The 55,795-nt window shown below is 52.2% G+C and carries 64 protein-coding genes, 4 tRNA genes and 1 other annotated feature (1 of these 69 cut by a window edge); of the genes, 31 read left to right on the plus strand and 37 right to left on the minus strand.

Annotation, left to right across the window (positions count from 1 at the left end; all coding sequences use genetic code 11):
- Positions 1-267 precede the first annotated feature (267 nt).
- The 3 genes from clpB to rluD all read right to left on the minus strand — a co-directional run bounded on the left by clpB (position 268) and on the right by rluD (position 4,686).
- A complete protein-coding gene (gene clpB, locus ACO0U8_RS23360) occupies positions 268-2,841 on the minus strand; it encodes an ATP-dependent chaperone ClpB (RefSeq protein ID WP_421671732.1) in 2,574 nt (857 codons plus the stop codon).
- 130 nt (positions 2,842-2,971) lie between these two features.
- Positions 2,972-3,709, minus strand: a complete 738-nt coding sequence (gene yfiH / locus ACO0U8_RS23365; RefSeq protein ID WP_390973178.1) for a purine nucleoside phosphorylase YfiH — start codon at positions 3,707-3,709, stop codon at positions 2,972-2,974.
- Positions 3,709-4,686 carry a 23S rRNA pseudouridine(1911/1915/1917) synthase RluD gene (gene rluD, locus ACO0U8_RS23370; RefSeq protein WP_122096176.1) on the minus strand — a complete coding sequence of 326 codons (978 nt, stop codon included), beginning with the start codon at positions 4,684-4,686 and terminating at the stop codon, positions 3,709-3,711. Before rluD ends, yfiH begins: the two co-directional genes overlap by 1 nt.
- 130 nt (positions 4,687-4,816) lie before the next feature.
- On the opposite strand from rluD, the gene bamD reads away from it, so the two are divergent.
- The 4 genes from bamD to pheA all read left to right on the plus strand — a co-directional run bounded on the left by bamD (position 4,817) and on the right by pheA (position 7,676).
- Positions 4,817-5,551, plus strand: a complete 735-nt coding sequence (bamD, locus tag ACO0U8_RS23375) for an outer membrane protein assembly factor BamD (RefSeq protein ID WP_056772705.1) — start codon at positions 4,817-4,819, stop codon at positions 5,549-5,551.
- Positions 5,552-5,865: 314 nt separating this feature from the next.
- On the plus strand, positions 5,866-6,210 hold the full coding sequence (raiA, locus tag ACO0U8_RS23380) for a ribosome-associated translation inhibitor RaiA (protein WP_421671733.1): 345 nt from the start codon (positions 5,866-5,868) through the stop codon (positions 6,208-6,210).
- A 133-nt stretch (positions 6,211-6,343) separates the two neighbouring features.
- Positions 6,344-6,468: a sequence feature (Phe leader region), on the plus strand.
- Positions 6,345-6,392 carry a hypothetical protein gene (locus tag ACO0U8_RS23385; protein WP_369794779.1) on the plus strand — a complete coding sequence of 16 codons (48 nt, stop codon included), beginning with the start codon at positions 6,345-6,347 and terminating at the stop codon, positions 6,390-6,392. (Overlaps the previous feature by 48 nt.)
- Before the next feature lie 53 nt (positions 6,469-6,521).
- Positions 6,522-7,676, plus strand: a complete 1,155-nt coding sequence (gene pheA, locus ACO0U8_RS23390; protein ID WP_056772712.1) for a bifunctional chorismate mutase/prephenate dehydratase — start codon at positions 6,522-6,524, stop codon at positions 7,674-7,676.
- Between the two features lie 60 nt (positions 7,677-7,736).
- Here the strand turns inward: pheA and tyrA are convergent, their stop codons facing one another.
- The 3 genes from tyrA to ACO0U8_RS23405 all read right to left on the minus strand — a co-directional run bounded on the left by tyrA (position 7,737) and on the right by ACO0U8_RS23405 (position 10,826).
- The gene (gene tyrA, locus ACO0U8_RS23395; RefSeq protein WP_136376212.1) at positions 7,737-8,858 is read right to left on the minus strand and encodes a bifunctional chorismate mutase/prephenate dehydrogenase; all 1,122 of its coding nucleotides are present in this window, start codon (positions 8,856-8,858) and stop codon (positions 7,737-7,739) included.
- A gap of 6 nt (positions 8,859-8,864) precedes the next feature.
- On the minus strand, positions 8,865-9,941 hold the full coding sequence (locus ACO0U8_RS23400; RefSeq protein ID WP_056772717.1) for a 3-deoxy-7-phosphoheptulonate synthase: 1,077 nt from the start codon (positions 9,939-9,941) through the stop codon (positions 8,865-8,867).
- Between the two features lie 294 nt (positions 9,942-10,235).
- On the minus strand, positions 10,236-10,826 hold the full coding sequence (locus tag ACO0U8_RS23405) for a phage repressor protein CI (protein ID WP_421671734.1): 591 nt from the start codon (positions 10,824-10,826) through the stop codon (positions 10,236-10,238).
- Between the two features lie 169 nt (positions 10,827-10,995).
- On the opposite strand from ACO0U8_RS23405, the gene ACO0U8_RS23410 reads away from it, so the two are divergent.
- From ACO0U8_RS23410 to ACO0U8_RS23525, 24 genes are all read left to right on the plus strand, one after another.
- Positions 10,996-11,271: a DUF5347 family protein gene (locus ACO0U8_RS23410; protein ID WP_421671735.1), complete on the plus strand. Its 276-nt coding sequence runs from the start codon at positions 10,996-10,998 to the stop codon at positions 11,269-11,271.
- Entirely contained in the window at positions 11,271-11,492 is a 222-nt protein-coding gene (locus ACO0U8_RS23415) for a TraR/DksA C4-type zinc finger protein (RefSeq protein ID WP_072158067.1), read from the plus strand. Before ACO0U8_RS23410 ends, ACO0U8_RS23415 begins: the two co-directional genes overlap by 1 nt.
- A gap of 204 nt (positions 11,493-11,696) precedes the next feature.
- Positions 11,697-13,526, plus strand: coding sequence for a replication endonuclease (locus ACO0U8_RS23420; protein WP_421671736.1), 1,830 nt, complete (start codon positions 11,697-11,699; stop codon positions 13,524-13,526).
- 112 nt (positions 13,527-13,638) lie between these two features.
- Complete coding sequence (locus tag ACO0U8_RS23425) at positions 13,639-13,833, plus strand: hypothetical protein (protein ID WP_056772726.1); 195 nt, start codon at positions 13,639-13,641, stop codon at positions 13,831-13,833.
- 205 nt (positions 13,834-14,038) lie between these two features.
- Positions 14,039-14,242: a tail protein X gene (locus tag ACO0U8_RS23430; RefSeq protein ID WP_217202554.1), complete on the plus strand. Its 204-nt coding sequence runs from the start codon at positions 14,039-14,041 to the stop codon at positions 14,240-14,242.
- Positions 14,233-14,454, plus strand: coding sequence for an HP1 family phage holin (locus ACO0U8_RS23435; RefSeq protein WP_056772733.1), 222 nt, complete (start codon positions 14,233-14,235; stop codon positions 14,452-14,454). Before ACO0U8_RS23430 ends, ACO0U8_RS23435 begins: the two co-directional genes overlap by 10 nt.
- Positions 14,435-14,944, plus strand: coding sequence for a lysozyme (locus tag ACO0U8_RS23440; protein ID WP_421671737.1), 510 nt, complete (start codon positions 14,435-14,437; stop codon positions 14,942-14,944). The genes ACO0U8_RS23435 and ACO0U8_RS23440 overlap by 20 nt, the downstream gene beginning before the upstream one ends.
- Positions 14,945-15,370 carry an Rz-like lysis system protein LysB gene (gene lysB, locus ACO0U8_RS23445; protein ID WP_421671738.1) on the plus strand — a complete coding sequence of 142 codons (426 nt, stop codon included), beginning with the start codon at positions 14,945-14,947 and terminating at the stop codon, positions 15,368-15,370.
- Positions 15,261-15,503: an Rz1-like lysis system protein LysC gene (lysC, locus tag ACO0U8_RS23450; RefSeq protein ID WP_414072887.1), complete on the plus strand. Its 243-nt coding sequence runs from the start codon at positions 15,261-15,263 to the stop codon at positions 15,501-15,503. The genes lysB and lysC overlap by 110 nt, the downstream gene beginning before the upstream one ends.
- A complete protein-coding gene (locus ACO0U8_RS23455; protein WP_056772743.1) occupies positions 15,466-15,927 on the plus strand; it encodes a phage tail protein in 462 nt (153 codons plus the stop codon). Before lysC ends, ACO0U8_RS23455 begins: the two co-directional genes overlap by 38 nt.
- 81 nt (positions 15,928-16,008) lie before the next feature.
- Complete coding sequence (locus ACO0U8_RS23460; RefSeq protein ID WP_421671739.1) at positions 16,009-16,650, plus strand: phage baseplate assembly protein V; 642 nt, start codon at positions 16,009-16,011, stop codon at positions 16,648-16,650.
- On the plus strand, positions 16,647-16,997 hold the full coding sequence (locus ACO0U8_RS23465) for a GPW/gp25 family protein (protein WP_056772748.1): 351 nt from the start codon (positions 16,647-16,649) through the stop codon (positions 16,995-16,997). The genes ACO0U8_RS23460 and ACO0U8_RS23465 overlap by 4 nt, the downstream gene beginning before the upstream one ends.
- A gap of 5 nt (positions 16,998-17,002) precedes the next feature.
- Complete coding sequence (locus ACO0U8_RS23470; RefSeq protein WP_421671740.1) at positions 17,003-17,911, plus strand: baseplate assembly protein; 909 nt, start codon at positions 17,003-17,005, stop codon at positions 17,909-17,911.
- Positions 17,904-18,431 carry a phage tail protein I gene (locus ACO0U8_RS23475; RefSeq protein WP_421671741.1) on the plus strand — a complete coding sequence of 176 codons (528 nt, stop codon included), beginning with the start codon at positions 17,904-17,906 and terminating at the stop codon, positions 18,429-18,431. Before ACO0U8_RS23470 ends, ACO0U8_RS23475 begins: the two co-directional genes overlap by 8 nt.
- 11 nt (positions 18,432-18,442) lie before the next feature.
- The gene (locus ACO0U8_RS23480; protein ID WP_421671742.1) at positions 18,443-19,963 is read left to right on the plus strand and encodes a phage tail protein; all 1,521 of its coding nucleotides are present in this window, start codon (positions 18,443-18,445) and stop codon (positions 19,961-19,963) included.
- A 9-nt stretch (positions 19,964-19,972) separates the two neighbouring features.
- Positions 19,973-20,401 (plus strand): tail fiber assembly protein, encoded by a 429-nt coding sequence (locus ACO0U8_RS23485; RefSeq protein ID WP_390973196.1) that lies wholly within the window; start codon positions 19,973-19,975, stop codon positions 20,399-20,401.
- A 138-nt stretch (positions 20,402-20,539) separates the two neighbouring features.
- Positions 20,540-21,709 (plus strand): phage tail sheath protein, encoded by a 1,170-nt coding sequence (locus tag ACO0U8_RS23490; protein WP_122096163.1) that lies wholly within the window; start codon positions 20,540-20,542, stop codon positions 21,707-21,709.
- 14 nt (positions 21,710-21,723) lie between these two features.
- Entirely contained in the window at positions 21,724-22,233 is a 510-nt protein-coding gene (locus tag ACO0U8_RS23495; protein WP_056772763.1) for a phage major tail tube protein, read from the plus strand.
- Between the two features lie 60 nt (positions 22,234-22,293).
- Entirely contained in the window at positions 22,294-22,578 is a 285-nt protein-coding gene (locus tag ACO0U8_RS23500; RefSeq protein ID WP_056772765.1) for a phage tail assembly protein, read from the plus strand.
- Positions 22,579-22,610: 32 nt separating this feature from the next.
- Positions 22,611-22,733, plus strand: a complete 123-nt coding sequence (locus ACO0U8_RS23505; protein ID WP_200930282.1) for a GpE family phage tail protein — start codon at positions 22,611-22,613, stop codon at positions 22,731-22,733.
- Complete coding sequence (locus ACO0U8_RS23510) at positions 22,726-24,420, plus strand: phage tail tape measure protein (RefSeq protein WP_421671743.1); 1,695 nt, start codon at positions 22,726-22,728, stop codon at positions 24,418-24,420. Before ACO0U8_RS23505 ends, ACO0U8_RS23510 begins: the two co-directional genes overlap by 8 nt.
- Complete coding sequence (locus ACO0U8_RS23515; RefSeq protein WP_056772772.1) at positions 24,417-24,887, plus strand: phage tail protein; 471 nt, start codon at positions 24,417-24,419, stop codon at positions 24,885-24,887. Before ACO0U8_RS23510 ends, ACO0U8_RS23515 begins: the two co-directional genes overlap by 4 nt.
- A 3-nt stretch (positions 24,888-24,890) precedes the next feature.
- Complete coding sequence (locus tag ACO0U8_RS23520) at positions 24,891-26,051, plus strand: contractile injection system protein, VgrG/Pvc8 family (RefSeq protein WP_421671744.1); 1,161 nt, start codon at positions 24,891-24,893, stop codon at positions 26,049-26,051.
- A gap of 66 nt (positions 26,052-26,117) precedes the next feature.
- On the plus strand, positions 26,118-26,300 hold the full coding sequence (locus ACO0U8_RS23525) for an ogr/Delta-like zinc finger family protein (protein ID WP_072158068.1): 183 nt from the start codon (positions 26,118-26,120) through the stop codon (positions 26,298-26,300).
- Between the two features lie 92 nt (positions 26,301-26,392).
- On the opposite strand, the gene rplS is transcribed toward ACO0U8_RS23525, so the two are convergent.
- The 5 genes from rplS to ffh form a co-directional block, all read right to left on the minus strand.
- Complete coding sequence (gene rplS / locus ACO0U8_RS23530; RefSeq protein WP_056772777.1) at positions 26,393-26,740, minus strand: 50S ribosomal protein L19; 348 nt, start codon at positions 26,738-26,740, stop codon at positions 26,393-26,395.
- A 78-nt stretch (positions 26,741-26,818) separates the two neighbouring features.
- A complete protein-coding gene (gene trmD / locus ACO0U8_RS23535; RefSeq protein WP_122096371.1) occupies positions 26,819-27,562 on the minus strand; it encodes a tRNA (guanosine(37)-N1)-methyltransferase TrmD in 744 nt (247 codons plus the stop codon).
- Positions 27,563-27,629: 67 nt separating this feature from the next.
- Positions 27,630-28,178, minus strand: a complete 549-nt coding sequence (gene rimM / locus ACO0U8_RS23540; RefSeq protein WP_056772783.1) for a ribosome maturation factor RimM — start codon at positions 28,176-28,178, stop codon at positions 27,630-27,632.
- Positions 28,179-28,196: 18 nt separating this feature from the next.
- The gene (gene rpsP / locus ACO0U8_RS23545; RefSeq protein ID WP_056772785.1) at positions 28,197-28,445 is read right to left on the minus strand and encodes a 30S ribosomal protein S16; all 249 of its coding nucleotides are present in this window, start codon (positions 28,443-28,445) and stop codon (positions 28,197-28,199) included.
- A 189-nt stretch (positions 28,446-28,634) separates the two neighbouring features.
- A complete protein-coding gene (ffh, locus tag ACO0U8_RS23550) occupies positions 28,635-29,996 on the minus strand; it encodes a signal recognition particle protein (protein ID WP_056772787.1) in 1,362 nt (453 codons plus the stop codon).
- A gap of 164 nt (positions 29,997-30,160) precedes the next feature.
- Here ffh and ACO0U8_RS23555 point away from each other — a divergent pair, with 164 nt between their 5' ends.
- Both ACO0U8_RS23555 and ACO0U8_RS23560 read left to right on the plus strand, forming a co-directional pair.
- Entirely contained in the window at positions 30,161-30,952 is a 792-nt protein-coding gene (locus ACO0U8_RS23555) for a cytochrome C assembly family protein (RefSeq protein ID WP_056772789.1), read from the plus strand.
- Between the two features lie 16 nt (positions 30,953-30,968).
- A complete protein-coding gene (locus ACO0U8_RS23560) occupies positions 30,969-32,258 on the plus strand; it encodes an HlyC/CorC family transporter (protein ID WP_056772791.1) in 1,290 nt (429 codons plus the stop codon).
- A gap of 65 nt (positions 32,259-32,323) precedes the next feature.
- Here the strand turns inward: ACO0U8_RS23560 and luxS are convergent, their stop codons facing one another.
- The 14 genes from luxS to mltB form a co-directional block, all read right to left on the minus strand.
- A complete protein-coding gene (gene luxS, locus ACO0U8_RS23565) occupies positions 32,324-32,839 on the minus strand; it encodes an S-ribosylhomocysteine lyase (RefSeq protein ID WP_056772793.1) in 516 nt (171 codons plus the stop codon).
- 157 nt (positions 32,840-32,996) lie between these two features.
- Positions 32,997-34,568, minus strand: a complete 1,572-nt coding sequence (gene gshA, locus ACO0U8_RS23570) for a glutamate--cysteine ligase (RefSeq protein ID WP_056772794.1) — start codon at positions 34,566-34,568, stop codon at positions 32,997-32,999.
- Positions 34,569-34,653: 85 nt separating this feature from the next.
- A complete protein-coding gene (locus tag ACO0U8_RS23575; RefSeq protein WP_056772797.1) occupies positions 34,654-35,082 on the minus strand; it encodes a YqaA family protein in 429 nt (142 codons plus the stop codon).
- On the minus strand, positions 35,079-35,645 hold the full coding sequence (gene yqaB, locus ACO0U8_RS23580) for a fructose-1-phosphate/6-phosphogluconate phosphatase (protein ID WP_056772800.1): 567 nt from the start codon (positions 35,643-35,645) through the stop codon (positions 35,079-35,081). Before yqaB ends, ACO0U8_RS23575 begins: the two co-directional genes overlap by 4 nt.
- A gap of 315 nt (positions 35,646-35,960) precedes the next feature.
- A tRNA-Arg gene (locus ACO0U8_RS23585) sits at positions 35,961-36,037 on the minus strand.
- Positions 36,038-36,090: 53 nt separating this feature from the next.
- Positions 36,091-36,167: transfer RNA gene (locus ACO0U8_RS23590), tRNA-Arg, on the minus strand.
- 111 nt (positions 36,168-36,278) lie between these two features.
- Positions 36,279-36,355, minus strand: a tRNA-Arg gene (locus tag ACO0U8_RS23595).
- An 8-nt stretch (positions 36,356-36,363) separates the two neighbouring features.
- A tRNA-Ser gene (locus ACO0U8_RS23600) sits at positions 36,364-36,456 on the minus strand.
- A gap of 325 nt (positions 36,457-36,781) precedes the next feature.
- A complete protein-coding gene (gene csrA, locus ACO0U8_RS23605) occupies positions 36,782-36,967 on the minus strand; it encodes a carbon storage regulator CsrA (protein WP_013574027.1) in 186 nt (61 codons plus the stop codon).
- Between the two features lie 255 nt (positions 36,968-37,222).
- Positions 37,223-39,850: an alanine--tRNA ligase gene (gene alaS / locus ACO0U8_RS23610; protein WP_217202703.1), complete on the minus strand. Its 2,628-nt coding sequence runs from the start codon at positions 39,848-39,850 to the stop codon at positions 37,223-37,225.
- A gap of 138 nt (positions 39,851-39,988) precedes the next feature.
- Entirely contained in the window at positions 39,989-40,555 is a 567-nt protein-coding gene (gene recX, locus ACO0U8_RS23615; RefSeq protein WP_056773067.1) for a recombination regulator RecX, read from the minus strand.
- A gap of 240 nt (positions 40,556-40,795) precedes the next feature.
- Positions 40,796-41,860, minus strand: a complete 1,065-nt coding sequence (recA, locus tag ACO0U8_RS23620) for a recombinase RecA (protein ID WP_056772804.1) — start codon at positions 41,858-41,860, stop codon at positions 40,796-40,798.
- A 107-nt stretch (positions 41,861-41,967) separates the two neighbouring features.
- A complete protein-coding gene (gene pncC, locus ACO0U8_RS23625; RefSeq protein ID WP_122096375.1) occupies positions 41,968-42,462 on the minus strand; it encodes a nicotinamide-nucleotide amidase in 495 nt (164 codons plus the stop codon).
- 159 nt (positions 42,463-42,621) lie between these two features.
- Entirely contained in the window at positions 42,622-43,725 is a 1,104-nt protein-coding gene (mltB, locus tag ACO0U8_RS23630) for a lytic murein transglycosylase B (RefSeq protein ID WP_122096376.1), read from the minus strand.
- Between the two features lie 261 nt (positions 43,726-43,986).
- On the opposite strand from mltB, the gene mutS reads away from it, so the two are divergent.
- Positions 43,987-46,533: a DNA mismatch repair protein MutS gene (gene mutS / locus ACO0U8_RS23635; protein ID WP_421671745.1), complete on the plus strand. Its 2,547-nt coding sequence runs from the start codon at positions 43,987-43,989 to the stop codon at positions 46,531-46,533.
- 118 nt (positions 46,534-46,651) lie between these two features.
- On the opposite strand, the gene rpoS is transcribed toward mutS, so the two are convergent.
- The 12 genes from rpoS to cysD form a co-directional block, all read right to left on the minus strand.
- Positions 46,652-47,638 carry an RNA polymerase sigma factor RpoS gene (gene rpoS, locus ACO0U8_RS23640; RefSeq protein ID WP_056772811.1) on the minus strand — a complete coding sequence of 329 codons (987 nt, stop codon included), beginning with the start codon at positions 47,636-47,638 and terminating at the stop codon, positions 46,652-46,654.
- A 51-nt stretch (positions 47,639-47,689) separates the two neighbouring features.
- Positions 47,690-48,700 carry a murein hydrolase activator NlpD gene (gene nlpD, locus ACO0U8_RS23645; RefSeq protein WP_122096431.1) on the minus strand — a complete coding sequence of 337 codons (1,011 nt, stop codon included), beginning with the start codon at positions 48,698-48,700 and terminating at the stop codon, positions 47,690-47,692.
- 231 nt (positions 48,701-48,931) lie between these two features.
- Positions 48,932-49,558: a protein-L-isoaspartate(D-aspartate) O-methyltransferase gene (locus ACO0U8_RS23650; protein ID WP_056772817.1), complete on the minus strand. Its 627-nt coding sequence runs from the start codon at positions 49,556-49,558 to the stop codon at positions 48,932-48,934.
- Complete coding sequence (gene surE, locus ACO0U8_RS23655; RefSeq protein WP_122096432.1) at positions 49,548-50,312, minus strand: 5'/3'-nucleotidase SurE; 765 nt, start codon at positions 50,310-50,312, stop codon at positions 49,548-49,550. The genes ACO0U8_RS23650 and surE overlap by 11 nt, the downstream gene beginning before the upstream one ends.
- Positions 50,293-51,339 (minus strand): tRNA pseudouridine(13) synthase TruD, encoded by a 1,047-nt coding sequence (gene truD, locus ACO0U8_RS23660; protein WP_162997883.1) that lies wholly within the window; start codon positions 51,337-51,339, stop codon positions 50,293-50,295. Before truD ends, surE begins: the two co-directional genes overlap by 20 nt.
- Before the next feature lie 22 nt (positions 51,340-51,361).
- The gene (ispF, locus tag ACO0U8_RS23665) at positions 51,362-51,835 is read right to left on the minus strand and encodes a 2-C-methyl-D-erythritol 2,4-cyclodiphosphate synthase (RefSeq protein WP_136377443.1); all 474 of its coding nucleotides are present in this window, start codon (positions 51,833-51,835) and stop codon (positions 51,362-51,364) included.
- Positions 51,835-52,554, minus strand: a complete 720-nt coding sequence (gene ispD / locus ACO0U8_RS23670) for a 2-C-methyl-D-erythritol 4-phosphate cytidylyltransferase (RefSeq protein WP_056772824.1) — start codon at positions 52,552-52,554, stop codon at positions 51,835-51,837. Before ispD ends, ispF begins: the two co-directional genes overlap by 1 nt.
- A 2-nt stretch (positions 52,555-52,556) precedes the next feature.
- Positions 52,557-52,877 (minus strand): cell division protein FtsB, encoded by a 321-nt coding sequence (ftsB, locus tag ACO0U8_RS23675; protein WP_056772828.1) that lies wholly within the window; start codon positions 52,875-52,877, stop codon positions 52,557-52,559.
- 236 nt (positions 52,878-53,113) lie between these two features.
- Positions 53,114-53,494: a DUF3561 family protein gene (locus ACO0U8_RS23680; RefSeq protein ID WP_082465706.1), complete on the minus strand. Its 381-nt coding sequence runs from the start codon at positions 53,492-53,494 to the stop codon at positions 53,114-53,116.
- A gap of 58 nt (positions 53,495-53,552) precedes the next feature.
- Entirely contained in the window at positions 53,553-54,176 is a 624-nt protein-coding gene (gene cysC, locus ACO0U8_RS23685; RefSeq protein WP_056772831.1) for an adenylyl-sulfate kinase, read from the minus strand.
- 1 nt (position 54,177) lies between these two features.
- Complete coding sequence (cysN, locus tag ACO0U8_RS23690; RefSeq protein ID WP_421671746.1) at positions 54,178-55,605, minus strand: sulfate adenylyltransferase subunit CysN; 1,428 nt, start codon at positions 55,603-55,605, stop codon at positions 54,178-54,180.
- A 13-nt stretch (positions 55,606-55,618) separates the two neighbouring features.
- Positions 55,619-55,795: the 3' end of a sulfate adenylyltransferase subunit CysD gene (gene cysD, locus ACO0U8_RS23695; RefSeq protein WP_056772835.1), read on the minus strand. It continues 732 nt past the right edge of the window; the window shows 177 of its 909 coding nt (coding positions 733-909); its start codon lies beyond the right edge, outside the window; its stop codon occupies positions 55,619-55,621.

Below are 55,795 nucleotides of genomic sequence, written 5' to 3' on the forward strand. Positions count from 1 at the left end.
GCTTTCCTCATTCAGTGTCAACCGTTTATTTCATCCGGTCATCACTGTTTTTAATCTTTCCGACCCGGTTACTTCGTGATGTTGTTCACGTTGTTCCCTGTCGATGGAGCGGCATTATAGGGAGTTCTGAGCAGGCCGCAAGGGTTTATTGAAAATACTTTTCCGACCGTTCACAAATAAAGCAAATGGATTAATAACGTTCAAAATACGCATAAAAAACGGGCTCCAAATTACTTTGGAGCCCGTTTTGACCTCTATAGCCTTCGATTACTGCCTTGCGACGATATGATCATTTTCCACATCAACAACAATTGGCTTACCTGGAATCAGCTTACCCGACAAGATTTGCTGGGCAAGCGGGTTCTCAATTTGCTGCTGGATGGCACGTTTCAATGGGCGTGCACCGTAAACCGGATCAAATCCGGTATTCCCGAGCAACTCCAGGGCCGCATCTGTCAGCGTTGCTGAGTAGCCGTGTTCTTCGAGACGTTTGTACAAACGCTCCAGCTGAATTTTCGCGATATTTTTGATATGCGCATGAGCCAGCGGATGGAATACCACGACTTCATCTATACGGTTGATGAATTCCGGACGGAAGTTGTGAGTGACAACCTCCATTACCGACTCTTTCATCTGCGCATAGGTGGCCTCACCAAAGTGCTGCTGAATGATGTCAGAACCCAGGTTAGAGGTCATGATCACAACGGTATTACGGAAATCGACCGTTCTGCCCTGTCCGTCAGTTAAACGTCCGTCATCCAGCACCTGTAATAAGATGTTGAACACATCCGGATGCGCCTTCTCTACTTCATCTAATAAGATGACAGAGTAAGGACGACGACGAACCGCTTCAGTCAGGTAACCCCCTTCCTCATAACCGACATAACCCGGAGGCGCACCGACCAGACGTGAAACGGAGTGTTTCTCCATAAACTCTGACATATCGATGCGGACCATCGCGTCATCACTGTTAAACAGGAATGTCGCCAGCGCTTTACACAACTCTGTTTTACCCACACCGGTCGGACCGAGGAACAGGAATGACCCGATCGGACGGTTTGGATCCGACAAACCTGCGCGGCTACGACGGATAGCATTCGATACCGCTTCAACCGCTTCGTTCTGACCGATCACCCGGCTGTGCAGTTCCGCTTCCATACGCAGCAGTTTTTCGCGTTCACCTTCCAGCATCCGGGCGACAGGGATCCCTGTCCAGCGCGCCAGCACGTCCGCAATTTCCACATCAGTGACGCGGTTACGCAGTAGCTTCATGGTTTTGCCTTCGGCCTGAGTCGCTGCAGCCAGCTGTTTTTCCAGCTCAGGTATTTTGCCGTACTGCAATTCAGACATCCGACCCAAATCGCCAACACGGCGTGCCTGCTCAAGCGTGATCTTAGCCTGCTCCAGCTCAGCTTTAATATTCTGCGTCCCCGTCAATGAGGCTTTCTCAGCTTTCCACTCTTCTTCCAGCTCAGAGTATTCACGCTCTTTCTGGTTAAGCTCCGTTTCCAGCATCTCCAGGCGTTTCACACTGGCATCATCAGACTCTTTCTTCAGCGCCTGTTGTTCCAGCTTGAGCTGAATAATACGGCGCTCGAGTCGGTCCAGAGACTCTGGCTTTGAGTCCATCTGCATACGGATGCTGGATGCAGCCTCATCTATAAGGTCAATGGCTTTATCGGGCAACTGACGATCCGAAATGTAGCGATGCGAAAGCGTAGCCGCCGCGACAATTGCCGGGTCAGTAATCTGAACATGGTGATGCAACTCATAGCGTTCTTTCAGACCACGTAAAATAGCGATGGTGTCTTCAACAGAAGGCTCGGCAACAAACACTTTCTGGAAACGACGCTCTAACGCCGCGTCCTTCTCTATATACTGACGATATTCATTTAAGGTTGTCGCACCGACGCAGTGAAGTTCACCGCGCGCCAGCGCAGGTTTGAGCATGTTGCCGGCATCCATCGCACCGTCGGCTTTACCTGCGCCTACCATCGTGTGCAATTCATCGATGAACAGAATGACGTTACCTTCCTGTTTTGCCAGATCGCTCAACAGGCCTTTCAGACGTTCTTCGAATTCACCGCGATATTTCGCCCCGGCCACCAGCGCACCCATGTCTAATGACAGTACGCGTTTGTTTTTCAGCCCTTCAGGCACTTCACCATTAATGATGCGCTGCGCCAGACCTTCGGCAATCGCCGTTTTACCTACACCCGGCTCACCAATCAGAACCGGGTTATTTTTGGTACGACGCTGAAGGACCTGAATGGTCCGGCGAATTTCTTCATCACGACCGATGACCGGATCCAGTTTGCCTTGCTCGGCACGTTCGGTCAGATCGATAGTGAATTTTTTCAATGCCTGACGTTGGTCTTCGGCATTCTGATCATCCACTTTCTCACCCCCACGCATTTGATCGATAGCCGCAGTCATTTTCTCGGCCGTTGCGCCGCAAGCTTTTAACATGTCTGTTAATGAGCCGCGGTCTTTCATAACAGCCAGAACAAACAGTTCTGACGAAATAAACGTATCGGCACGTTGCTGTGCCAATTTGTCACAAAGGTTTAAAACACGTACCAGTTCATGCGAGGGCTGAACATCCCCGCCGGTACCTTCAACTTGCGGCAAACGCCCCAAAGCCTGATCAACCTCCGTGCGCAGTTTCTGGGTATCAACCCCAGCAGCTGTTAATAAAGGGCGCACGGTTCCGCCTTCCTGCGTGAGCAAAGCGCTCATCAGGTGGACAGGTTCGATAAATTGATTGTCGCGCCCGAGCGCGAGAGACTGAGCATCCGCGAGGGCAAGCTGGAATTTACTTGTAAGACGATCCAGACGCATAACACCTCCAATACTGAACAAAATTGCTACTGGAGAATAGATGAGGTCAACCCTGACGTTTTCAAGGTTATCTTGTCAGTATATTAATGGGACTATCGGGATGGGTGGTGAAGGGTACTGATTTAAAGGGTTATACCCGCCAAATCAGACTGGCCTGGCGTCCGGTGATCCCGTCACGCCGATAAGAGTAAAATTGGGTGTTGTCAGACACAGTGCAATACTCACCGCCGTAGATGGCGGTGACGCCCGCACTTTGCAAGCGCAGCCGTGCGAGTTGGTAAATGTCGGCCATGAATTTGGCACCTGCCGGTGTAAAAGCCGCTGATGCAGCAGAGTCTGCAGCAACAAAGGCTTCACGCACTTCGCCACCCACTTCAAAATGAGCAGGACCGATCGCCGGTCCCATCCATGCCATGATCTGTTCAGGTGCGGCTTCAAATTGCGCAACCGTGTTTTCCAGCACACCCGCACACAATCCGCGCCAGCCAGCATGTGCAGCCGCGACTTCATCACCCGAGCGGCTGCAAAACAGCACAGGCAAACAATCTGCCGTCATCGCAGCGCAAACTACGCCTGGTTCGCAAGTATAGGCAGCATCAGCAATAAGGGTGGGTAGTACGGGAGTGTGTGAAGTAAGACGAACAACATCGGTGCCATGTATCTGCTCCAGCCAGTGCGGTGCAGCAGGTAAACCGCCGAGCGCGATCAGGCGCTGCCGGTTGGCCGAGACGAACTCTGGCTCATCCCCGACATGGCTGCCGAGGTTGAGCGAACCGTAAGGAGGCAAACTGATGCCTCCTTCACGGGTTGTCGCACATGACCGAACCGAAGGGGGTTGCGGCCACTGAGGCAGAATAAGCGCACTCATTACCAGTTCATCTGATCCTTGAACTCTTCGGTATCCGCTTTCAGCGCCGTAATCAGGTCAACCATATCCTGAGGAAGTGGCGCATGCCATTCCATCTGAATACCGGTTACCGGATGGTAAAGGCGCAGCATTGTCGCGTGAAGAGCCTGACGATCGAATCCGCGCAGCATATTGATAAAGGACTCGGAAGCCCCTTTTGGCAAACGCGGACGGCCACCGTACAGCTGGTCACCCAGCAGAGGATGGTTGATGTGCGCCATATGCACACGGATCTGGTGAGTACGGCCAGATTCCAGACGCAAACGCAAACGCGTATGGGCGCGGAAATGTTCCATGATGCGATAGTGCGTAGTCGCCGGTTTGCCGGTTGGATGCACCGCCATATGCGTGCGTTTGGTGGAATGGCGCGCAATCGGCTCATTCACTGTGCCGCCTGCCGTCATTGTACCAATCGCCACGGCTTCATATTCACGGGTGATTTCGCGGGCCTGAAGAGCAACAACCAGGTGAGTTTGCGCAGGGACTGACTTCGCCACTACCATCAAACCGGTGGTATCTTTATCAAGACGGTGAACGATGCCGCAACGTGGAACATCTATAATCGCAGGGTAGTAATGCAGTAAAGCATTCAGTACCGTGCCGTCTGGATTCCCTGCGCCCGGATGAACAACCAGATCGCGGGGTTTATTGATGACTAAAATATCGTTATCTTCATAGACGATATCTAAAGGGATATCTTGTGGCAGCCAACGCGCTTCTTCTTCAATTTGCGCATCGATTGCGATAGCCTCGCCACCCAACACTTTTTCTTTTGGTTTGGTCACTTTTTTGCCATTGACCGTAACCCTGTCTTCAAGGATCCAATCTTTTATGCGAGATCTTGAATAATCAGGGAACAATTCGGCCAAAGCCTGATCTAACCGTTGACCGAGTTGAGATTCGGCCACCGTTGCGGTGAGTTGTACTTGTTGTGCCATATGCAGCTTCTTGGTTAACGTTGGGTTTTCACGGCGATGCCGTTTAAAATAATGTGCTATTGTAGCTGGTCTTTGTCGGGAGCTTAACGGACAGTCTCCCAGAATAACACCTGAGGATAATCAAAACGTCATGACGCGTGTGAAATATCTGGTGGCAGCAGCCACGTTGAGCCTGGCGCTGGTCGGTTGCTCCAGTTCCAAAGAAACGGTTCCCGATAACCCGCCTAACGTCCTTTATGCCACTGCCCAGCAAAAGCTGCAGGACGGTAACTTTAAAGGGGCGATTGCGCAATTAGAAGCGTTGGATAACCGCTATCCATTTGGACCTTACTCGCAGCAAGTTCAGTTAGATCTGATTTATGCCTATTACAAGTCTGCTGACTTGCCAATGGCTCAGGCCTCTATTGATCGCTTTATGCGTCTGAATCCAACCCATCCAAATATCGACTACGTCATGTATATGCGTGGTTTAACGGATATGGCGCTGGATGACAGTGCACTGCAAGGATTCTTCGGTGTTGATCGTTCTGACCGCGATCCGCAGCATGCACGCGCGGCATTCCGTGATTTCAGCCAGCTTATCCACGCATATCCAAACAGCCAGTACGCAACTGATGCGACTAAACGTTTGGTATTCCTGAAAGAGCGTCTGGCGAAATACGAGCTGTCAGTGGTGCAATACTACACTAAACGCGGTGCTTACGTCGCTGTCGTTAACCGTGTAGAGCAAATGCTGAAAGATTATCCGGATACTCAGGCAACGCACGACGCGCTGCCGTTGATGGAAAGTGCCTATCGCGAACTGCAGCTGAACAACCAGGCTGATAAAGTTGCGAAAATTATTGCCGCCAACAGCGCTGCATAATTTCAAATGTCCGAACACAAAAACGGTAGCTCTGGCTGCCGTTTTTTTTTGGGATTTTTTTAAGGCACGAACTGAAGGGATTAAAAAACAAGCAGAAAATGATGGGAGTGAAGATCAGGAAAGCGCACTGATCTTATCAATCATGCTTCATCCGCTGACAAGTCTCAAGACCTTTCCCGCCATTCATTACCCTGAGTCACAGAATCATCACCATTGACAAAAAGTGACAAAAAACCACGACACAGGGGACGCAATTCACAAAAAAGGCTGGTATGTTGGATTCATCGGAGACAGAAAGAAGAGAGGTAAATTATATGACAGTCAACATTACCAGCAAGCAAATGGACATCACTGCCGCTATTCGTGACCACATCGAAGGCCGTCTGAAAAAACTGGAAAAATGGCAAACTCAGTTAATTAACCCGCACATTGTTCTGTCGAAAGAACCACAGGGATTTGTCGCCGTTGCGACCATCAGTACGCCAAACGGCCAGCTGGTCGCCAGTGCGACCCACGATGATATGTATGCCGCGATTAACGAGATGACAGCCAAGCTTGAACGTCAGCTCAACAAAGCGCAGCACAAAGGTGAAGCCCGCCGTGCAGAGTCCGGTGTGAAGGAATTGAACCTTGAACCGGTGGAGGAAGAAGAGGAATAACCGGCTTAACAACGTGTCTGTGAACAACGCGCTCCTGGAGCGCGTTTTTTGTGTCCAAAGGAAATCTTATTGACACAGGGAAAACCCAGCGGTTACTTTAAGACTCTGCTCAAACTTATGGAAACAATGTATACATGAATACCCGTCTGTTTTTCTTCGCATTCTTTTTTACCTTCCCCTGATTGGGAGGCGTTTCGTCGCGAAAGAATGAATGCGAAGACGAACAATAAAGCCTCCTGAAAAGGGGGCTTTTTTTATGCCTGCGTTTTACACATTTTGCTGAAAGAAAGAACATCTAAAAGGGTAACAACATGACCGAGAACTCATTGCTGGCACTGCGCGAACGCATCAGCGCATTAGATCTGAAACTGCTGGCCCTGCTGGCAGAGCGACGCACAATGGCGATAGAAGTCGCGCAATCTAAAATGCACTCTCACCGCCCTATCCGCGATAAAGAACGTGAAGCAGAACTGATTAACACTCTGATTCAGGAAGGAAAAAAACAAGGGCTGGACGGACATTACATCACCCGCGTTTATCAGCTGATCATTGAAGATTCTGTGCTGACGCAGCAGGCGCTATTGCAGCAACATCTGAATAAAACCCCTTCTGATTCCGCCCGTGTTGCCTTCCTCGGCCCTAAAGGATCCTACTCCCATCTTGCAGCGCGTCAGTTCGCCGCCCGCCATTTCGATCAATTCATCGAATGTGGCTGCCAGAAATTCCAGGATATCTTCTCTCAGGTCGAAACCGGCCAGGCCGATTACGCCGTGTTGCCGATCGAAAACACCAGTTCCGGCTCAATCAACGACGTTTACGATTTGCTGCAACACACCAGCCTTTCGATTGTGGGTGAACTCACTAACCCAATCAATCACTGCGTGCTGGTAGCGACCGACACTGACTTGTCGCAAATCCAGACCGTTTACAGCCATCCGCAGCCGTTCCAGCAATGCAGCCAGTTCATTAACCGCTTCCCGCACTGGAAAATTGAATATTGCGAAAGCACTGCAGCGGCAATGGAAAAAGTGGCGGCCGCCAATTCTCCACACGTTGCCGCGCTCGGCAGCGAAGCGGGTGGTGCGTTGTATCAGTTACAGGTTCTGGAACATAACCTGGCTAATCAGCAGGAAAATATTACCCGATTCATCGTGCTGGCCCGCAAAGCGATTGAAGTGACAGATCAGGTTCCGGCCAAAACCACGCTCATCATGGCGACCGGGCAACAGGCGGGTGCGCTGGTGAACGCGCTGCTGGTGCTGCGTGAACAAGGCATCATCATGACCAAGCTGGAGTCACGTCCGATCAATGGCAATCCGTGGGAAGAGATGTTTTACATTGATGTGCAGGCCAACCTGCGTTCAGACGAGATGAAAAAAGCGCTGAAGGATCTGGCACCGATCACCCGCTCGTTGAAAGTGCTCGGCTGTTATCCAAGCGAAAACGTCGTCTCCGTCGATCTGTAATTACGCAAATAAAAAGGGCGCTGCACGGATGCAACGCCCTTTTCTTTCATCATGGATAACTTACTTGCGGTTGTCGTTTGCTTGTCTCAGCAATGCGCCACTTTCCTTGAGGAAACGCGGGGCATAATCGCCAAACCAGTTTTCAACCTTTCTGAATTTATCGATAAATGCTTGTTTATCGCCATTTTCCAGCAACGCTAACGCATCACCAAAACGCTGGTAGTAACGTTTTATCAGCGCCAGATTGCTTTCTGACGACATAATAATATCCGCATACAGTTGCGGATCCTGCGCAAACAGCCTTCCGACCATGGCCAGTTCAAGACGATAAATCGGCGAAGACAGCGCCAGCAACTGCTCAATCTGAACATTCTCTTCGGAAAGATGCAGGCCGTACGCAAAGGTCGCAAAGTGCCGTAATGCCTGAATAAAGGCCATGTTCTGATCGTGTTCGACGGCGCTTATCTTGTGCAAACGCGCGCCCCAAACCTGCAACTGCTCCAGTAACCACTGGTACGCCTGCGGTTCGCGACCATCGCAATACACGACAACCTGTTTTGCCAGACTGCTGACATCCGGGCCGAACATCGGATGCAGGCCCAGCACCGGGCCTTCGTGCACCGCCAGCATCGCCTGTAACGGACGATTTTTCACTGATGCCAGATCCACCAGAATACAGTCATCAGGCAACTTCGGCAGACGGGCAATGACCTGTTCCGTCAAATGGATCGGCACACTGACAATCACCATACCGGCATCGGCAAGCAGCGTGTCTGCCTGCGGCCAGTCTTCCTGCTCAAGGATTTTGACCTGATAACCCGACAACTCCAGCAACCGGGTAAATAACCGCCCCATCTGACCGCCACCGCCGATAATCACCACCGGGCGCAGTTCAGGATGCAGCGTTTTAAAACCTTTGTCGTTTTCGCTTGAGTAGGACTCACGCATCACACGGCGCAATACATCTTCGATCAGATCGGGCGGAACGCCCAGGTTCTGCGCCTCCTGACGACGTGAAGCCAGCATCGCTGCTTCACGTTCAGGCACATAGATCGGCAAACCATAACGGCTTTTGACTTCCCCGACTTCTGCCACCAGCGCCAGACGCCGTGATAAGAGATCCAACAACGCTTTATCTACGTCGTCGATCTGATCGCGCAACGCGTTAAGTTCTGCCACCATAAAAACTTACTCTCCTGCGATTCGTGCCGCCAGCGCGTCGCCCAGTTCCTGATGCATGGTACGCAGCAGGGTTTCCGTGGTTTCCCAGTTAATGCAGGCGTCCGTGACAGACACGCCGTATTTCATTTCTGAGCGCGGTTGTTCAGACGACTGGCTGCCTTCATTGAGATGGCTTTCCAGCATCAGTCCCGTAATAGAGCGGTTGCCTGCTTTAATCTGATCAATCACTGACTGAGCCACAACAGGCTGACGACGATAGTCTTTGTTTGAGTTGCCGTGACTGCAATCTATCATCAAGGAAGGATGGAGTCCCGCGTCGCTCATCTGTTTTTCACAAGCCTTAACGTCCTGCTCGCTGTAGTTTGGCGTCTTACCACCGCGCAAAATCACATGCCCATCAGGGTTACCCTGCGTTTGCAGCAGACAAACCTGCCCGGCCTGATTGATCCCCACAAAACGGTGCGCCATTTCTGCCGCACGCATAGCGTTAATCGCCGTACCCAGGCTGCCGTCAGTGCCATTTTTGAAACCTACCGGCATGGATAAACCCGATGCCATTTCACGGTGGGTCTGAGATTCCGTGGTACGCGCACCAATTGCCGACCAGCTGAACAGGTCGCCTAAGTATTGCGGGCTGTTAGGATCCAGTGCTTCAGTCGCCAGCGGCAAGCCCATGCCGACCAGTTGCAGCAGCAGGTTACGCGCAATGTGCAAACCCGCTTCCACATCAAAAGTGCCGTCCATGTGCGGATCGTTGATAAGCCCTTTCCAGCCCACGGTGGTACGCGGTTTTTCGAAGTAAACGCGCATCACGATGTACAGGCGATCGCTTAATTCAGCCGCAAGCGTTTTCAGATGGCGCGCATAGTCCAGCGCAGCATCCAGATCGTGAATAGAGCATGGGCCACAGACCACCAGCAGTCGAGGATCACGACCATGCACGATATCCGCGATAGTTTTACGGGCTTCTGCAATGCTGGTTTCATCACTCACGCTCAACGGAAAACGGTTTTTCAGCTCTTCCGGCGTGATAAGAATTTGTTCAGCAGTGATATGGACATTATTCAGGGCATCTTTTTGCATGATAGTGATTCGCTATTCAGGAAAATGGGCAGCCACTCAGGCATCTGCGGACAACATTAACACAGCGCGTAAAGTTATCAAGCCTTAGTTGTAAACTTAATATTACCAATTGCCGGATATAAAACACAAAGTGGAAATTTAAGTTTACATTATGTCGGTTGCTGACGAAGAGAGTGTACCGCCAGCATTACATGGCATTATTGCTTAACAGGGAAGTCACAACGAATGAGAGTAAAAAGAGAAGGATGGTGGCGGGGAATAACGCCGGCCACCTGGGGCAGCCGGGAGAAACGATTACAGGTTACGATCCAGAGTGATAAAGACCTGTCCAAGCGCAGAGACGTCATCAACGCTGCACTCAAAATGGCTGTCCTGACGCGTGACTTTCAGGCGGTTGCCGGGAATTCGCGCCACGTCATAAACGTCAACATCACCGTCGATATCCAGCAACCAGCGGCCATTGCCCGGATGGGTGCTGCCCATATCGATAATCCACGAGTCGTTGCCTTTAACAATATAAGCCGGCTCAGCCAGTGAATCGTCCAGCAAGGAAGAGTCGACGGTCCACAGACCTTCATCCTCCAGCGCCCCGCCTCGCAATCTCAACTTTCTAAGCTGCCGGACACCTTGCGTTGCCCCGGTTCCTGTAACGGCGGGATCCTGCATCGTGCCCTTACCCGTCGCCAGCCAGCGCAACGAAACACCCGTATCCAGCGCACAGGCCACGACCACATCACCGGGGAAATAATCTCTTCTCACCCAGGTACTTATCGTACCAGACGACAAACCATACAGATCACCCAACTCTTTCTGCATGCTAAAGCCATACGCCTGAAGCATGCGCGACAGTACGGCTTTTCCTCCTTCGAGTTCATCTAATTGCATCTGGCGAAAACCCCTGGACTTGTAAATACCAACTTGACAACTCGCAAATGCAAGTTTAGATTGTTTATGTAATATACCGAACCCCGTCATGATACCAAATTTACGGCGTGGGGGGAGGATCAGTAAGAAATCTCGCCATAACGTTAAAGACAGTCAATGAGGAGTCGCGATGTTTTTAGGAACAGAGCAACAGCGCCAGACGGGCTTACGTCACATTGCCCATCTGAAAGACACCCATTTCTCTGACAAGAGAAATAAGGTCGAAAACATATTTGATAATGCCCCTGATAAATGGAAAACCACATTGTGTTTTCATGCCGGCCTTAAACGCCGCCATGTTCATCTTCCGTATGGCGATATGACGTCCGATGAACAATTAAAAATAATTCAGGCTTTATTATCACTACGTCATTTTTCATCATTATTAAGAGGAGATTTTTACTGATGGCAGACTGGATAGATGAATCACAAGAACACCAGCTCAGGTTACTGGAAGAACAGATTGCAAAGGTAACCCAAACACGGCACAGCGCATCAGCCCTCTTTTGTGAAGACTGTGACACGGCCATCCCGGAACAGCGGCGAAGCGCAATTTACGGTGTCCGGCGTTGTATTGAATGTCAGGAAATTAATGAAATTAAAAGCAGGAATTACCGCCCGATATAATTAATTCATCGTCTGTTATTTCAATAAAGTTTTATCCTGAAATATTAACTTTCGGGAGCGGCATTCTATTACTTTTATGACGGAATTAACGCCATGCCTGATAATATAAGAGCAAGGATTTCCCCTGCCTCACCTCCAGCCATTAATGACACAACGGATAAACCCTTTCAGGGTTTATGGTGGTGGAATGCGCCGCGACCGGCGATGACGTGCCCTCTCGAAAAACCGCTGACACGGGATTTCTGCCAGCGCCAGCAGGCTGCACTTTCACTTATCGCCACCCTGCCGCGCTGCCTGCGCACGCCCTTACAGCAGCGTTATCAGTTTTTGCTTAACACCAAAGGCGTCCGTCCGGCCTTTCACTTTCTGATGACGGTGTTCATGCAGCGTCTCTGGCCACGCATACAGCGGGTTAACGAACGCCATCAGTATTCGCGATACATCTCGCAAAAGCATCTTGTCGCAGAAGAGACGTTAAACCGTTTACCTGATTTGAATGACAACAGCCTGAAACGTCTGGCGAATCAGCTGGCGATTGCCATGCAGGATGCCTGTGAGTACCAGTGTGAAAAGTGGCTGAAAAGCCACCGCGCAGAACCGGACACTCTGCTGAGAGACAGCACACAAAATGAAATTTATGGTCACCTTGCCGCTATGGCGCGCGCCTGTCGCGTTCAGCCGCTTTACTGGCGCGCCTTTAAAAATGGCCGGTTAACAGCCCATACCGCCGTCGCCAGCATGTTACGTCTGGTCAGCGGCGACTGGTGGGAGAAACAATTACGTGCACAGCAGCGTCTTTGGCGGGAAGCCCTGATGATTGCCTGTGGTTACGTGAGCCGTGCAACGTCGCCTTACGCCAGCAAAAATGCCATTCGCGATGTGGTATCACGTCGTCTGTCGGCGCTGAATTATCTTCGGCAGTGCGATATCGAAAATATCCAGTCTGGAGAAAAGCTGAGTCTGCTGGACACGGTTTTAGCCAGTATTTCCAATCCAAAACTGCGCCGCATGGAGCTCATGACCCTGATTGCCGGCGTCGAAGACGTTGCGGATCAGCAACAGGATCGCGGGCTGTTCATTACCCTGACCACGCCTTCAAAATATCATCCGATGAAAACCACCGGCCCGCACTCTGCCCCGCAGTTTAACCATAAATGGGATGCGCAGGCGTTTACGCCGAAAGATGCGCAGCGTTATCTGGTCGCTGTCTGGGCGAAAATCCGCACCACGTTCAAAGACCGAAATCTGAAGGTCTACGGCGTACGGGTCGTGGAACCCCATCACGACGGCACGCCGCACTGGCACATGATGCTGTTTACGCCACCGGCGCAGCAGCAAAAAGTCATCGACGTCATGCGCAAATACGCCCTTGAGGAAGACGCGCAGGAGCCTGGTGCCGACGTGTCGCGTTTCAATTGCAAGCCGCTTAACCGTGGAGGAGCGGCAGGATACATTGCCAAATATGTGGCTAAAAATATCGACGGTTACGCGCTGGAAGGTGAAACCGATTTTGATTCGGGTCGTCCGCTGACTGACGTCGCCACTTCCGTCACGGCCTGGGCATCCACATGGCGGATCCCGCAGTTTCACGCCATCGGGATCCCCTCCGTAGGCGCATACCGTGAGTGTCGCCGCATCCGCCATATCAGTCTTGCCTGCCAGTTTGATACGCGGGTCGAAGCCGTACGCTGCGCGGCTGATAGCGGCGACTATGCCGCTTACATTCATGCGCAGGGCGGCATTCATATCGGGCGAAAAGATCACACCGTACGGGTCGCCCGCCAGCAGACCGATGAACTGAATGTCTATGGCGAACCCCAAAATAAAGTCGTGGGTATCTACGCCCCGCATCTTGGTGCTTCGCACATTTTCCCTACTCACACGGAACGCTGGCGAATCGTCCGCCGCCGGTCCTCTTCACCTGAAAGATCACAGGCAATCCCGGCATTGTGCCCGCCTTGGAGTTCTGTCAATAACTGTGGATCGCTGGCTTCGCCCTTAAAGCTGTTATCTATACAAAATCCGAGCCAATAAAAATTAATCCATAAATTCAATGAATTATATTTTTTAAAATGCGCAGAGTGTTGACGTATTAACTCAATTAAAGAATACTGTATATAAACACAGTATCTGGCGAGGGGAGAAAATGGAAAACCTGACTAAACAACAGCTAACGTTGTCCAGGATACAACTGATCGCAGACATTTCGCAGACGGCGCAGTGCAATCCAAAAGAATTTCTGGTCGTGATGTCACTGATATCGGAACTGGCCAGCCAGGCTCTGACGGACGAACATCAGGATGCACTCTTCTATAACGGGAGCACTGACGACGCCCACTGATCGCCAGAGACTACGGGCGGTGTTTGTCACATACCCGGCGCTTACCCATCCCCTTTCAGGCCGGACTAAGCGCCCCGCCATTTTCGTCCATCCCCCTTTCTTGTTGTGCCAATAGTTTCACAACCCCCTTACGTTGCCGCCTTCCTCTCTCTTGCGCAGACTGAAATCACCTTCTGACGATTTCATTCACCCGCGGAGAACCCCCATGAAACTTTACGCAGAACAGGGCGACACAGTGGATTCCATGTGCTGGCGTTATTACGGCCGAACCGCTGTTGTTGTCGAGAAAGTCTATGCGGCGAACAAAGGCATTGCCGATCTGGGCGCATTGTTACCCCACGGCACCGCCATCGACATGCCGGATGTCGCGGAGCAAACCCAGCAGGAAATACTCAAATTATGGGACTGAATACCGAACGCATCAGCTCAGCCTGCGCATATTTCATCGCCACGTCACTGACCTGGCTGGCGGGTATCACCTCGCAGGACATTGCCTTTCTGATTGGATCCGCCGTCGGTATCGGCACCTTTTTAGTTAACTGGTACTACCGGCGCAAAAGCTTTCAGCTGCTGGCACGCAACGGTCTGAACAAAGACACCTATGAAAACCTCAACTCTTAAACGCTGCAGTGCCGCGGTGGTGTTAGGGCTGATGGCGGCACTGCCAGGCTACACCTCATTGCAGGTTTCGGAAGAAGGTTTACGACTGATCACCGATTTTGAAGGCTGTCAGCTGCAACCCTACCAGTGCAGCGCTGGCGTATGGACCAGCGGTATCGGCCACACGGCAGGAGTGAAGCCGGCGCAGGAGATAACCGAACATCAGGCCGCTGAAAACCTGCTGGCAGATATTCAGCGAACCGAGAGCGCCCTCAAAAAATGCATGCCGGGCGTGATGCCACAGCCGGTTTTTGATGCCGTGGTGTCATTCAGCTTTAACGTCGGCACCGGAGCTGCGTGTCAGTCAACACTGGCGTTTTTCATCAACAAGCAACAATGGCAACAAGCCTGTGACCAGCTGCCACGCTGGGTTTTCGTCAACGGTGACCGCAACCGGGGTCTGGAACGCCGGCGAAACGCCGAACGTGCTCTCTGCCTGAAAGGGGTCTGAATGCGCATATTACTGGTCATTCTGACCGCCATGTTTTTGCTGATCGTCATCCTGCTGCTTTTCAATCGCTCACTACAGCACGATCTCAACCACGCCGCTCAGCAACGCGACGCGCTGGCGGTTTCACTGCAACAACGTGAGCAGATGATCACTGAACTGAACCAACAAATGCGCCAGCGCGAACAGGCTGAACTGGCATTACGCGAAGATCTGAGTTCCGCCCGGCAAATAATGCAAACCCGCGAACAGCAAAGACAAAGGAGCCTTCATGTTAATGCGCAAAACCGTCAGTGGGCTGACAGCGGGCTGCCTGCTGATATTAGCCGGTTGCACCAGCGCCCCGCCTTCAGCTCCGCCAGCGATTATTTACGTTGGCTGTCCGGCGGTCAGCGCCTGCCCGATTCCGGCCAGCCATCCCGTCACTAACCAGGATCTGAGCGCCGACATTCTTCAGCTGGAATCTGCGCTGATGGACTGCGGCTTACAAATTGAAGCCATCAAAAAGTGTCAGGAGGCACAACATGCAAAAACCGATTCAGTTGCAACAACGGCTGATTGAACAGATCCCCCTGCTTGCAGCCGCACCTGAAAAACTGGTGCTCGCCACCGGCCCCGGCAAGGTGGTCGCCACATCAGCGCCGTCGCTTTCTTTTGAATACCGCTATCCGCTGACGTTGACTTTTACCGACGACGCACTCAGCGAAACCTTGGTTGATCTGGCCGTGGTCACCGTTCTCGACTGGCTGCAGGTTAATCAGCCTGAAATTCTTGGCAACGCTCTGCACCGGCTGAATGATTTCTCGTTCTCTCAGCAGGCGGGCAGCCTGGTGCTGACGCTGCAACTGACCGAGCGCGTGCAGGTTTCCGATACAGGTGATGTTCGCACCATCACTCACCTGCCTGAACCGCCGCTGCCGGAAAACGTGGCGCTGCCGCGTCAGGTTTATCTTAACGGAGAACTGATCAGCAGCTGGACGGTGTGACCCGATAAACCTTGTTGTGTCAGCCGCGGCCGAACGGCCATCGGTTGTCGCTCAACCCTCTGAAACGGCATCCTTTATCCCATGAATACGACTCTTCAACTCAACGACATAATGCGGCTGATTGGCAATCTGGTGCGCATCGGTAACGTCTCAGAACTGGATCTGGCTAACGCCCGCTGCCGCGTCGCGACGGGCAGCAACGTGACGGCCTGGCTGCCGTGGATGACGCACCGCGCAGGCCGCACGCGCAGCTGGTGGGCGCCCTCTGTCGGCGAACAGGTGTTGCTGCTCTCGATGGGCGGCGAACTGAATACGGCATTCGTCTTGCCGGCTGTTTTTTCGGATTCCTCGCCCGCACCTTCAGCTTCGGCGGATGCCCTTCATCTGGCCTTTCCGGACGGCGCCATTTTTGAATACGAACCGGCAAACGGCGCGCTGAAAGTCACCGGCGTCAAAACGGCGGTGATCAATGCATCGCAGAACGTGGAGGTCACAGCACCTGAAATCCGCTGCACCGCCAGTACGCGCATCACCCTGGATACGCCGGAAGTGGTTTGCACCAGCAAGCTGACCACCGGCTCACTCGAGGTCAAACAAGGCGGCACGCTGACCGGCAATGTAATTCACAGCGGCGGCAGCCTGACATCCAACGGCACTATTGTGCACACCCACCGCCACAGCGGCGTCCAGACCGGCGGTGGCCAGACAGGAGGCCCGCAATGAGCAAACCAAAATACCTGGGAATGGACAGAAACAGCGGCACGGCGATTGAAGATCTCGACCATATCCGCCAGTCCGTGAGCGACATTTTGACTACACCGGTGGGTTCCCGTGTGATGCGCCGCCATTACGGCTCGCTGCTTTCTGAACTGATTGACCAGCCGCAAAACGGCGCGTTGCGGCTGCAAATGACCGCAATTTGCTACACCGCGCTGTTGCAGTGGGAGCCCCGCATCTCACTGAATGCCATCACTTTCGACTCCGATTACACCGGCAAGATGGTGGTGGAACTGACCGGAAGCCGTACCGATACGGCAACGGATTTCTCCCTGAACATTCCTGTGAGCTGACACTTATGGCAACGATCGATTTGAGCCAGTTACCGGCCCCCGATGTGGTCGAACAACTGGATTATGAAAGCCTGCTTGAAGAACGTAAAACGACGCTGATCTCCCTCTACCCGGCCGACCAGCAGGAAGCCATCAGCCGCACGCTGACACTGGAATCCGAACCGCTGGTCAAGCTGTTGCAGGAGAACGCCTACCGCGAACTGATCCTGCGCCAGCGCGTCAACGAATCCGCAAGGGCAGTGATGGTGGCGTATGCGACGGGCAGTGATTTGGATCAGCTGGCGGCGAACAATGGCGTACAGCGACTGGTACTGACGCCTGCGGATAACACCAAAGTTCCACCCGTCCTGGCGGTCATGGAAAGTGATGCCGACTTCCGAACACGCATCCCGCAGGCCTTTGAAGGAATGAGCGTCGCCGGTCCTTCCGGCTCTTACGAATTCCACGGTCTCTCAGCCGATGGGCGGGTAGCGGATATTTCGGTTATCAGCCCGTCCCCCGCGAATGTCACCATTTCCGTGCTGTCACGCGAAGCCAATGGCATCGCTCCGGAAGATTTATTGGCCAAGGTGCGCATCGCATTAAACGACGAAAATGTTAGGCCAATAGCCGACCGGGTTCTGGTTCAGTCGGCAAGCGTGGTGCCGTATGAAATTGATGCCACGCTATACCTGTATCCGGGGCCTGAGTCTGAACCTATCACCCTCGCAGCCGAAGAAAAGCTGAAATCTTATATCAGCGATCAGCACCGCCTCGGACGTGACATTCGGCTATCTGCTATCTATGCCGCATTGCACGTAGAAGGTGTCCAGCGTGTGGAACTTGCTAAACCCGCCGCAGATATTGTGCTCGACAGTACACAAGCCTCTTACTGCACAAACTACGTCATTACCGTCGGAGGCTCCGATGAGTAACAGGTTGCTACCGAGTGGTTCCTCCGCGCTGGAACTGGCAGCCGCGGAAGCCTGCGCTGAACTGGCCCGTGTAAATGTTCCGCTGAAAACGTTATGGGATCCGCAAACCTGCCCGGCCAACTTTTTGCCCTATCTGGCATGGGCGCTGTCTGTCGACCGATGGGACAGTGAATGGCCTACGACGACAAAGCGCAGCGTGATTCAGTCCGCCTGGTTCATCCATCAGCACAAAGGCACCATCAGCGCTATCAAACGTGTGGTCGAGCCACTGGGTTATGTCATTAAGGTCACCGAATGGTGGGAAACCGATGATCCACCGGGCACTTTCAAACTCGATATCGGCGTTCTCGATTCCGGTATTGATGAAGCTATGTACGAAGAAATGGAACGCCTGATTGATGATGCGAAGCCTGCCAGCCGCCACCTAATCGGGCTGACTATTACCCAGGATATTCCCGGCACCGTTTATCTGGCCGCGGCAATGCATGACGCAGAAATACTCACTGTTTATCCGGACTGATAAGGAATCTTATGAGCAAATTTAAATCCGTCGTCACTACCCTCGGGCAGGCGCGCATCGCGTCAGCCATCGAAAGTGGAAAAGACGTGAATATTACCCAGCTGGCCGTCGGTGACGGTAATGGCAGCGCGACTGAACCCTCTGTGGGGCAGACGGCACTGGTCCATGAAACCTACCGCCTGAAGCTGAATTCCATCAAAATCGATAATAAAAATGCCAACTGGATTATTGCTGAAGCCATTATTCCGGCAGAAATCGGCGGTTTCTGGATGCGTGAAATGGGGTTGTTTTCCGCAGAAGGTGAACTGATTGCCGTCAGTAATATGGCCGACAGCTATAAACCTACGCTCGAAGAAGGTTCCGGCCGGACACAAACCCTGCGCATGGTGTTAACCGTCACAGATACCGAGGCGGTCAGCCTGACCATTGATGACACACTGATTATTGCGACCGAAGAATACGTTAATAATTTGCTGGCAGAACACGAAGCCTCACGGCGTCACCCCGACGGCACGCTGAGCGCGAAAGGTTTTGTTCAACTGAGCAACGCGGTGGACAGCACCAGTGAAATTCTGGCAGCAACGCCGAAGGCAGTAAAAACGTCTTACGACCTGGCGAAATCTGCGAATGATAATGCTAACGGGCGCTTACCCGCAGGCGGAACTGCTGTTGCAGCGGCCAAGCTGGCGACGGCAAGAAAAATAGCAGGAGTGGCATTTGATGGGACGGCGGATATCTCGCTGAATGCATCTAACATTGGACTCGGAAATGTAGGTAATTACCAGGCTGTCCAGGCTGGCGGTGGATTAAATTACGTGGAAAATCACAGAATTTATATTGACTGGGGTAAAGGCGATAAACTTTATGCGACCGTGGATAATGTCAGTCAGGGTGTTATTTATACGGGGAAAAATCCACCGACTCCTGGGGAAGTAGGTGCCTATCCGTCTTCAGGAGGAAATGTATCCGGTTATGTAAATGCACAATTCTTAGGTGCAAATGGATTGCCGAATCCAGGTTTAGGGCAAGGCACATATATTGGCTGGAATGAAAGTAATGGGCAGGGTGAGTCAAATTTTGTAAATAATAAAGGCGGTGGTTCTGGAGGATTTAATTTTAGAATAGTCAATTACCAAAACAGCGTACAAACAGGAAATGTATCTATCTCAGGTAATGGCGGTCTTAATACTTCAGGCTTACTTCAGGAAAATGGTCAGCGAGTTTTTACTCCGGTTAACCCGCAGCCCGTTGCTCGTAATACAGCTGGCTTTGGTCAAAGTGGATGGTGGCGGTGCGGTGATACAGGGATGATTTTCCAGTGGGGTTTTGTCAATAAAGGCAGCCGTGGTTGGCTCACAGTTAACTACCCTATCGCATTCCCAAGTGCATGCGCAAATGTACAAGTCACAGTCCTTAATGGAGGTGGTGGCGTGTTTTCAGATAACTTTGGAACAGCGCAGATCATCAATAATATAGGTTTCACCTGCGGGCAAGATAGCGGCGGCAGTTACTGGACAGCCATTGGCTGGTAAGGAGATGAGATGAATAATTATTTTTACAGCCCGGCTACCAATGGCTTCTATGCTGAAGAACTTCGGGATATCTATGAAAGTGCCGGAAGCTGGCCAGCAGATGCCCTTGCCGTTAGCCAAGAGGTTTATAACGAATTTCAGACCGAACCTTCACCTGATGGGAAAATGAGATCAAGCGGTCCAAATGGAATTCCTACTTGGGTAGATATTCCCGCACCTACAAAGGAACAAATTATTTTTGAAGCTAAAAATAAATTAACTTTGCTAATGACCAATGCGACATTGGCTATTTCCCCTTTACAGGATGCGATCGATATCGGTACTGCAACACAAGATGAACTGACACTTCTCAAAGACTGGAAAACCTACCGTGTCGCTCTGAACCGCCTGGATCTTTCAACCGCCCCTGACATCACCTGGCCCGAAATTCCGGCCTGACTTAAGCCCCTCCGGGGGCTTTTTTATTATCTAATCCCCCCTCTGTTGTGCCACCGCCCCCACGCCCCTGATCGAATGCGCTTTTTGTTGTGAACCGGCATCCTTGCTTCACCACCCACAACAGAGAGAGTCACCCTGATGGCTGATTATCATCACGGCGTACGTGTCGTTGAAATCAACGACGGCACCCGCGTTATTTCTACCGTTTCCACCGCAATTATCGGCATGGTTTGTACCGCAGAAGATGCGGATGCCACTGTATTTCCTCTCAACACGCCGGTTCTTATCACTGACGTTCTGGCGGCCAGCGGGAAAGCCGGCACCAGCGGGACGTTGCGCGCTGCGCTTTTGGCGATTGCTGACCAGTGTAAACCTGTCACCGTCGTGGTACGTGTTGCCACTGGCGATGACGAGGCCGCGACCACCAGCAATATCATTGGCGGTTCTGATGCCAATGGCCGTTACACGGGCATGAAGGCACTGCTTTCTGCGCAGGCAGAACTGGGCGTGAAACCGCGTATTCTGGGCGTCCCTGGGCTGGATAATCAGGCTGTCGCAACCGCGCTGGCAGCCGTTTGCCAGCAGCTGCGTGCCTTCGGTTATATCAGCGCTTACGGCGCAAAAACGCTTTCCGATGCAATCAAATACCGCGACAACTTCAGCCAGCGTGAACTGATGCTGATCTGGCCGGATTTTGTGAACTGGAATACAGCGACCAGCCAGTCTGATATTGCTTACGCCACTGCACGCGCTTTGGGCTTGCGCGCCAAAATCGACCAGGAAACCGGCTGGCATAAAACCCTGTCAAACGTGGGTGTGAACGGCGTGACCGGTCTGTCGGCCAGCGTGTTCTGGGATTTGCAGGCCAGTGGTACCGATGCAGACCTGCTGAATCAGGCGGGTGTGACGACGCTGGTGCGCAAAGACGGTTTCCGTTTCTGGGGCAACCGTACCTGCAGCGACGATTCACTGTTCATTTTCGAAAACTACACCCGTACCGCGCAAGTGCTGGCAGACACCATGGCCGAAGCGCATATGTGGGCGGTCGATAAACCGATGACCCCGACGCTGGTACGCGACATGATCGACGGCATCAAAGCCAAAATGCGTGAAATGAAATCAGCGGGTTACATCATTGACGGCGACTGCTGGTACGACGAAGCCGCGAACACAGCGGAAACACTGAAAGCCGGCAAATTGTATATCGACTACGACTACACCCCGGTTCCTCCGCTGGAAGACCTGACCTTGCGCCAGCGCATCACCGACTCTTATCTGGTGAACTTTGCCGCGTCCATCAACAGTTAAGGAGACAATGACTCATGGCACTTCCTAAAAAATTAAAATACCTGAACCTGTTCAACGACGGGAACAGCTACCTCGGCCTGGTTTCCTCACTCACCCTGCCGAAACTGACCCGCAAGCTGGAAAACTATCGTGGCGGCGGCATGAGCGGTTCAGTCGCGGTGGATTTCGGTCTGGATGACGATGCACTGACGCTGGAATGGTCTATCGGCGGTCTGGATGAACTGGTTCTGCAACAATGGGGCAGCGTTTCCGATATCCCGCTGCGCTTTGCCGGTTCCTTGCAACGCGACGATACCGGTGATGTGTCAGCGGTCGAAGTGATGATGCGTGGCCGTCACAAGGAGTTTGATTTTGGTGAATATAAGCAAGGTGAAGACACCGAAACCAAAGTCACCACCCAGTGCACCTACTTCAAACTGACTATCGACGGCAAGCAGCTGATTGAGATCGACACCGTCAATATGGTGGAAATTGTCAATGGCGTTGATCGCCTGGCGCAACACCGCACCGCGCTCGGCCTGTAATTCCCTCTCCCAGAGCCGGCAGACATTGCCGGCTTCACTTGTGCTTAAACAGGAAAACGCATGAGCCAGACTGACAACAACAACACCGTGATTCTGGATGTGCCGCTAAAACGTGGCGACACCGACATTACTGAAATCCAGGTGACCAAACCGACGGCAGGCAGCCTGCGTGGCATCGGGCTTGCCGCGCTGGCGAATGCCGACGTCGATGCGCTGATCACGCTTTTGCCCCGCATCACTTATCCCAACCTGACCAAAGAAGAGTGCTCACGCCTCGAGCTTCCGGACCTGATTGCGCTGGCAGGCAAGGTGATTGGTTTTTTATCACCGAAACCGGCGGAGTAACTCTCTCCCCCCGCCTCACCGTGGATGATCTGATGGCTGACATCGCGGTGATTTTCCACTGGCCGCCGTCCGAAATGGACGGCATGTCGCTCACCGATCTGTTGAGCTGGCGCTATAAGGCATTGCAACGCAGCGGAGTAAAAACAGATGAGTAATGTCGAACAATTACCCACGACGTTGGGGAAAATAAATAAACAGCTGAAATCGCTGAAAGCGGCCACGGCAAACGCCTGGCAGACGTTTACCACGCTGCCGAAGAAAAGCTTATACAACGCGATGTCAGAAGACATCAGCGACGTTATCTGGGAACTCAGATCTTTAGATAATCAGTCACGCCCGCTGGCGCATTTCCTGAAACCGCATGTTGAGCTGTCGGCGGGAGATCCGGAGTCAGTTAAACCCGCCAAACCGGTTAATCAATACGCGTCCGAGCGCAGGAGCGCGGAAAGTATTTCGGCTGGGCGCCGGGCCGTTGTTGAGCAGAAAGGCATGGAACCTGGCGAGCAGTTTACACATCGCGAGGAAATTATCGGGCAACTGAAATCGGCCAGCTCAGACGCCATCAGCTTCGCCCTGCCTCAGCTGGAACTGGCAAAAAACTTTCTCAAACCCGGCGCGGATCTGCAAGTCAGCCTTTCTGAGCTTCAGTCGGTGCTCGGCCTGCAAAATGAAGATCCGCACGTTGCGGCGTTGCGTCAGCAAAGTCTGTCGATGGCGACATCAGGTCATTCACCGGCGGACGTGGTCGCTGCGCAGAAAAAGTTAGCGGATAGCGGGCTCGATGCCAATCAGGTTCTGGCACAGACGCCGGGGGAACTCAACGGTTCAACGCCGGCGGCACAAACGGCCATCACCGTAAAAGGCGACAACCTGGACGGCGACATAACCAAACTCTTTGCCACCTGGGACACGCTGCGCATCAATCTCTTCGAAGGGCAAAGTGCGGCGCTGCGCGATCTCACACAAACCGCCACTCAATGGCTGACCACGCTCAATACCTGGATCAACGATAATCCTCAACTGGTCAACGCGCTGCTCGGCATGGCGCTGGGGATCACCGGAGTGATTGGCGGGTTGGGTTCGCTCGGCATGGCCATCGCCCCGGTACTCAGCGGCGTTAACATGATAATGGCTGGCGCCGGATTGCTGGGCACCGTCTTCACCAGCACCGGTGGCGTGATCGCTGCCGCGTTTACCGCTATCGGATTGCCGCTGTTGCCGGTCATCGCGTTGATTGCAGGGATCGGGATTGCGGTGGTGAAACTCTGGGAGCCGATCAGCGCCTTCGTCAGCGGAATGATCGCCGGATTCAGTTCAGTCATGGGGCCGTTAAGTAATGCCTTTGCGCCCTTTAAATCGGCCCTCGGTTGGATTACCGATCTTCTGGCACCCATTAAATTCACTCAGGACGAACTGCGTGGCTACACCGATATCGGCAAATTGGTCGGGGCAGCCATCGGTGAAATTTTCGTGACGCTGAATAAAGCCGTGTCTCAAATCGGTGAAGTATTTAACTGGGCGCGTAAAAGTGTCGATTCCGTGCTTAACATTTTCAGCAGCGACACTGACGAACAGACAGAAGCTCAAAATCCGCCTGCTGCGTTTAATCCCGCTTTATCGGCGACGGGCGGCACACTCAGCCTGTATCAACCGGCCAAAGCCAGCGTGGCGAATAGCCTGACGGATAATCGGACCACCACGATGAATGTCAGTTTCACTGCCACACCGGAAACGGATTATCAGCAAATTCAGAGCTTTATTACCCGGACGCTCAACGAGCGCGACTGGAATAACGAAAATGCGCAACACAGTGTGTTTGATAATGGAGGGTTCTACTCATGATGATGTCGCTGGGCTTATTTGTATTCAAATTAAGCTCCCTGCCCTATCAGAATATTAACCATCAGGTGAATTACAACTGGGGCGAAAATGCTCGTTTTGGTCAGCGGGCGGTTTCACAGTTTCTCGGTTTGGGTCAGGAGAAGTTGACGCTGAAGGGCCAGCTGTTACCGGAGCTCACCGGGGGAGTGCGGTATCTGCAGGCATTGCAAAGTATGGCGGACTCGGGCCGCGCGTGGCCTCTTATTGAAGGTACCGGCACCATTTATGGCATGTTTATCATTGAGAGTCTGGTCAAGGACAGCGGCGAATTCAATACCCGCGGTCAGGCGCGCACTATTACTTTTACCCTCAACTTAAAACGCGTCGATGAATCCCAGGCGGCAATGTTTGGCGATCTCCTCGCTCAGGCCGAGGGCTTATATAACAAGGCGAGTTCGGCAGTCAGCAGTGTTATCGCAGGAGTCTAAACCATGCTTACGGATCTTCAGTTGCCCGCCGGCGCACGCATCGCCCCGGTGTTTACCCTAAAGATAAAAAATAAGGTCCTGGAAGAGAATATCACTGAGCGGGTGATCAATCTGACGGTGACTGATTACAGTGGCTTTGCTGCAGACACCCTGACGCTGACGTTTGACGACGGCGACCGGCAGCTGGAGATGCCCGCCAGAGGTACCGTTTTGCACCTGCATATGGGGTGGTCTAAACAGGCTTTATACGATTGTGGTTATTTTACGGTGGACACCGTCACCCATTCCGGAAGCCCTGACAGAATCGCCGTCACTGCCCGCAGCGCAGATTTTCGTGGCTCATTTGAAACCAAGCGGAGTCAGTCTTATGACGACTATACGCTGGGCGCGATCGTCAGAATTATCGCGAGCCGCAATAATTTCCCTCTGCCGGTTATCGATCAGGATCTCGATAATATTCCGATCCCGCATATTGATCAGACGGATGAAAACGATGGCTACTTTCTCACACGACTGGCACAAAACTACGGAGCCCAGGCCACGGTCAAAAATGGCTCGATCCTGTTTTTTAAACCTTTTACTGGCCGGACAGCATCCGGGCAGGCGTTGCCATGGAACACGCTGGTGCGCAGCGATGGTGATTCCCACACGTTTAAACTGGTTGATACGCTGGCCTATGAGAGCGTAAAAGCCCAGTGGCATGATGTGAAGAAAGCAGCAACGACGAGCGTAGCGCTGAAACGGACATCAACGCAGACTTCAAACTCGCAAAAGCAACATCCTGCATCGGTAACGCCGTCAGCTGAATTGAATACACCGGTCAAAGAGGAGACAAAAAGCTATATCGCAGGGTCAGGTAATAAAGTTCTGCTGCTGGCGACCCTGTATCCCGATGAACAATCTGCCAGGCGTGCGGCGGATTCTGTCTTCAATCGAATCCAGACAGAATCTTCAACTTTCAGCATAAAACTGGCGCTGGGGCGCGCCGATCTCAGCGCACAAATGCCGGTGATCGTGCAGGGTTTCAAGGATGTGATAGACCGCCAGCGGTGGGTGATTAACTCTGTCGTGCATAATCTCAATGAGAAAGGATTCACCACCACCTTGAATTTGAAGGTTTACACCGCGGATATTACTTATCAGTCTTCCACATCAGCATTATAAACTTGCTTTTGCGAGTTTATAGATTCATAATCACCTCATCGCCTAACTGTCATGCCGGAGGTTTTTATGATGCATTGCCCGCTTTGTGGAAAAGTCGCCCACACACGTTCAAGCCGTTATCTGAGTGAATCAACCAAGGAACGGTATCATCAGTGTCAGAATATTCAGTGCAGTTGCACGTTTGCCACACATGAGTCCGTCGCCAGGGTTATCTCTAAACCAGGCGGAAACCAGCCATCTGCGGCATAGTCAATTTGTCGTCACTGATGCAAAAAAAAGGGGTTAGCCGATGGCTAACCCCTTGTTCTATATTAACTAGTAGATGTCGCGTTAGCGATACCTTAGTTAAGACGCTCTTTGATACGAGCTGACTTACCAGTACGCTCACGCAGGTAGTACAGTTTAGCTTTACGAACGGCACCACGACGTTTAACAGCAATGCTGTCGATTACTGGGGAGTGAGTCTGGAATACACGCTCAACACCTTCGCCGTTAGAAATTTTGCGAACAGTGAATGCAGAGTGCAGACCGCGGTTACGAATAGCGATAACCACGCCCTCGAATGCCTGCAGACGCTTTTTAGAACCTTCAACGACCCATACCTTAACTTCCACGGAATCACCCGGACGGAATGCAGGTACGTCTTGCTTCATCTGCTCTTGTTCGATTTGTTTAATGATATTGCTCATAATATGTCTCTTACCCTAGGTAAACTGATATATCGGGAAGGCCTGGCAACGTGCTCAAGCGGTCCCTTCATAGTTTTGTTAACTAAGTCGATGTTCCTTTTGGAACTCTCTCAGTAACACCTCTTGCTCGTCAGTCAGAGCTAGGTTTTCCAGAAGTTCAGGTCTTCTAAGCCAGGTTCGACCCAGCGACTGTTTCAGGCGCCAGCGACGTATATCAGCATGATTTCCCGACAGTAACACCGGCGGTACCTCCATGCCTTCCAGCACTTCAGGGCGGGTATAGTGGGGGCAATCGAGCAATCCGTCAGCGAAAGAATCTTCTTCTGCTGAAGCCTGACGACCCAGAACGCCCGGTATAAAGCGGGAAACTGAATCAATCAGAGTCATTGCCGGCAACTCACCACCGCTGAGAACATAATCACCAATTGACCATTCTTCATCAATTTCGGTTTTGATTACGCGCTCATCAATCCCTTCATAACGACCACAAACCAGAATAATTTTCTGGTGGGCCGCCAGTTCGCAAACACCGGTTTGATCCAGTTTGCGACCCTGAGGTGAAAGATAAATCACTTTCACACCTTCGCCTGCCGCTGCTTTTGCTGCATGAATCGCTTCCCGCAAGGGTTGCACCATCATCAGCATGCCGGGACCACCGCCGTAAGGGCGCTCATCCACGGTACGATGTCGGTCGTATGCGAAGTCACGAGGACTCCAGCAATTTACGCTCAACAGGCCATTCTTAACTGCCCGGCCAGTTACCCCGTAATCCGTAATTGCGCGGAACATTTCAGGAAACAGGCTAATTATACCGATCCACATAGCCTACCCCTTCCAAATGTTTGACCGCTCAACCAGACGTTGTTTACATCAGTAAACACTACGGAGGTCAAAAACCAGGATCCCAATCTACTTCAACAGTGCGAGTAGCGAGATCGACTTTCTTGATAACCTGCCCATCGAGGAACGGAATTAACCGCTCCTTGAGTCCGAAGGCATCTTTCAGGTTGGCTTTCACTACCATGACATCGTTAGAACCGGTTTCCATCATATCGATGATTTTGCCCAGCTCGTAACCGGAAGTCGTCACTACCTGGCAACCAAAAAGGTCTTTCCAGTAATAGTCACCGTCTTCCAGTACAGGTAGTTGCTTTGAATCGACGACAATTTCGCAATTAGTCAGAAGATTCGCAGCATCCCGATCATCAACGCCTTTGACTTTGATAATCAGATCCTGAGTGTGGCGTTTCCAGCCTTCCAGCTCGATAACCTGCCACTTACCGGCACGCTGGATAAACCAGGGCTGGTATTCGAAGATGCTTTCAGCGTCTTCGGTGGATGAAAACACTCTGAGCCAACCACGAATGCCGTATGTTGAACCCATTTTGCCGAGAACTAACGGCTCAGCGGGTACCACTGGATTGGATTGCTTGCTCATTGCCACCACCGCGACAGATTAAGCTGCTTTCTTAGCGTCTTTGATCAGCGCAGAAACGCGATCAGAAACGGTTGCACCCAGATCTACCCAATGGGCAACACGATCCAGGTCCAGACGCAGAGCTTCAGCCTGGCCAGAAGCCAATGGGTTGAAGAAACCTACGCGTTCGATGAAACGACCGTCACGAGCGTTGCGGCTGTCGGTCACTACTACTTGATAAAACGGACGCTTTTTTGCGCCGCCACGTGCTAAACGAATTGTTACCATAACATCCTCTTTAGTTAATAAAACAACCAGACCCCATCGGGGAACGGGGTCTGGTTGCAATATAAAAAGCCCCAAAATTTTACTCATTTTGGCGCAAAAAGCAATCGAAAGCGTAGATTGCCTCCGTCGCTATTTGCCTGAGCACATTTGGGGCCGTTTATGTGGCTGATAAATAGCCAGTGTTGTCGATTAGCGGCCTGGGAAACCTGGTGGCATCATACCCTTCATGCCACGCATCATTTTCGCCATACCGCCATTCTTCATTTTCTTCATCATGCGCTGCATATCGTCAAACTGCTTGAGTAAGCGGTTAACATCCTGCACCTGCATGCCGGAACCCAGCGCGATACGACGCTTGCGGGAACCTTTGATAATTTCGGGCTTAGCGCGCTCTTTCATCGTCATCGAATTGATGATCGCTTCCATTCGCACCAGTACCTTATCGTCCATCTGAGATTTGACGTTGTCTGGCAGTTGGCCAACACCCGGCAATTTACTCATCATACTCGCCATACCGCCCATATTGCGCATTTGCTTGAGCTGATCGAGGAAGTCGGTCAGATCGAAACCGTCGCCCTTCTTGAGCTTGTTGGCCAGTTTTTCAGCCTGTGCGCGGTCGACTTTACTCTCAATGTCTTCGATAAGAGAGAGAACGTCACCCATACCCAAAATACGTGAAGCGATACGATCAGGGTGGAACGGCTCAAGGGCATCGTTTTTTTCACCCATACCCAGGAATTTAATCGGCTTGCCGGTGATGTGGCGAATCGACAACGCGGCACCGCCGCGCGCGTCACCATCCACTTTCGTCAGGATCACACCGGTCAGTGGCAGCGCTTCGTTAAAGGCTTTTGCCGTATTTGCGGCATCCTGACCGGTCATGGCATCGACAACAAACAGGGTTTCAACCGGATTAATCGCGGCGTGAACCTGTTTGATTTCGTCCATCATCGCTTCGTCGACGTGTAAACGACCCGCGGTATCGACAATCAGGACATCATAAAATTTCAGTTTGGCTTGCTGAAGCGCACGGCGAACGATATCGACCGGTTTTTCCTGTACATCTGACGGAAAGAAATCCACTTCAACTTGCTGTGCCAGGGTTTCCAGCTGTTTGATCGCCGCAGGGCGATACACGTCAGCAGACACCACCAGCACTTTTTTCTTTTTCTTCTCTTTCAGGAATTTCGCCAGTTTACCGACGCTGGTCGTTTTACCGGCACCTTGTAAACCTGCCATCAGCACGACAGCCGGTGGCTGTGCCGCTAAATTGAGCTCGGTATTCGCCTCGCCCATCGCGTTTTCCAGTTCTTTCTGGACAATTTTGACGAATTCCTGACCCGGTGTAAGACTTTTATTGACCTCATGGCCAACAGCACTCTCTTTCACCCGGTTGATGAAGTCGCGAACGACTGGCAGCGCAACGTCAGCTTCCAGTAACGCCATGCGAACTTCACGCAACGTCTCTTTGATATTTTCTTCGGTCAGCCGCCCGCGGCCGCTGATATTGCGCAGTGTGCGCGACAATCGATCGCTTAAATTCTCAAACATCGTCTCTTGCTCAACGTAATGACAGGCCGCTTTTGCGACGTAATTGCGGGATTATAACACGAAGCGAGGACGATCTCTGCTTTGGTATCTCAGATAGGTTGGAGCGTGACGCGGGTAACGTTATACTGCGATTCTCATTCACTTTTCGATGCCACTGAAACGCTATGTCAGTTTTCGCTCTCGTCGCCATGTTGGCCTATCTGTTCAGCCTCGCACTGATCATTCCGAGCATCATCCGGAAGAACAGCGCATACCGACGTCTGGCACTGATTTCCGTGGTCGTCGCGCTGGTCTGCCATGCGGTCGCCCTGCAACAGCGTATTTTCGATGTCAGCACCGGCCAGAACCTGAGCCTGGTGAATATTGGTTCCGTCGTGAGTTTAATTATTGGCACGGTGATGACCATTGTCGCCTCGCGCAACCGCGGCTGGTTTGTTCTGCCTATTGTGTATAGTTTTTCGCTGATCAATCTGGCGTTCGTCACCTTCCTGCCGGGCGAGTTCATTACGCATCTTGAGGAAAGTAAAGGCTTACTGGTCCATATTGGCCTGGCGCTTTTCTCTTATGCGACGCTGATGATTGCCGCGCTATATGCACTGCAGCTGGCATGGCTTGATTATCAGCTGAAGAATAAACGTCTGACATTTACCGCTGATATGCCGCCGCTGATGAGCATCGAGCGGAAACTTTTTCACATCACCCAGATTGGCGTCATTTTACTGACGCTGACGCTGTGCACCGGATTGCTGTATCTGAACAACCTGTTCAGCCCGGAAAATATCGATAAGGCCGTTTTGTCGATACTTGCATGGTTCGTTTATATCGTCCTGCTGTGGGGCCATTATCACGAAGGCTGGCGTGGCCGCCGCGTGGTATGGTTCAGCATGGCGGGCGCCATCCTGCTCACTCTCGCCTATTTTGGCAGCCGCCTGATCCAGCAAATCATGGTTCATTAATTAAAAGGAATACCCGTTGGAGCACGTCTCGACAACAACCCTGATCATCACACTGATCATCATGGTGGTGGTTTCGGCTTATTTTTCAGCCTCCGAAACCGGTATGATGACACTCAACCGTTACCGGTTACGTCACCTTGCCAAACAAGGTAACCGGGGTGCGCGTCGCGTCGAAAAGCTGTTAAAACGCCCGGATCAGCTTATAAGCCTCGTACTTATCGGCAACAACCTGGTCAACATCCTTGCTTCCGCTCTGGCAACCATTGTGGGCATCCGTTTGTATGGCGATGCCGGTGTGGCCATTGCGACCGGCGTGCTGACCTTCGTGGTGCTGCTGTTTGCTGAAGTGCTGCCGAAAACCTTCGCCGCGCTTAACCCGGAACGTATCGCTTTTCCAAGCAGCCTGCTGTTGCGTCCTCTGCAGACCATCATGATGCCATTAGTGTGGATCCTGAACAGCCTTTCACGTCTCCTGATGAGAATGTGCGGTGTCAAAACCAACACCAGCCTCAGCGATGCGATGAGTAAAGAAGAGCTGAGAACCATCGTGAATGAATCGCGCTCGAACATCTCCCGTCGCAATCAGGACATGCTGCTTTCAGTGCTGGATCTTGAGAAAGTCACGGTCGATGACATCATGGTGCCGCGCAATGAGATTGTCGGGATTGATATTAACGATGACTGGAAATCGATCATCCGCCAGCTGACGCACTCACCGCATGGCCGCATTATGCTTTACCGGGATTCACTCGACGATGCCATCGGCATGCTGCGCCTGCGTGAAGCTTATCGCCTGATGACGGAGCGGAAAGAGTTCACCAAAGAAAATCTGCTGCGCGCTGCCGATGAGATTTACTACATACCCGAAGGTACACCCCTGAATATTCAGCTGGTGAAATTCCAGCGTAATAAGAAGAAAGTCGGGATTGTGGTCGATGAATATGGCGATATTCAGGGGCTGGTCACCGTCGAGGATATTCTTGAAGAGATTGTCGGTGATTTCACGACGTCGATGTCACCGACGCTGGCCGAAGAAGTGACGCCGCAAAGCGATGGTTCCGTGGTGATTGAAGGCAGTGCGAACGTTCGCGAGCTGAACAAAGCCTTTAACTGGACGCTGCCTGCCGACGGGCCGAGAACCATGAATGGTATGTTACTGGAGGTGCTGGAAGAGATCCCTAAAATCGGCACCAACTTACGCATTGAAGATTATGAAGTCGAAATTCTGGATGTGCAGGACAACATGATCAAACAAGTGCAGGTCCGTCCGTTGCATCCTTTGCAGACCAGTGTAAACCAGCACTAACCCACTCAAATTCCAGACATAAAAAAGACGCGAATTTCGCGTCTTTTTTGCTGCCGCTGAACGAACTAGATGTGCAGTTCGGACAGTTTTTCTTTCGGCAGAGCCAGATCGTCATTACGGTTCACGACAACATCGTGATCGAGAATGTGCTGCGCGATTTCCTGCGCTTCTTTAAGAGAATGCATCTCGTAGGTACCGCACTGATATTCGTTCAGCTCAGGGATCTGACGTTGCTCTTTTACTTTCAGAACATCCGCCATCGCTGCTTTCCAGGAATCAGCAACCAATTGCTCTTCAGGTACACCGATCAGGCTCATGTAGAAGCCGGTACGGCAACCCATCGGAGAAATATCGATGATCTCAACGCCATTTCCGTTGAGGTGATTACGCATGAAGCCTGCGAACAGGTGCTCCAGCGTGTGAATACCACGCTCTGGCATCACTTCAATGTTCGGGCGGCAAAAACGCAGGTCGAACACAGTGATGGTATCCCCGTGCGGGGTTTTCATGGTTTTTGCGACGCGAACAGCAGGTGCTGCCATACGGGTATGGTCTACGGTAAAGCTATCCAACAGTGGCATATCGTCACCTCTCCAAAATAAATTAAATTTTTTTACGAAATCAGGAAACCTTTTCCCAGCATGCAGGTCTTAATTAGTGAAAGACGCGCATTTGTTATCATCATCCCTGTAAACAGAGATGTTTATTTGGCCACATTAATTGTGGCCTTTTTCTTTTCTACTCTTCGGTACCGCCCGCGTGAGCGGCCAGATAGTCTTCTAAGCTTAGCTTGTCACCGGCTTCCATGTCGCGCTGACGTTGCCAGGAACCGTCCTGTTCTGCCAGTAACGCGCTTTCATCCAACACTTCCAGCGGTTCACTGATCAGCATCTGACGATATTTCTCGGCCAGTTCCAGTCCTAAATTACCCACGCCCTGCTGTTTCAATTCTTTCAGGATACGCGCGGAATAAGTCAGTTCCGGATCATCGAACGCCGCAACCAACTCTTTGCATACGTCCTGATAGAGATGGTCGCCATTTTGGCTATCCATCACCTGCGCGACCCGGTTTAAATCAGCGAACAAATCTTTGCCCACCTGAGCCAGCGGCTTACGGTCATCATTGCAGCCGATACCGATGGTCTGTCCGGGTTTACGCCCTTCAAGGATCACACGGTTCCAGTTTTGGCGCGTGCAAAGCAGCTCGTCGCTACTCATTTCCGGGGCATCGGCCAGGGCACACCATACCAAAAACAGATCGAGGAAACGCGCCTGCGTCGCATCAATACCGACCGGAGAGAACGGGTTAACGTCCAGCGATCGCACTTCAATGTACTCAATCCCGCTGCGCATCAGCGCATCAGAAGGTGTTTCACCTGATTTGGTGACGCGTTTAGGACGGATAGGCGCATAAAGCTCGTTCTCAATCTGTAACACATTCGTGTTCAGTTGCAGATACTTACCGTCTTTTTTCACACCCATCTCTGCATATTCTGCAGAAGGTGTGCGAATCGCTTTTTTAACGCCTTTAACGTAAGTCTCGAGATCGTTAAAGGTGATGCCTAGGTTGCTCTGCGATTTATTGGTATATCCTAAATCACTCAGGCGCAGCGACGTCGCATAGGGCAGATAACATAAGCCGCCCTCGGTATATTCGAAAGGCAGATCGGTTTTACGACCTTTAAGGAATGAGGAACAGATCGCCGGTGATGCGCCAAACAGATACGGAATCACCCAGCCAAAACGGTAATAGTTACGGATCAGCTTAAAATAACCGGCTGAAATCGCTTCTTTACCGCTTTCGGTATCGGTCACGCCCAGACGCTCCTGCCAGAACGACAGCGGCAGCGAGAAATTATAGTGAATGCCGGAAATCACCTGCATCAGCGCGCCATAACGATTCTTCAGGCCTTCGCGATACAATGTTTTCATGCGTCCCACGTTGGATGAACCGTACTGCGCCAGTTCAATATCCTGTCCGGAATCAATAAAACACGGCATGCTGAACGGCCACATGCGCTCTTCGCCGAGCTCACGGGCCACGTGACGATGAATGTCACGCAAAAATGCCATCAGATGATCAATATTGTCATCGACGGGGGTAATAAATTCTAATAAGGCTTCGGCAAAATCGGTGGTGATCCAGCGATGCGTCAGTGCCGCACCAAGAGATTCCGGATGGCCGGTTTTCGCTAATGAACCATCGGGATTAACACGCAGCGTTTCACGCTCAATACCGCGACGAATACCTTTTAATGCCTGAGGATGGGCTTCCAGCCAGGAAAGCGCCTGTGATACATCCGGGATCAAATTGACCTCCCGCTCTCTGAACTCATTGATTTGCAAGCAAAGCGTGTCTGCATAGATGTGACCATAATTGATGACTGATGCCAATCTAACTGAACCATGAAAGCCCCTGTAGCGTTACCACCGTAATAAAAACGTAACGCACTGCTTTTCCAATCAACATGAAAAAGACCACTGAGCCCCACGGCATTCGCAGCCAACCTGCTAATACGCATAACACATCACCGATCACCGGTAACCAGCTCAGCAACAAGGCGGCCGGTCCAAAGCGTTTCAGCCAGCCTTCTGCAACCTGTAGCCCACGTTGAGGCTTAAGCTGCGGCAAGAAGCGTCCGATGATGACGTTGGTTATGCCACCTAAGGTATTGCCAACAGATGCAGACAAAACCAGTGCCGCCGGCATTGCACTGCCAGCTGACAATAAAGCCACTAATAATACTTCTGAGTTGCCTGGTAACAACGTGGCACTTAAAAAGCTACTGCCAAATAAGGACGCCAGCGCTACGGCGCTACTCACAACGTACGCACATCCACAAAAGCCATATTGGCGCGTTTCGCCGCCTCAATACCAAAATCGGCGTCTTCGAACACAACGCATTTTTCAGGAGGCACACCGATGAGTTCAGCGCAGCGCAAAAATGTATCTGGTGCGGGTTTATGGTTCTGCACGTCATTCGCGCCGACAATGGCATCAAAGCAATCGCGTAACCCCAAATGACGCAACAGAGCATCCGCCATCCAGTGTTCACTGCCCGTTCCTACGGCCATCGGACGTCGACCACGGTAGGCCTTAACGACATCAATCAGAGGCAGCGGACGAACAGTATCGAGTAACATTTCCTGCACCGCGGCGGTTTTCTCTGCGGCAAGAAGATGAGGGTCCATCTCAACATGATTACTGTCGATAACAAACTTGGCGATGCGCCATGTCGGGGAACCATTCAGGGCAACCATGGATTCGACATCGTACTGCATACTGTATTTGGTTAATACCTGATGCCATGCCTTACGGTGCGTAGGCTCGGTATCCAATATGGTGCCATCCATATCAAATATTAGCCCTTCGTATCGATCGTACATCGAATGCTCCATGCTCACGAAAAAAACGGGAAAACTACTTTATCGCAAAGTCTGCCGAAAGTCGCATTTTGTCCGTTCACAGAGCACATCCGAACACGTTGAAAAAATCAGGGAAATGAAGTGGAAAACGCAGAGATGAAACGCAGAAAGCAAAAAACCCGCCGAAGCGGGTTTCTCTGACAGGCGGCAGCCAGAAAGATGACTCGGCAAGGGCTTGCCCTGCAGGCCGTTGCTAAAGGAACGTTATCTTTCTTCGTGCTACCTTCATGCCGGAGGACCTTGTGTGAAAATGGTCGCTGCAACATGTTTGGAATATGGTGCACCCAGGAAGATTCGAACTTCCGACCGCTCGGTTCGTAGCCGAGTACTCTATCCAGCTGAGCTATGGGTGCAAAGTGTGTTTACTACAGATTTTATTCGATGCGGGAAAAGCAGAGATAAAGAATGGTGCACCCAGGAAGATTCGAACTTCCGACCGCTCGGTTCGTAGCCGAGTACTCTATCCAGCTGAGCTATGGGTGCATTTTGATTCTTACTGCAGATTTTACCCAACCATTTTTCCGCACTACATCAGCGTTAGCTTCTGCCCATCACGCTCATTTGATTGCAAATCAACATACGCTTTGGAAAGTATGGTGCACCCAGGAAGATTCGAACTTCCGACCGCTCGGTTCGTAGCCGAGTACTCTATCCAGCTGAGCTATGGGTGCATTTTAAATGGCGGTGAGGCGGGGATTCGAACCCCGGATGCAGCTTTTGACCGCATACTCCCTTAGCAGGGGAGCGCCTTCAGCCTCTCGGCCACCTCACCATACGCCTCTTGCGAGTGTGCTGACTAACTTTGTTCAAGCTCATCGGCACTGCGTGGCGCACATATTACTTTCTGGCCCTTATAAGTCAAACCCTTTTTTCCACACAATCACTCGTTTGGACATTTCACGCGCAACCTGCACAGTTTGAAGGCAAAAAAGAGGGCAAAACGCATAAAAACCACGTTCTTTTTTACGCAAAGGGGATCACAGAGCATCGCTCGTAAAGAATGAAACAGATAAAAATACAGAAAAAGTCAGGCAGGAAAATCAGAAATATGCAGAAAAGAGGATCAGCGCCTCGCCGTCAGCGAGACGCCTCGTAAATCAGTAACTCGTCTGTTGAGATTTTTCAGCCTGAATACGCTGATAGATCTCTTCACGGTGAACGGAAACCTCTTTTGGCGCATTCACACCAATACGTACCTGATTACCTTTAACACCTAAAACGGTAACAGTAACCTCATCGCCAATCATGAGGGTTTCACCAACTCGGCGAGTTAGAATCAGCATTCTTTGCTCCTTGAATAATTAAAAGAGTCGGGTCTCTCAGTTTCCCGGCCATTATCGATGATAAGCGGGTAAAACGTAAGCCATGACCCTTACATTAACTGTAAGCGGCCTGCAACTTCAGCCATGAGTACTTTTAGTTTAGCTGAAATCAACGTTGTCGCGACCTTGCCGCGAAGCCTACCCCACCATTAAGACTGAAAACGCCATATTGCACAATACATTATGGCGCTTTCCAGGTTAGCGATTTATTTCTTCTTACAGCTTGGATTCCACCCAGGCTTCTACGGTAGCCAGGGCTGCCGGTAAAGCCTGAACATCGCTTCCCCCTGCTTGTGCCATGTCAGGACGACCACCGCCCTTGCCGCCCACCTGCTGGGCAACAGAAGCAATCAGATCCCCCGCTTTGACACGGTCAGTCAGATCTTTTGTGACACCGGCAATCAGGCTGACTTTATCGTCAGCGATGGTTGCCAGAACAATGATCACTGAACCTAACTGGTTTTTCAGATCATCAACCATCGTACGCAGAATTTTAGGCTCTACATTATCCAGCTGACGAACTAACAGCTTAACGCCTTTCACTTCTTTGGTCTGGCCCGACAGAGATGCGCTTTCCTGCGCAGCCTGCTGACCTTTCACTTGCTGAAGTTCTCTTTCCAGCACGCGCGAACGTTCGATCAGGGATCGGATCTTATCGGTAATACTGTTGACATCACCTTTTACCAGGTGTGCGACATCTTGCAGCAAATCACTTTGCTGATGCAGTGCATTGATCGCATTCTCACCCGTGATCCCTTCGATACGACGAATGCCTGCCGCAGTGCCCGACTCGCTCTGGATACGGAACAGGCCAATATCGCCGGTACGGCTGGCGTGAGTTCCGCCACACAGTTCTGTGGAGAAATCGCCCATGCTCAAGACACGGACGCTGTCTTCGTATTTTTCACCAAACAGTGCCATTGCACCTTTTTCTTTGGCTTCGTCCAAATCCATGATGGTGGTCTGGATAGGCAGATTACGACGAATTTGCGCATTCACCAGATCTTCAACCTGACGAATTTCTTCAGGCTTCATGGCTTCAAAATGTGAGAAGTCGAAACGCAGATAGTTATCGTTAACCAGTGACCCTTTCTGTGCGACGTGTTTACCCAGCACCTGACGCAATGCTGCGTGCAGTAAGTGAGTGGCTGAGTGGTTCAGACGGATACGGTCACGACGAGCCACATCCACTTCAGCTTCAACGCTGTCGCCAACGCTAAGCTTACCGGCATTCAGGGAACCCTGATGACCAATCGCTTTGCCGTATTTCTGAGTATCGGAAACAGAGAAGATACCAGCTGACGTTTTCAGGATGCCTTTATCGCCCACCTGTCCACCGGATTCACCATAAAATGGCGTGTCATCCAGTACCACGATGGCATTATCACCCGCCTGAATCTCGTTCACTGACTGACCGTCGATAAACAATGCCACCACTTTGGAATTGCGTTGCAGATGTTCGTATCCGGAGAACTGAGTCACACCGTCCACACGAACCATGCTGTTGTAGTCTGCGCTGAAACCGCTGGACTCACGAGCACGGCGACGCTGAACTTCCATCGCTTTCTCAAAACCGACTTCATCGACTTTCAGATTACGCTCGCGGCAAACATCGGCAGTCAGATCCAGCGGGAAACCGAAGGTGTCGTACAGACGGAAAGCAATTTCACCGTCCAGAGTGTCACCCGTCATTGCGGACAGTTCATCGTCCAGCAATGCCAGACCACGTTCCAGTGTGCGGGCAAACTGCTCTTCTTCAGTTTTCAGCAATTGTTCAACCATTGCCTGCTGTTCTTTCAGTTCCGCAGCCGCCGGGCCCATCACGTCGATCAGTGGGGCAACCAGTTTGAAGAAGAAAGTATCTTTGGCGCCCAGCATGTTGCCGTGACGGATCGCACGACGAATGATACGACGCAGCACATAGCCACGGTTTTCATTCGATGGGATCACACCGTCAGCGATCAGGAATGCGCACGAACGAATATGGTCGGCGATAACACGCAGGGATTTGCTGGTCAGATCGGTAGCGCCGGTCACTTCTGCCACGGCGGCGATCAGCTTCTGGAATAAATCGATGTCATAGTTTGAGTTCACATGCTGCATAACAGCGGTGATGCGCTCAAGCCCCATCCCGGTATCTACGGACGGTTTTGGCAATGGCAGCATCGTGCCGTCAGACTGACGGTTGAACTGCATGAACACGATGTTCCAGATTTCGATATAACGGTCGCCATCTTCTTCGGCTGAACCCGGAGGGCCACCCCAGATGTGATCTCCATGATCGAAGAATATTTCAGTACAAGGGCCGCAAGGGCCGGTGTCGCCCATTTGCCAGAAGTTGTCAGAGGCGAAAGCGCCGCCTTTATTATCGCCAATGCGGATAATACGTTCTTTAGGAACGCCAACTTCTTTTTCCCAGATTTCAAAGGCTTCGTCATCTGTCTCATAGACAGTGACCCACAATTTTTCTTTCGGCAGGTTAAACCAGTTTTCGCCGGTCAGTAATTCCCAGGCGTAGTTGATTGCATCATGCTTGAAGTAATCACCGAAACTGAAGTTGCCCAGCATTTCGAAGAAGGTGTGATGACGAGCGGTATAACCGACGTTTTCGAGATCGTTGTGTTTACCGCCTGCGCGTACGCAGCGTTGAGACGTGGTGGCACGGCTGTAATCGCGTTTATCCAGACCGAGGAAAACGTCTTTGAATTGGTTCATCCCGGCATTGGTAAACAACAGTGTCGGATCGTTTGTCGGGACAAGCGAACTGCTTGAAACAACGTTGTGTCCCTTGCTCTGGAAGAAATCGAGAAACGCTTGACGGATCTCAGCGGTGCTCTTGCTCATAAATATCCCGGAATCATGCTGGAAGAACGGCTCTTGAGCCGGATCACGCTGCATACGGCAGCAATCTGTACAGCTCACGAACGAAAAAGTGCGGATAAGATAAAATTTCTGCGCGGGGAAGTAAAATCCCGTATGCGGTCAATCGTCAAAATCGCGATAAATAGACTGTATTTCTTCCTGAAAGAAGCCGCGATAGAGTAAATAACGCAGAACTTTTGATTTTTCTTTCCAGTCTGTAGGTAAATTCTCACCAAATTTTCTGACCGCAATCTCACGCGCCAGAATGCACCAGTCGACCTCAGTATTCTCCAGAGCCGTGGTAATGATTTCTTTATCGACACCTTTTTGCATTAATTCTGAACGGATACGCTGAGCGCCATAACCTTTGTTACTGCGCCCAGAAATATACCGGTCGGCAAATTTGGCATCATCCAGCCACTGGTGCTGATAGCAATAGTCGATAACGGCCTGAACATGCTCTTCAGGGATCTCTTCAGGTACCGGACGTGGCTCCGGTTTAGCTCTTACGATGTCTTCTTCGGCGAACTCATTTTGCGCCTGCTTCTTACGCGATGACCAACTGCTTTTCTTATTCTGCGGTTTAACAAAAGGCATCGGGGGAATGAGCAACTTGCGGCGCAATTCTGTTTCGCCATGGTCGCGCTGAGCAAGCAGTCGCATGGCACGGCTAATCAGCGTGTTGATTTTGGCGGCATCGCCGTCTTTTTTCTGAGGTTCAAACAGGCCAGAGTCACTGTTTTGCGCGACTTCTTCGAGCAGCTTTTTCAGATCGATGTTTTTTTCATTTGGTGTTTTTTCACCAGGCATAAGGTTTCCCCTGATATGCAAAATGCCAGTCTGGAAACCAGACTGGCATTTTAGCGACTTTTGAAGATGACGGGAAAAACCCAATCATTCAAATGTCTTTGTCAGACAACCACGAAATTAAAACTCTTCGCTGGTTTCCATATCGTCGTCTGCGACTTCTGCAGTCGTAGCAGCGGTCAGTTCACCCGTGCCGCTCAGCAGCATGTCACGCAGTTTTTTATCCAGTTCCGCGGCAATTTTCGGATTTTCTTTCAGATAGTTACAGGAGTTAGATTTACCCTGACCAATCTTTTCACCGTTGTAGCTGTACCATGCGCCCGCTTTCTCGACCAGTTTGTGCTTAACGCCCAGGTCAATCAGTTCGCCATTAATGTTGATACCTTCGCCGTATAAAATCTGGAATTCAGCTTGTTTGAACGGTGCAGCAATTTTGTTCTTCACGACTTTGACGCGCGTTTCACTGCCTACTACCACATCGCCTTCTTTGATAGCGCCGATACGACGGATATCAAGACGGACAGAAGCGTAGAATTTCAGAGCGTTACCGCCGGTGGTGGTTTCCGGGTTACCGAACATCACACCGATTTTCATACGGATCTGGTTGATGAAGATCAGCAGAGTGTTGGCGTTTTTCAGGTTACCTGCGAGTTTACGCATTGCCTGGCTCATCATACGTGCCGCGAGGCCCATGTGAGAGTCACCGATTTCACCTTCGATTTCTGCTTTAGGTGTCAGTGCCGCAACGGAGTCAACGATGATAACGTCAACAGCGCCTGAACGGGTCAGCGCGTCACAAATCTCAAGAGCCTGTTCGCCGGTATCTGGCTGAGAACACAGCAGATTGTCGATATCCACGCCCAATTTTTTAGCGTAGATCGGATCCAGTGCATGTTCCGCATCGATGAAGGCACAGGTTTTGCCTTCGCGCTGTGCAGCGGCAATAACCTGAAGGGTCAGCGTTGTTTTACCGGAAGATTCCGGTCCGTAAATCTCAACGATACGGCCCATCGGCAAACCGCCAGCGCCCAATGCAATATCCAGGGACAAAGAGCCGGTAGAGATCGTTTCAACGTCCATGGAGCGATCTTCACCCAGACGCATGATGGAGCCTTTACCGAATTGCTTTTCAATCTGGCCCAGTGCTGCAGCTAACGCTTTTTGCTTGTTCTCATCAATAGCCATTTCTACTCCTCGTCTGATGCAGGGGAACATCCCGCCCGCATCACTGAATATAATTTATGAACAGGTAATTGGCAGTAATTATACTGTATGCTCATACAGTATCAAGCCTAATTTTGCAGAAACTCAAACAATGCTGTTTGTAGCGAAAAAACAGCAGCTTGCAAACGTACAGCGTCGCGATCGCCAGAAAACTGCTGTTTTGCCGCCACGATCCGGCCATCTTTACCGGCAAAACCAAACCACACTGTGCCGACCGGTTTTTCCTGCGAGCCACCATCAGGCCCGGCAATACCGCTGACTGCCAGAGCGATATCCGCTCCTGCAGCATGCAACACACCCTGCGCCATTTCGCGCACGACCTGTTCACTTACGGCGCCATACTGTTCGAGCGTACTCTCGGAAACCCCCAGCAGTTCATGCTTGGCGGCGTTGCTGTAAGTCACAAACCCGCGGTCAAACCAGGCAGAGCTGCCGGCAATGTCGGTAATGGCTTTAGCAATCCATCCCCCGGTGCACGATTCTGCACAGGTGATCCACAGGCCTTGTGCTTTCAGCTCGGCACCTATTTCTGCACTCAATTCATGCAAGCGATCTTCGTTCATATCCTCTCCCGGCGGGTCATCAGAATCTGTCCTGATGTTAGCACTTCTCTTTTGCTCTGCGAGATCTGACGCTGCTTTTTGCGCGATGTATTCAGAATCAGAATTAAACGCAAAAACTAAGGCCGCACCGGGCGGCCTTCAGATGATAAAAAACGGGCATTAACGCGCTGCTTTCACCGCAACACCCAGCTGCCACACCGCCATCGCATAATGCACGCTATGGTTGTAGCGGGTGATGGTGTAGAAGTTAGGTAACCCGTACCAGTACTGGTAATTGGTACCCATATCAAGGCGTAGCAGACTCGCTTCCTGATAGTTGCCGAGCGAGCCTAACGGGCTGAGTCCGGCTGCTTTCAATGTAAACAGCGGATATTTGGTTTTGAAACCATTCTCTAACAGGGGTGCCTGACCGGCTGCGGGAACCGCAATCGGTGCGCCTTTCGTCCAGCCATGTGCTTTAAAGTAATTAGCCACGCTGCCGATGGCGTCGACGGGATCCCACAGATTCGCGTGTCCGTCGCCGTTAAAGTCCACGGCGTAGTCTCTGTAGGAGGATGGCATAAACTGCCCATACCCCATCGCGCCTGCGAAGGAACCCCGCAGACTCAGCGGATCGTCACCTTCACGACGTGACATCAGCAGGAAGGTTTCCAGCTCACCGGAGAAGTATTCAGCCCGGCGCGGATACGCAAAGGAAAGTGTCGCCAGCGCATCAATAATGCGTGTTTTACCCATCACGCGGCCCCAGCGGGTTTCAACGCCGATAATACCGACAATGATTTCCGGTGGAACGCCGTAAATTTGCTCAGCGCGTTGCAGCGCATCCTGATATTGGTTCCAGAAAACCACACCATTCTGGACGTTATCCGGTGTAATGAATTTACTCCGATAACGGTTCCATGCTCCGTTCGGTACGGTCGACGGCCCGCCAGAAGGCGCCTGCTGATCCATCAGTCTGAGCACAAAACCCAGACGTTTGGTTTGCGCCAGCACGTCGTGCAACTGCTGACGGTCGAATCCGTGTTCACGGACCATTTTATCAACAAACTGATTCATGGCCGGATCGTAAGCAAAGTCACCGTTCTGAACGGCACCGGTATGTTCAGCCTGCAACAGAAAACCGCCGCTGGGTGCCGTATTGGCACTCGCATTTCTTCCGTCAGAGAAAGGGTTGCGCGGGCCGTCAGGCTGAGCCGAAGGCTTATGACTGCTACATGCAGAAAGTGTAAAAACCAGGGGAAGAATGACTGCCAGAAGGCGCATCGGATGTCCGTAACCATGCAATAAAAGAGGTGACGACATGTTAGAGCATTATCAGAGCCGAAAAAACTGAAAATCAACGTCTTTACATGGATGCCGGATATTCACGTTTACCGTAAATTGCGTGACGTTACGCATCTTCAGTAAGCAACGTGGTTTTTTACCTCCACTCACGTTAGGATCCGTTGTAAAGTCGTTGCATCAGGCGCTGCGAGCCAACAGGATGAATAAAAATTGAATGAAATCAATAAAAAGCATAACACAATGAGCGGACTGGAAGCCCACACCCCAATGATGCAGCAATACCTGCGTCTTAAAGCAGAGAACCCGGAAGTTTTGCTGTTTTACCGTATGGGCGACTTTTACGAACTGTTTTATGACGATGCAAAACGTGCGTCACAGCTGATGGATATTTCGCTGACCAAACGCGGTTCCTCTGCCGGTGAGCCGATCCCTATGGCGGGTGTGCCTTATCACGCGGTAGAAGGCTATCTGGCGAAACTGGTGCAGCTGGGTGAATCCGTCGCTATCGCAGAACAAATTGGCGATCCGGCACTCAGCAAAGGGCCGGTTGACCGCAAAGTAGTACGCATCGTCACACCGGGTACGGTCAGTGATGAAGCATTACTCAGCGAGCGCCACGATAACCTGCTGGCGGCTATCTGGCAGGACGGGCGCGGTTTCGGCTACGCAACGCTGGACATCAGCTCCGGGCGTTTTCGCGTCGCCCAGCCGGACGATCTGGAAACAATGGCTGCTGAGTTACAACGCACCAATCCGGCAGAATTGCTCTATCCGGAAAGCTTTGAAGCCATGTCGCTTATTTCTTCCCGCCGCGGTCTGCGCCGTCGTCCTATGTGGGAGTTTGAGCTGGAAACGGCTAAACAGCAGCTGAATCTGCAATTCGGTACCCGCGATTTGAGCGGTTTTGGCGTCGAGCAGGCGGCTCAGGCTCTGCGCGCTGCCGGTTGTCTGCTGCAGTATGTGAAAGATACCCAGCGCACCGCCCTGCCCCACATTCGCGGCGTGACCATGGAGCGCCAGCAGGATGGCATCATTATGGATGCGGCCACGCGCCGAAATCTTGAACTGACGCAAAACCTGGCCGGTGGGGTGGAGAACACTCTCGCAGCGGTGCTGGATCAGGCCGTGACGCCAATGGGCAGCCGTATGCTCAAACGCTGGATCCACATGCCGAGCCGCGACATCCGGCTGCTGACAAACCGTCAGCAGACCATCAGTGCGCTGCAGGATATCACGGCGGACTTACAGCCCGTTCTGCGTCAGGTCGGCGATCTGGAACGTATTCTGGCACGTCTCGCCCTGCGCAGCGCACGTCCGCGCGATCTGGCCCGTATGCGACACGCCCTGCAGCAGTTGCCGGAAATCCGGGCAATCTTGCAGGAAACTCACGCTCAGCATGTTCAGACGCTGGTGGAGCAAACCGGAGACTTCACAGAACTGGTGGAACTGCTGGAACGCGCAGTGATCGAAAGTCCTCCGGTGCTGGTTCGTGATGGTGGCGTGATTGCACCGGGCTACAATGCTGAACTGGACGAATGGCGTGCGCTGGCCGACGGGGCAACAGATTATCTCGATCGCCTCGAAATCCGCGAACGTGAAAAACTGGGGCTGGATACGCTGAAGGTCGGTTTTAATGGCGTTCACGGTTATTACATTCAGGTAAGCCGGGGTCAGAGCCATCTTGTGCCGATCCACTATGTCCGCCGCCAGACATTAAAAAATGCCGAACGCTACATCATTCCGGAACTGAAAGAGTACGAAGATAAAGTTCTCACGTCTAAAGGCAAAGCACTGTCGCTGGAAAAAGCGCTGTACGAAGAGCTTTTTGATCTGCTGATGCCGCATCTGTTTGCTTTACAGCAAAGTGCCGGTGCACTGGCTGAGCTGGATGTACTGAGCAATCTGGCGGAACGTGCCTACACGCTGAATTACGCCTGCCCGACCATGAGCGAGAAACCGGGGATCAACATCACCGGCGGACGTCACCCGGTCGTTGAACAGGTGCTCAGTGAACCCTTTATCTCCAACCCGCTGAACATGTCTCCGGCGCGACGTATGCTGATCATCACCGGCCCCAACATGGGCGGTAAAAGTACCTACATGCGTCAGGCGGCGCTGATTGTTCTGATGGCACATATTGGCAGCTACGTCCCCGCCGAGTCGGCAACGATTGGCCCTGTGGATCGCATCTTTACACGCGTGGGGGCTGCGGACGATCTGGCGTCAGGCCGTTCAACCTTCATGGTGGAAATGACCGAAACGGCTAATATCCTGCATAACGCCACTGAAAACAGTCTTGTGCTGATGGATGAAATCGGCCGCGGTACCTCTACTTACGACGGCCTGTCACTGGCCTGGGCATGTGCCGAGAATCTGGCCAGCCGCATAAAAGCCATGACGCTGTTCGCCACCCATTACTTCGAGCTGACCACGCTGCCGGAAAAAATGGAAGGCACGGTGAATGTTCATCTGGATGCTATCGAACATGGCGATACCATTGCCTTTATGCACAGCGTGCAGGACGGTGCGGCAAGTAAAAGCTATGGCCTGGCCGTAGCCGCACTGGCCGGTGTCCCGCGCGATGTGATTAAGCGCGCACGCCAAAAACTGAAAGAGCTGGAAACGTTATCTAATAACGCCGCCGCCAGCAAAGTGGATGGCCCGCAGCTGACGCTGCTGACGGAGGAAGTCTCACCGGCAGTTGAAGCGCTGGAAGCCCTTGATGTGGATTCGTTATCACCACGGCAGGCGCTGGAATGGATTTATCGTTTGAAAGAGTTGGTGTAGAAGCGGCAGAACGCCAATGAAATGACAGAAATAAAAAACGGCGGAGATTAACCCGCCGTTTTTTTGATGCAAAATCTGATGCTGTATTGCCTAAAAAGTAAATGATTCGCCGAACGAATTACTCACGGAACAAAGCTTCGATGCTCAGCCCCTGCCCCTGCAAAATCTCACGCAGGCGACGCAAACCTTCTACCTGAATCTGACGAACACGTTCACGTGTCAGGCCAATTTCGCGACCTACATCTTCCAGCGTTGCAGCTTCATAACCTAACAGGCCGAAACGACGCGCCAGCACTTCACGCTGTTTTGCATTCAACTCGAATAACCACTTCACGATACTCTGTTTCATATCGTCGTCTTGCGTGGTGTCTTCCGGGCCGTTGTCTTTCTCATCCGCCAGAATGTCTAACAGCGCTTTCTCCGAGTCACCACCCAACGGGGTATCAACAGAGGTAATACGCTCATTCAGGCGCAACATACGGCTGACGTCATGTACCGGCTTGTCGAGTTGCTCTGCAATCTCTTCAGCGCTCGGCTCATGGTCAAGTTTATGCGCAAGTTCACGTGCAGTACGCAGGTAAACGTTCAGTTCCTTCACGATGTGAATCGGCAAACGAATGGTACGGGTTTGATTCATGATCGCCCGTTCAATGGTCTGACGTATCCACCATGTCGCATAGGTAGAAAAACGGAATCCACGCTCAGGGTCAAATTTTTCAACCGCACGGATCAGACCCAGGTTACCTTCCTCGATCAAATCCAGCAGTGCCAGACCGCGATTACTGTAGCGGCGGGCAATTTTAACCACCAAACGCAGGTTACTTTCAATCATACGGCGACGCGAAGGAACATCTCCACGCAGCGCACGTCTTGCAAAATAAACTTCCTCTTCTGCCGTAAGCAGAGGGGAATAACCGATCTCACCAAGGTACAGTTGAGTTGCGTCCAGCACTCGTTGGCTTACAGTCTGCGACAACAACTCTTCTTCAGCGTCGTTATCGGCAGTCTCTTCGACTGTGGCTTTCTCGTCAAAGGCTTCAGCGCTGTTCTCATCGAAATCTACATCATCATGTAACTCGTTAACTTTCAGCGTATTCTGACTCATAAGCTGCTCCTACCCGTGGTCCCGAGGGCAGAATTTAAGACTCTGCCCGAGTTATCGCTGCGGAAGATAACGCAGCGGGTTTACGGATTTCCCCTTGTAACGAATTTCAAAATGCAATCTTACTGAACTGGTTCCGGTGCTACCCATAGTCGCTATTTTTTGTCCCGCCTGCACTTCTTGTTGTTCCCGGACCAGCATTGTATCGTTATGTGCATAGGCGCTCAGGTAATCATCATTGTGTTTGATGATGATTAGATTACCGTAACCGCGAAGAGCATTGCCTGCGTACACTACACGCCCCGAGGCGGTGGCGACGACAGACTGTCCGCGCGAACCTGCAATATCGATCCCCTTATTTCCCCCTTCAGAAGCAGAGAAATTATCGATAATTTTCCCGTCGGTCGGCCATTTCCATGTGGAAACCGGACCGCCATTATTTGCTGGAGTGGCGACGGGAGTGCTGGCTACGGCAACAGGTGTGGTTGTGGTAACTGCACCTGATGAAGGCAACATCTTACCTACATTCTGTTTACCAGAAGATTCAGAATACGTGGTAGTTGGTTGAGATGCAACCACAGAACCTGTGAGCATTCCGCCTGTCGGCACTTTAGGAACACCGCCAGAAGTTGCGTCTGTAGCGGCTAAAGTTCCCCCCGTGCTGGCAGCAGAAGAGACGTTATTTATCTGGATATTTTGACCAACTTCCAGGCTGTAGGGCGCGGCGATATTGTTACGCGCAGCAAGGTCCCGGAAGTCGTTGCCGGTGATCCAGGCGATGTAAAAAAGGGTGTCGCCACGCTTCACCTGATACGTGCTGCCACTGTAGCTGCCTTTAGGGATAGCGTTGTAGCTACGGTTGTACACAATGCGTCCACCGGGGGCGACCGCAGGAGCATTTGGCGTCGCTGAATTCGGAGTATTCTGACTACCACCGCCGCCGCCATTGACACTACTGATGGGTGCGGATGTGGTTGAATTGTTCGAACATCCCGCCATCCAGGCACTGATAAACGTACAGACCGCAATGCGGCTTAGTGTTTTTATTGGGCTTCCCGTGCTCATATTTCCCCCGTTACGGCAATCTCAGAATAACGCTTTAACCTCGCACACCGCGCCAGATGGCGCTTCTCGTATCATGTCATACCGTGCGGGCAGGCAACACGCCCACTCAGGTCAATTCCTGAATGCGCCGTGCCATAAAAAACTGTAGTGGATGCTATCAACATAGCCAGTACAGCACCATATAACAGTTGTATTTAAATTTTAAGGGGTTAGTCCTGCCGGATGTCTGAATCAGGCCAGTTCGCCTTTCACCAGCGGGACAAAGCGAACAGCTTCAATCGTCTCGGCAGTGAACTCATCACCGCGGCGGGTGATACGTTGCAGGATCTGATTCTCTTCGCCGACAGGCAGAATCATCACCCCGCCGTCATCGAGTTGTTTCAGCAGGTCTTGGGGAATTTCAGGAGGAGCAGCGGTGACAATGATGGCGTCGAACGGCCCACGCGAAGGCCAGCCCAGCCAGCCATCTCCGTGACGCGTTGAGACATTATGCAAATCAAGTTGCTTGAGGCGTCTTTTGGCCTGCCACTGCAACCCTTTAATCCGTTCAACCGAAAAGACATGCTCTACCAGATGGGCCAGAATCGCGGTCTGATAACCGGAACCGGTGCCTATCTCAAGCACCCGCGAAGAAGGCTCAAGGCGCAGCAGTTCAGTCATTCTCGCCACGGTATAAGGCTGGGAGATGGTCTGGCCGGAGCCAATCGGCAGCGCTGTATTTTCATAGGCTTTATGCTGGAACGCCTCATCCACAAAGCGCTCACGCGGCACCGCCTCAATGGCATGCAGCAGTTTCTCATCATGAATGCCCTGCTGCCGCAACTGTTCCAGCAGGTTATACATTGGCTTATTCACCATTCGCGCTCACCCCGGCTCTTTCCAACCATGAGACTACGACATCCTGAGCCGCATAGGCGGTTAAATCTACCTGAAGAGGCGTGACTGAAACGTAACCTTGTGCAACAGCAGCAAAATCTGTGTCAGCGGCAACATCAAACTTATCGCCAGGCGGGCCGATCCAGTACATATCCTGCCCGCGGGGATCCTGCTGACAAAATACCTTTTCGGCCGGATGTCGGCTACCACATCGGGTCACGCGGATGCCTTTGATCTCGGATAAAGGCAGATCAGGCACGTTAATATTCAGAATTTTGCCAGTACGTAATGGCTCGCGGGCCAGCGCCCTGAGAATGCGACAGGTGATGATAGCCGCGGTGTCATAATGCTGATGTCCGTCGAGTGATACCGCCAGCGCAGGAAAGCCCAGATGGCGCCCTTCCATGGCCGCCGCCACCGTACCGGAGTAGATCACGTCATCGCCAAGATTTGGCCCGGCATTAATACCCGATACCACGATGTCCGGACGCGGACGCATCAGGGTGTTCACACCGAGATACACGCAATCGGTGGGCGTGCCGTTAATCACGGCGGTATCGCCGTTGGGATAGGACTGAATGCGTAACGGGCCGTCCAGCGTTAGCGCATTGGATGCGCCGCTGCGGTTACGGTCAGGGGCCACCAGCTTCACATCAGCAAACTCACGCAGCGCGGACGCCAGCGCCTGAATGCCGGGAGCCAGAATACCGTCGTCGTTACTCAGTAATATCCGCATTGCTTTCATCCAGATTCATCAGCTCGCGCACGACGCTCGTGGCGTAACTGCCGGCCGGTAGCCAGAATTTGAGTTCCAGAGTGACGTCATCCCAGCGCTGCCAGTTAAGATGCAAGGGCAACAGCATGATGGCGCGACGTGCAGGCTCGACTCTTTCGCGTTTAAGTAACGACAGTAAATCAGCCTGTTCACTCAGGCAAGCCAGCTCAAATTTTTCAGCGTCTTCCAGCGTACCCAGCGGGCCATCTCCGGGCAAAGGCGCCGTCACCAGCAGCTCTGCGTTTTCCACGCGCGGTTGAATGGAGTCGAACTCGTCGGCCTTCGCGACAAACCAGCTGCCGCGACCGCTAAGTTGTAACGCATCGCCAGGCATTGCCTGACGAACGGTGTTATCAGCCAGTCGCTGACTGGCAATAATGTTGAACAAGGCACTGCGGCTGGCTGAAAGATAGAAACTGCGTTTGGCACGTTCTTTTGGACGGGCTTCGTTAGTCGCCCAGCGTTTCGCCTGCACCAGATTATTGCCGCCGCGACCAAAGCGCTGAGTACCGAAATAGTTCGGCACGCCGCATTGGGTAATTTTTTCCAGACGCGCTTCAACATCGGCGATATCACTTATCTGACGAAGCACCAGCGTAAACGCGTTGCCTTTCAGTGTACCGATACGCATCTTTTTACGATGGCGTGAGGCGCGGATCACTTCGCAACCTTCGAGATTGAACTGACTTAAATCAGGATCGGCTTTGCCCGGCAAATGCAGGCAAAACCACTGTTCAGTGACTGCATGACGATCTTTCAAACCGGCATAGCTGACATCACGCGGATGCACTTTGGCAAAACGCGCCAGCTGTTCGGCAACAAACTGTGTATTACAGCCGTTTTTGCGGATCCGCACTAACAGATGTTCACCCTCGCCGTCCGGCTCAAAGCCCAGATCTTCTTCGACAATAAAGTCTTCCGGATTGGCTTTCAGCTGGCCGGTGGCGACGGGCTCGCCCAGTAACCAGGTGAGACGGGACATATCTATCATGCGGTAATCTTCCACAACATCATTCCTTAATCAGCAGGGCAACGGCTTCGCAGGCGATACCTTCGCCACGGCCGGTAAAGCCCAGCTGTTCGGTGGTGGTCGCTTTCACGTTCACATCATCCATGTGGCACTGTAAATCTTCGGCAAGAAATACGCGCATCTGCGGGATATGCGGTGCCATTTTAGGTGCCTGAGCAATGAGGGTGATATCCAGATTGCCCAGCTTGTAACCTTTTGCACGAATGCGGCGGTAAGCCTCGCGCAGCAGCTCGCGGCTGTCCGCGCCTTTATAAGCCGGGTCGGTGTCCGGGAACAATTTACCGATATCCCCCAGCGCAGCAGCGCCGAGCAGGGCATCAGTGGCGGCATGCAATGCAACATCGCCGTCGGAATGTGCCAGCAAACCTTGCGGATAAGGAATACGCACACCGCCGATCACCAGCGGGCCTTCGCCGCCAAACTTATGAACATCAAAACCGTGACCGATACGCATTATGCGTTCTCCTCGTGGGATATGCGGGTTAAAAAGAATTCAGCCAGCGCCAGATCTTCCGGCCTGGTGACTTTAATATTATCGGCCCGCGCCGGGATCAACACAGGATGATAACCACAATATTCCATTGCAGAAGCTTCATCTGTGACCACGGCACCTTCATTCAGCGCACGGCGCAGGCAGATTTTCAGTAATTCGAGAGGGAAAAATTGTGGCGTCAGCGCATGCCAGAGATCTTGCCGGTCAACAGTATGGGCAATGGCCTGCCTGCCGGTTTCACCGCGTTTCATGGTATCGCGCACCGGTGCGGCGAGGATCCCGCCGGTTTTACTGGTTGCGGAGATCGCCAGCAGATTTTTCAGATCATCCGGGTGCAAACACGGGCGGGCAGCATCGTGCACTAAAACCCAGCCGTGGGAACCCGCCGCATCAAGACCTGCCATCACAGATTCTGCACGCTCGCCGCCGCCGGTCACCACCTGAATCCGGGGGTCGCAGGCAACAGGCAACTGCGCAAACTGAGTGTCATGCGGGCTAAGCGCCACGATCACCTTAGTGACCTGGTCGTTGTGCAATAAAGCGCGGATCGAATGTTCTATCAGCGTTTTACCGCCGATAGAAAGGTATTGCTTAGGGCATTCTGCCTGCATACGGCTGCCGATCCCGGCAGCAGGTAAAACGGCAATGACCTTCGGAAGGGAAACTGCGGTGTGGCTCATGGCTATGGATTCGAATTATTTTGCGAAACATTGCTGCCCGGAGCACGTTTATTGTCTGGCACCAGACGATAGAAAGTCTCGCCGGGTTTTAACATGCCCAGTTCGTTGCGTGCGCGTTCTTCAATCGCTTCCTGACCGCCGTTTAAATCGTCGATTTCTGCGAAAAGTTGATCGTTACGTGATTTCAGTTTGCCGTTGTTGGCTTGTTGCACTTCAACGTCATCGTTAACACGAACGTAATCATGAATACCATTCTTGCCCAGCCACAGTGAATACTGTAACCAGCCAAGTAAAATCAGTAACAGCAGTGTGAGTTTGCCCATCCCCGCCCCCTAAAAAAGCCGGGCAATCATCCCACAACTTTCCTTCTGACTCCACTATGGCGGGATAAATGCCGGTGAGAATCAGACTTACACACGCAATAATGGGTGAGAATGACACAATGGCTTACATCGTGGAAAAGAATTGCCGGGAAAATCGCCAGTAAAACGCCGCAAAAAAGGATCCTCACAGGATCCGGTTTGTACTCTTTATTGCTGTCACCAGGCGGTCATTGCTGTTACCAGCCGGATAAAAACGAGAAGACGGTCCAGAACATTCCAATCACGCAAATACCGGTGGCTGCGGGTGTGATGAGCCATCCGCCACGAAAAAGCATACTGAAAGCGATACCGATAAGTACCGACACCGGCATCAGTGCCAGAAAGAAGGGCCAGGTATAGAGGAGAAAAAACAGAGTGTTGGAGCCATATACCCAAAAAGGGATCGCCAGCGCCAGCCAGTAACAGACGAACCCGATAAATCCACCCTGCATGGAGTAAGAGGGATCTTCGTTTTCTGCGCCGTCTGAGGTCTGCGCTAGCCGGGGTACCGGGGCGTTGTCTCCCCTGATACGATCAACCCAGATCCGGCTGACCAGTCTGCTGAATAAAGCCTGCATAGATGATCCCTGTGTTCAGTGTAAACCGGCACGCTCTCTGGCGTTTGGCCGGCAACATTCAGGGATTGATAATACCGCGACGGCGCATCACATCTAATAATTGGGGAACCAAATGTGTTACCAATTGTTCACCTTCAAGATGCACATCCGGCGCTTCTGGCGGCTGATATTCTGAATCGATACCGGTGAAGTTTTTCAACTCACCGGCACGCGCTTTTTTATACAACCCTTTCGGATCACGCGCTTCGCAGACGGCCAGCGGCGTATCGACAAACACTTCGATAAACTGCCCGTCTTCCAGCAACTCGCGCACCATGTCACGCTCGGCACGATGCGGCGAGATAAAGGCGGTAAGCACCACCTGCCCGGCATCTACCATCAGTTTGGCGACTTCACCCACACGGCGGATGTTTTCACGGCGATCGTCATCGGTAAAACCCAGATCGCGGCAAAGCCCGTGGCGCACATTGTCACCATCGAGCAAATAGGTGCTGACGCCAAGGGCATGGAGCGCCTGCTCCAGCGCCCCGGCCACCGTGGATTTCCCCGAACCCGAAAGCCCGGTAAACCACAAGACCGCCCCGCGATGACCGTGCTGTTTTTCACGATCCGCACGCGTAACGGCGTGCGGATGCCAGACAACATTGTCATCTTTCAGTGAAAGGCTATCCGGTGACGCCATCTTATTTGCCACCCAGCAGGTCGCGGGCGCCCCAGTGCGGGAAGTGGCGGCGAACCAGGATGTTCAGCTCCAGCTCAAATGCGCTGTATTTATCGGACTCCTGATAAACCTGTTCGAGCGCTTCACGTACCAGACCGGCACCGACGGTCACATTGGTCAGGCGGTCGATGAAAATGATGCCTCCGGTGACCGCATTGCTCTGATAATTATCCAGCACCAGCGGTTCATCAAAGGCCAGTTCCACCAGACCAATACCGTTGAGCGGCAGTGTTTCCACGACGCGCTGTGTCAGGGAATTGATCTCGACCTGATAGTCGATATTTTCTACACGTGCGCGGGCTTTCTTGCCGCCCACTTTGATGTCATAGCTCTGGCCGACGCTCAGTGGCTGCTCCGCCATCCAGACCACGTCAACTTTGGCATTCTGTACTGACTTCACGGTTTCATTCGCATCCACCAGCATATCGCCACGGCTGATATCCCGCTCATCGGCCAGCACCAGCGTAATGGCTTCGCCCGCCCAGGCTTCCTGCAAATCACCGTCGAAAGTGACGATACGCGCCACGGTTGATTCCACACCGGAGGGCAGCACTTTCACTTTCTGCCCGACACGAATGGAACCGGATGCCAGCGTACCGGCATACCCGCGGAAATCGAGGTTAGGACGGTTTACATACTGCACCGGGAAACGCATCGGTTGCTGTTCGCGGATATTGATGATGTTGACGGTTTCCAGCACATCGAGCAGCGTCGGGCCGGTATACCAGCTCATTTTGTCGCTAGGCGTGGCAACGTTGTCGCCTTCCAGTGCGGAAAGTGGCACAAACTTGATATCCAGATCGGTCGGCAACTGCTGAGCGAAATCCAGATAATCCTGTTTAAATTGTTCGAATACGCTCTCGCTGTACTCCACCAGATCCATTTTGTTCACGGCCACAACCAGATGGCGGATCCCGAGCAACGTGGCGATGAAGCTGTGGCGACGGGTTTGATCCAGCACGCCTTTACGGGCGTCAATCAGCAGAATAGCCAGATCGCAGGTCGAGGCGCCTGTGGCCATGTTACGCGTATACTGCTCATGCCCCGGCGTATCAGCGATGATGAACTTACGTTTCTCGGTGGAGAAGTAACGGTACGCGACATCGATAGTGATGCCCTGCTCGCGTTCAGCCTGTAAGCCGTCCACCAGCAATGCCAGATCGATTTTCTCGCCCTGCGTCCCGTGACGCTTACTGTCGTTATGCAGCGACGACAGCTGATCTTCGTAAATCTGACGGGTGTCGTGCAGCAGTCGCCCGATCAGCGTACTTTTGCCATCATCGACGCTGCCGCAGGTCAGGAAGCGCAGCAGGCTTTTGTGTTGCTGAGCGTGCAGGTAAGCTTCGACACCGCCCTGCTCCGCGATTTGTTGTGCAATTGCGTTATTCATTAGCTGCGGCTCCTCAGAAGTACCCTTGACGCTTTTTCATTTCCATCGAACCGGCCTGATCGCGGTCGATGGCGCGTCCTTGTCGTTCACTGGTCGTTGATACCAACATCTCTTCGATGATCTCCGGCAGCGTTTGCGCTTCAGATTCAACGGCACCGGTCAGCGGCCAGCAGCCCAGCGTACGGAAACG

Source organism: Rahnella sp. EDr1-12 (assembly GCF_049206505.1).
GTDB classification, from domain to species: Bacteria; Pseudomonadota; Gammaproteobacteria; order Enterobacterales; family Enterobacteriaceae; genus Rahnella; species Rahnella rivi.

What these genes read in the sequence shown, in the direction of transcription:
- ACO0U8_RS23650 (WP_056772817.1), bottom strand. Translation starts at nt 49,558, where the DNA reads ATGGTGAATAAGCCAATGTATAACCTGCTGGAACAGTTGCGGCAGCAG.
- ACO0U8_RS23425 (WP_056772726.1), top strand. Translation starts at nt 13,639, where the DNA reads ATGGAAAACCTGACTAAACAACAGCTAACGTTGTCCAGGATACAACTG.
- rimM (WP_056772783.1), bottom strand. Translation starts at nt 28,178, where the DNA reads ATGAGCAAGCAATCCAATCCAGTGGTACCCGCTGAGCCGTTAGTTCTC.
- ACO0U8_RS23500 (WP_056772765.1), top strand. Translation starts at nt 22,294, where the DNA reads ATGAGCCAGACTGACAACAACAACACCGTGATTCTGGATGTGCCGCTA.
- ACO0U8_RS23475 (WP_421671741.1), top strand. Translation starts at nt 17,904, where the DNA reads ATGAGTAACAGGTTGCTACCGAGTGGTTCCTCCGCGCTGGAACTGGCA.
- ACO0U8_RS23680 (WP_082465706.1), bottom strand. Translation starts at nt 53,494, where the DNA reads ATGCAGGCTTTATTCAGCAGACTGGTCAGCCGGATCTGGGTTGATCGT.
- ACO0U8_RS23430 (WP_217202554.1), top strand. Translation starts at nt 14,039, where the DNA reads ATGAAACTTTACGCAGAACAGGGCGACACAGTGGATTCCATGTGCTGG.
- mltB (WP_122096376.1), bottom strand. Translation starts at nt 43,725, where the DNA reads ATGCGCCTTCTGGCAGTCATTCTTCCCCTGGTTTTTACACTTTCTGCA.
- alaS (WP_217202703.1), bottom strand. Translation starts at nt 39,850, where the DNA reads ATGAGCAAGAGCACCGCTGAGATCCGTCAAGCGTTTCTCGATTTCTTC.
- ACO0U8_RS23440 (WP_421671737.1), top strand. Translation starts at nt 14,435, where the DNA reads ATGAAAACCTCAACTCTTAAACGCTGCAGTGCCGCGGTGGTGTTAGGG.
- cysN (WP_421671746.1), bottom strand. Translation starts at nt 55,605, where the DNA reads ATGAATAACGCAATTGCACAACAAATCGCGGAGCAGGGCGGTGTCGAA.
- ACO0U8_RS23415 (WP_072158067.1), top strand. Translation starts at nt 11,271, where the DNA reads ATGGCAGACTGGATAGATGAATCACAAGAACACCAGCTCAGGTTACTG.
- ACO0U8_RS23480 (WP_421671742.1), top strand. Translation starts at nt 18,443, where the DNA reads ATGAGCAAATTTAAATCCGTCGTCACTACCCTCGGGCAGGCGCGCATC.
- luxS (WP_056772793.1), bottom strand. Translation starts at nt 32,839, where the DNA reads ATGCCACTGTTGGATAGCTTTACCGTAGACCATACCCGTATGGCAGCA.
- surE (WP_122096432.1), bottom strand. Translation starts at nt 50,312, where the DNA reads ATGCGGATATTACTGAGTAACGACGACGGTATTCTGGCTCCCGGCATT.
- pheA (WP_056772712.1), top strand. Translation starts at nt 6,522, where the DNA reads ATGACCGAGAACTCATTGCTGGCACTGCGCGAACGCATCAGCGCATTA.
- csrA (WP_013574027.1), bottom strand. Translation starts at nt 36,967, where the DNA reads ATGCTGATTCTAACTCGCCGAGTTGGTGAAACCCTCATGATTGGCGAT.
- cysC (WP_056772831.1), bottom strand. Translation starts at nt 54,176, where the DNA reads ATGGCGTCACCGGATAGCCTTTCACTGAAAGATGACAATGTTGTCTGG.
- ACO0U8_RS23555 (WP_056772789.1), top strand. Translation starts at nt 30,161, where the DNA reads ATGTCAGTTTTCGCTCTCGTCGCCATGTTGGCCTATCTGTTCAGCCTC.
- ACO0U8_RS23510 (WP_421671743.1), top strand. Translation starts at nt 22,726, where the DNA reads ATGAGTAATGTCGAACAATTACCCACGACGTTGGGGAAAATAAATAAA.
- ACO0U8_RS23465 (WP_056772748.1), top strand. Translation starts at nt 16,647, where the DNA reads ATGAGCAAACCAAAATACCTGGGAATGGACAGAAACAGCGGCACGGCG.
- ACO0U8_RS23515 (WP_056772772.1), top strand. Translation starts at nt 24,417, where the DNA reads ATGATGATGTCGCTGGGCTTATTTGTATTCAAATTAAGCTCCCTGCCC.
- trmD (WP_122096371.1), bottom strand. Translation starts at nt 27,562, where the DNA reads ATGTGGATCGGTATAATTAGCCTGTTTCCTGAAATGTTCCGCGCAATT.
- rpsP (WP_056772785.1), bottom strand. Translation starts at nt 28,445, where the DNA reads ATGGTAACAATTCGTTTAGCACGTGGCGGCGCAAAAAAGCGTCCGTTT.
- ffh (WP_056772787.1), bottom strand. Translation starts at nt 29,996, where the DNA reads ATGTTTGAGAATTTAAGCGATCGATTGTCGCGCACACTGCGCAATATC.
- pncC (WP_122096375.1), bottom strand. Translation starts at nt 42,462, where the DNA reads ATGAACGAAGATCGCTTGCATGAATTGAGTGCAGAAATAGGTGCCGAG.
- ACO0U8_RS23495 (WP_056772763.1), top strand. Translation starts at nt 21,724, where the DNA reads ATGGCACTTCCTAAAAAATTAAAATACCTGAACCTGTTCAACGACGGG.
- ACO0U8_RS23455 (WP_056772743.1), top strand. Translation starts at nt 15,466, where the DNA reads ATGCAAAAACCGATTCAGTTGCAACAACGGCTGATTGAACAGATCCCC.
- yfiH (WP_390973178.1), bottom strand. Translation starts at nt 3,709, where the DNA reads ATGAGTGCGCTTATTCTGCCTCAGTGGCCGCAACCCCCTTCGGTTCGG.
- ACO0U8_RS23400 (WP_056772717.1), bottom strand. Translation starts at nt 9,941, where the DNA reads ATGCAAAAAGATGCCCTGAATAATGTCCATATCACTGCTGAACAAATT.
- ACO0U8_RS23435 (WP_056772733.1), top strand. Translation starts at nt 14,233, where the DNA reads ATGGGACTGAATACCGAACGCATCAGCTCAGCCTGCGCATATTTCATC.
- ACO0U8_RS23410 (WP_421671735.1), top strand. Translation starts at nt 10,996, where the DNA reads ATGTTTTTAGGAACAGAGCAACAGCGCCAGACGGGCTTACGTCACATT.
- rplS (WP_056772777.1), bottom strand. Translation starts at nt 26,740, where the DNA reads ATGAGCAATATCATTAAACAAATCGAACAAGAGCAGATGAAGCAAGAC.
- ACO0U8_RS23490 (WP_122096163.1), top strand. Translation starts at nt 20,540, where the DNA reads ATGGCTGATTATCATCACGGCGTACGTGTCGTTGAAATCAACGACGGC.
- ACO0U8_RS23485 (WP_390973196.1), top strand. Translation starts at nt 19,973, where the DNA reads ATGAATAATTATTTTTACAGCCCGGCTACCAATGGCTTCTATGCTGAA.
- ACO0U8_RS23525 (WP_072158068.1), top strand. Translation starts at nt 26,118, where the DNA reads ATGATGCATTGCCCGCTTTGTGGAAAAGTCGCCCACACACGTTCAAGC.
- yqaB (WP_056772800.1), bottom strand. Translation starts at nt 35,645, where the DNA reads ATGTACGATCGATACGAAGGGCTAATATTTGATATGGATGGCACCATA.
- recA (WP_056772804.1), bottom strand. Translation starts at nt 41,860, where the DNA reads ATGGCTATTGATGAGAACAAGCAAAAAGCGTTAGCTGCAGCACTGGGC.
- tyrA (WP_136376212.1), bottom strand. Translation starts at nt 8,858, where the DNA reads ATGGTGGCAGAACTTAACGCGTTGCGCGATCAGATCGACGACGTAGAT.
- raiA (WP_421671733.1), top strand. Translation starts at nt 5,866, where the DNA reads ATGACAGTCAACATTACCAGCAAGCAAATGGACATCACTGCCGCTATT.
- ACO0U8_RS23420 (WP_421671736.1), top strand. Translation starts at nt 11,697, where the DNA reads ATGACGTGCCCTCTCGAAAAACCGCTGACACGGGATTTCTGCCAGCGC.
- ACO0U8_RS23405 (WP_421671734.1), bottom strand. Translation starts at nt 10,826, where the DNA reads ATGCAATTAGATGAACTCGAAGGAGGAAAAGCCGTACTGTCGCGCATG.
- rluD (WP_122096176.1), bottom strand. Translation starts at nt 4,686, where the DNA reads ATGGCACAACAAGTACAACTCACCGCAACGGTGGCCGAATCTCAACTC.
- rpoS (WP_056772811.1), bottom strand. Translation starts at nt 47,638, where the DNA reads ATGAGTCAGAATACGCTGAAAGTTAACGAGTTACATGATGATGTAGAT.
- ispF (WP_136377443.1), bottom strand. Translation starts at nt 51,835, where the DNA reads ATGCGTATCGGTCACGGTTTTGATGTTCATAAGTTTGGCGGCGAAGGC.
- clpB (WP_421671732.1), bottom strand. Translation starts at nt 2,841, where the DNA reads ATGCGTCTGGATCGTCTTACAAGTAAATTCCAGCTTGCCCTCGCGGAT.
- ACO0U8_RS23470 (WP_421671740.1), top strand. Translation starts at nt 17,003, where the DNA reads ATGGCAACGATCGATTTGAGCCAGTTACCGGCCCCCGATGTGGTCGAA.
- lysB (WP_421671738.1), top strand. Translation starts at nt 14,945, where the DNA reads ATGCGCATATTACTGGTCATTCTGACCGCCATGTTTTTGCTGATCGTC.
- ACO0U8_RS23505 (WP_200930282.1), top strand. Translation starts at nt 22,611, where the DNA reads ATGGCTGACATCGCGGTGATTTTCCACTGGCCGCCGTCCGAAATGGAC.
- ftsB (WP_056772828.1), bottom strand. Translation starts at nt 52,877, where the DNA reads ATGGGCAAACTCACACTGCTGTTACTGATTTTACTTGGCTGGTTACAG.
- nlpD (WP_122096431.1), bottom strand. Translation starts at nt 48,700, where the DNA reads ATGAGCACGGGAAGCCCAATAAAAACACTAAGCCGCATTGCGGTCTGT.
- ispD (WP_056772824.1), bottom strand. Translation starts at nt 52,554, where the DNA reads ATGAGCCACACCGCAGTTTCCCTTCCGAAGGTCATTGCCGTTTTACCT.
- ACO0U8_RS23520 (WP_421671744.1), top strand. Translation starts at nt 24,891, where the DNA reads ATGCTTACGGATCTTCAGTTGCCCGCCGGCGCACGCATCGCCCCGGTG.
- ACO0U8_RS23460 (WP_421671739.1), top strand. Translation starts at nt 16,009, where the DNA reads ATGAATACGACTCTTCAACTCAACGACATAATGCGGCTGATTGGCAAT.
- bamD (WP_056772705.1), top strand. Translation starts at nt 4,817, where the DNA reads ATGACGCGTGTGAAATATCTGGTGGCAGCAGCCACGTTGAGCCTGGCG.
- mutS (WP_421671745.1), top strand. Translation starts at nt 43,987, where the DNA reads ATGAGCGGACTGGAAGCCCACACCCCAATGATGCAGCAATACCTGCGT.